Genomic DNA, 57671 nt, shown 5'->3' with positions numbered 1-57671 from the left:
CCGAAGAGATGATCGCCCATGCGGTGGCCTGCCGGGTGCCCTTGGGGCGCGTGGTATCAGTCGGCAATTCCATGCATCTGGGGGTGGAAGATCATCTGCGCCATCTGGGGGATGATCCCGAAACCGGGGCGATCCTGCTCTATCTTGAATCTGCGCGCGATATGGCCTCTTTGGCGGCCACGGCGCGGAGCGTTTCATGCAGCAAACCGATTGTCGCTCTCATCCCCGGTCGCACCCAAAAGGGGCTGGATGCCGCCAAGGCCCATACCGGGGCCAGCGCATCATCTGATGCCGCCATCGATGCCCTGTGCCGGGATGCGGGGATCGTGCGGGTGAAATCCCTGCGCGATCTGCAATTGGCGGCCCGGGGCTTGGGCTTTTTCCCCAAGGGCTTTGGCAAACGGGCGCTGATCTTATCAAATTCCGGCGGGCCGGGGGTGCTGACCACCGATGAAGCCACCCTTTCGGGGCTTGACCTTGTGGATCTGCCCGCCCCCATGGCGGCGGCCTTGAAAGATGCCCTGCCCAAAGAAGCTTCGGTGCGCAATCCCCTTGATCTGCTGGCCGATGCCCGGGAAGATCGCTTTGGCGAAACTCTGGCCATCGCCATGGCGCACAGAGCGGCTTTCGATGTCATTTTGATGATCCATGTGGTGCCCTTCATGGTGGATGCCGATCCGGTGATTGCCCGCCTTGCTGAAAAGGCCGCAGCCTGTGATCTGCCCCTGATGCACAGCATGATGGGCACTTTGGAACAGCGCGATCGCTGGTTTGCCAACATGGAACAGGCGGGCGTGCCGATGTTTTCCAATAGCGAGGATATGGCCCGCACGGCGGGGATTCTAGCCCAATGTTATAGCGTTCGCGATCACTGAGCTGAGTTGAAAGGATCGATCTCGATGAAATTATCCACCTATTTCCGCAGCTCCGCTTCTTATCGGGTGCGCATCGCTTTGGGCCTTAAAGGGCTTTCATGGGAACCGGATTATGTGAATCTGCCCAAAGGCGAGCAGCGCGATGCGGATTATCTGGGGATCAATCCCCAGGGATTGCTGCCGGCTCTCACCACCGATGAGGGCGGGGTGCTGACCCAATCCCTGGCGATCATCGAATATCTTGAGGAAACGCACCCAACCCCCGCCTTGCTGCCATCCTCTGCCCTTGATCGGGCCAAAGTGCGGGCAATGGCGCAGTTGATTGCTTGTGATGTGCATCCTTTGAACAATTTGCGGGTTTTGAAATATCTCAAAAATCCGCTGGGCCATGATCAGGCGACAGTGGATGACTGGTATCGCCATTGGGTGGTTGAAGGGCTTCAGGCTCTTGAGGTCATGGTGAAAGATTACAGCGATGGCAAGCATTGTTTCGGGGGCGAACCGGGTTTGGCGGATATCTGTCTGGTGCCGCAGATGTGGAATGCCCGGCGCTTTGCTGCCAATCTGGAAAGCTGCCCCACGCTTTTGGCCATCGATGCGCATCTGCAAAAACTGCCCGCTTTTGCCGCCGCCGCACCCGAAGGCCAGCCGGATGCTTTTTGAATCCCGACCGCCTGTCGATCAGTCGTCCGTCTCGCGATTGTCCAATGCCTCTTCCTGATTGAGCCATTCAAGCTGGCCGCGCAGTTTTTCCAGGATGATCCGAAGGCTTTCGCGTTCTTTTTCCGATAAGGCGGATTCAACGATCCGCTTGCGCATGATCGAGACCGGGGCCACCCGATCATGCAGTTCAACGCCTTTTTCGGTGAGATAAATAAGCTGCCGCCGGGCATCTGTGGGATGCGCGCAGCGGCCCACCATGCCATTGCGCTCCAGTTGCTTGATGGCCCGGCTGACGGTTGCCTTGTCAAAAGCGGCGCGGCCCACAAGATCGGATGCGCTCGATGGCCCATAATGGCCCAGAATGGCAATCACCCGCCATTCCCTGATCCCCAGATCAAAGCGCGATAAAAACAATCGGCTGACCCCTAATGAGAGCAAGGCCGAGACATGCACAAGCTGATAGGGCATGTGATCGGGCAGATTGGTTTTTTCCGACACTTGGGGAAAGCCATCTTTCCGGGGCACCGGATGCGCAGCCACGCCCGGCTTTTGTGCCGGGCTGTTTTCTGGGAGGGGCGGGTGTTTTTTATTGTTCATCATCTAAACCGGATTGAAGGTGCAAAGCCCCGGACCAGAGAAGGGCCAAGAGCTGCTTTATCCAAAATATCATGTTCAATTTAATGATTGGTGCGTTTCAGATGCAACAGTTTATCTGAAAAATTTTATCCGGCAGTTGAGAATTCCATGATTTTTCACAGTCCGTGTGAAAAATACTGTTTATTTATAGAAGATTAAAGTTTTTTAAGGATAAGGGCACCTAATCAACAATGGGCAATTGACAATTCTGGCGTAGGGTTTATCGTTGAATGTGCAACTATCAATGTGGCTTTCCGCTCTCATAATAGAAAAACATTAGGGGCGGCGATCAGGGGAGGAATGAGATGAAGCGGTTATCAGCAACGGCATGGTTGTTCATGGCGGCAGCACCGGCGGCTTTGGCCGCAGGTTTGATGGCCCCCACCGAACGGGCCTATGCCCAATCCCAATCAGCAGCACAAGCGCCCGCAACGGGCACGGATGATCAGGCCATCCAGCTTGAGGAAATCATGGTCACCGGCTCGTTCATCCGCCGGGAAGGCTATAATAACCCTTCACCGCTGGAAGTGATTGATCGGTCGGATATGGGGGCGCAGGGGGCCACCAATATCACCGATATCGTGAAGAATGTGGCGGTGAATACCGGTTCAGAATTCAATTTCGACCGCACCAATCAGAATTTCACCTTCGGCACGGCGCAGTTCAATCTGCGCGGTCTTGGCCTTGGCTCTACCCTGACCCTGATCAATGGGCGGCGGATCACCCGGTCGGCGGCGGTGGCCAATGATGGCTCGCAATTTGTCGATGTGAATTCCCTGCCGATGAATATGATCGAACGCATGGAAATTCTGAAGGATGGCGCATCGGCCCTTTATGGCACCGATGCCGTGGCCGGGGTGGTGAATATCATCACCCGCAGCAATTTTGAAGGCTTCGAACTGGAAGGCCGCTATCAAACCACCACCGAAAACAGCCAGGAAGATATCAATCTCAATGCCGCCTTCGGGGCGGGGAATGATCGCAGCCATATCTCGGCTTTTTTCACCTATTTCGATCGCACGGATCTGCGCGGCATCGATCGCGATTTCTTCCCCAATCGCTTATCGCCTGAAACCGATACCGGCCAGGGGATGCCCGGCACCTTTTTCCCGGCGATTTCCGATGGCAATGGCGGCTTCATTCAGGCCCCCGGCGCCCCCGGTCAGCCTGCGGGATCGCTGGCGGTGCCGCCGCCCTCTCGGCAAACCGGCACCGGCCCCGTGCCTGATCCGCGCTGTCTTGATCAAACCGGGCTTCCCGATGCCTCGGGCCTGAAGATCATCGGCCCCGGAGCGGATACCCGTGCAGGCATTGGTGTGGGCGCAAATGTCGGTGTTCTGGGTCCGGATGTGCGGGGCTTTTGCGCCTTTAATTTTGCCGAAAATTTCTCCATCGTTCCTGATGAGCGGCGCGTTTTGTTTTTCACCGAAGCGCGGCACAAGCTGAATGACAGGTTGGAGCTTTTCGCCGAATTCAACTATGCCGATAATCGGTCCACGGTGGATGCCTCGCCGTCCTTGCCCAATCAGTTTGAAGCCATTTTGGTGCCTGCCAATAATCCCTTCATCCCCACGGTTGAGGAATTGGGGGGCATCAATCCGGTGTTCCATAATCCCGATGGCAGCCCGCGTGCGGTTTTTGCCCAATTTCGGGTGAAAAATCTGATCGATGGTTCGGGTCAGATGCAGGTGGATTCCGAAACATGGCGGGCGATGGCCGGGCTGCGTTTTGATCTCAGCGATAACTGGTTTGGCGAAGTGCATTATCAGCGAAGCGAGAATGAAGTCAGCTTCACCGATAATGCCGCCACGGTGTTCAGTTTCACCGAAGATGCTTTGGCCGGCACCCTGCGCGGCTTTGAAGGGCAGTTTCTCAATCCTTTTGCCAGCGAAATCTTTGATCGGCCAACCGATCAGGCATTGGAAGATGCGGTGATGCGCACCTCCGAACGCTTTACCAAAGCCGAGCAGACCACGGTCGAGGGTTTTGTTTCAGGCACCATCGAAAGCCTGCAATTGCCCGGTGGTTCGGTGGGGGTGGCCTTTGGCGGCAGCTATCGCAAGAATACATTCCTGCTTGATAATGATGGCCTGCTCGAAATCGGCGACAGTTTTTTCCAGCCGCCATCGCCTGATGGATCGGGGGATATCGATGTTTATGGCTTTTTTGGCGAAATTTCCCTGCCGGTGACATCGCGGATCGAGCTTTCGGCGGCGGTGCGCTATGAAGATTATGGCAGCGCGATCGGCGATACCATCGATCCCAAGATTTCGGCCCGCTGGCAGGCCACCGATTGGGCCGCGCTTCGTGCCTCATTCGGCACCTCATTTCGGGCTCCCAATGTATCGCAAACCGCTATTTTCGAGACGGGCACCCAAAGGCTGAATGATCCGTTCCTGCCCGGTCCCGGCGGCTTGAGCTGTGATGCCAATAACGATAATGCCATCAATGTGGCGGGGGGAGAAACCCGCCCGATCAACACCGCTTTTGGCAAGGTGGGCAATCCCGATCTCACACCCGAAGAATCGACCAATTTCAATGTCGGCTTCGTGATCGAACCGCCGCGCAGCAATGTGCGCATTTCGGTCGATTATTGGAATTATGACGTTGATGATGTGATCCTGCTCGAAGATAATCAGGCGATTGCCTTCAATGATTGCCTTGATGATGGCATCGCCAATGATCCGCGCATCACCAGAACCGCCAGCGGCACGATCATCGATGTCTCGCGGGCCTTTTTCAATGGCGCGTCTTTGGAAACCGATGGGGTGGATCTCAATGTCAGCTATGATCTGGCAATGGGCCGTTTTGGCGATCTCAATGCCTCGGCGGTGGTAAGCTGGATCAATAGTTTCGATATCGATCTGGGGGCTTTTGGCTCGGGCGAGGTGATTGATGGCGTCGGTTCGCGCAATCGCACCAATCCTTTCCGCTCGGTCCCGGAATGGCGGGCGAATTTCCCGGTCAACTGGTTTTACAAGAACCATAATCTGAATATCACGGCGCGGATCGTTGATGGCGTGTTTGATGATCAGTCTTTGGTGCAGGTCGATGCGGAAACCACTTTTGATGTGCAATATCAATATCGTCTCGATGGGCTTTTGAGTGCCGAAGATGCCATCACCCTCACCGTGGGTGCGGTGAATGTCTTTGATAATGAAGTGCCGGTGATCCCGGGGGAAACCTTCCGCTTTGATTCAAAGCTTCATGATCCCAGACAGCGGATGCTTTATGTGCGCCTGAAATTTGAAGGCTGACCCTTCGCATCTTTGATCGGTATTATAAAAAAAACGAGGACACATCATGACAATGGCTGATGGGCTGGCCGTATTGGCGGTTATCTTATGCGCGGCGGCGATTTTGCCGGGAACATTGGGCATTTTGATGCTCACCAACAAGATCGCCGTTTCGGAATCCGGGGCGCGCTATATTTACGGCAAATCCTTCTGGGTGCTTTTGCTTTCGGCGGCGCTTTTGCTTTATGCCCTGTTCGGGGCTTTGGATGGCGGTGCTTTATCGCCCATCCTTATCGGGGCGGCTGTGGTTTATGCGGGCATTTTGGTGTTTGGCTTTTTCATGCACACCAAGCTGATGTTCCGGCCTATTCGCAAACCCACCTTCATTTCGGTGGATGAGGCTTTGAAGCGTTTTGGCCCCAATGAAGAGGTGGTGGGGGTGATCGATGAGGGCGGCAAGCCCTGGGGCTTCATCGCCCGATTGGCGCGGCGGCCTCATATCGTTTATCAGCCCGAAGGGGATCATCCCTTCATCATGACCCATTGCATTCTGGCGCATAGCTCGATGTCGTATGCGATGGCGGATCGCTTTCGGCAGCCCGATATCACCATCACCGCGGCTTTGGCCAATAATATGGTGTTTTATGATAAATCAAACCAGTGTTCGGTGATCCAGATCCAGAATGGATCGCTTAATGGCAGCCTGCCGCTGAAAACCATTACCACTCAGGCCATGAGCCTCAAAGCCTGGAAAGATCGCTATCCCGATAGCCCGATCTGGATGCGGCCGATTGCCTGGCGCGATATTTTTTATCTGAAGCTTTTGGCCCGCGCCGATGTGATCGATCCGAAAAGCCCGGTGATGGTCTATCCCCTGCAGCATGACAAAGATGAGCGCCTGCCCCTTAAAGCCATGGTTTTAGGGGTGGAAGCCGGGGGCGTGAGCAAAAGCTATCCCCTTGATCTGTGCAAAAGCGAAAAGCTGATCGAAGATCGCTTGGGCGATGTCTCCCTGCTTGTGGTCTCAGATGATCGCGGTGATTTCACGCAAGTTTTTGATCGCGAGGTGGATGGCCGGGTGCTCTCGTTTAAGCTGGCCCCCAATGATCAGATGACCGATGCCGAGACCGGCAGCCTTTGGGCTTTGCATGGGGTTTGTTTGTCTGGCGAATTGCGCGGGAAAGCCTTGACCCCCATTCCCCATTACAACAAGATTTTCTGGTATGTCTGGTCTGATTTTCATCCCGGCACGGCGATTTATGATGTGCCCGATCGCACACAGGGTGCGGCCTGATGGGCGGTTCTTGATGGGTTTGGGCTTGATGGATTTGGGGGCATGAGATGGGCTTTTTGAAAGGCGTCCTCATCTGTCTTGCCCTTTTTGGGTTTGGGGCCATCCTTGTGATGAGCCCCCGCCTCTTCATGTCGCCTCCTGTTGTGGCGGCCGCTCTGCTCGATGATCGTGGGAGCGAGGAACAGCCGTCAAAAGCCGTGCCTACAATTTTGCGGCTGGGTATTTTCGTGCCGGATCGGGTGGTGCATGTGCGTCATGCGATGGTGCCATGGTTGATGCGGGTGAATGAAAAAATCGGGCCCATGGGATACGAGATCCAGCTTTTTTCAGGGGGGGCGCTGGGCCATGATGGCGAGATGCAATTGCGCTTGCTGATGGCTGGGGTCACCGATATCACCTGGTTTCCCTTTGGCTATGTGGCGGGGCGCTTTCCTGAGATATCGCTTTTGGAAATTCCCCTTTTATCCGATGATCCCATGGCCCTCACCCGGGCCTTCTGGCGCCTTCATGAACGCGGCTTTTTCCCCGGACTCGATGATGTAACGGTTTTGGGGCTTTCGGTTTCGCCTGCCAATTATCTTCATATGGCGGATGATTTCGATGGTCTGAGCGGCTTGAGCAATCGCAAGATCCGGGTGGCCAATGCGGCGCAGGCCCGCATCGTTGAAGCCATGGGGGCGACGGCAGTGGGCGGCATCACCGCCACACAGGTGGCGGAAAGCCTGAGCCGAAAGATGATCGATGGCGTTTTATTTTCCTGGCACGGTACCAAAGCCACTGGGATCGAATTGACCACCCGCAGCCACATGACCCAGGCATTGGGCTTTACCCCATCGGCGGTGGTGATGAACAAAGATCGATTTCGCGACCTCCCGCCAAAGGTGAAAGAGGCGATCCTGTCGGAAAGCGGCGAGGCTTTTTCTCTGGCGCTGACCGCTTCGATGATGGCGGAAGCCGATAAAGCCATCGCCCGGGTGAAAGAAAGCCCCGATCATCAATTTTATCGCCCATCCCCGTCGGAAAGTGCGCATCTGATGGCGGCCTTTACGGCCATGGCAGAGCAATGGCAGGGCACGGATCAGGATCGCCGCGATCTGCTGCGCGCCTTAAGCCGCATTCTTGAAGACATGGCTGCTGAAAAGGCCCCTTTATGAGGCTGGATCGCATGCAGGGCTGGGTTAAAAAGGCTGAAATGGCGGCAAAGACCGGTGCCGATGGTTTGGCCATCATCGGGCTGGTTCTTTTGCTGGTGCAGGGCTTTGCGATCACTGGCGATGCCTTGTCGCGCTGGCTTTTGCGTGCCCCCATTCATGGCCTTGAAGATCTGAATGGCCTGTTGATCGCTGTAACCCTCACCTGTTTCATGCCCTTGCTGATGGCCCGCCGGGGGAATATCACCATCCGCCTTTTGGGCCAAAGCCTTGGCCCCTCTTTTGCCTTATGGTTTGATGCTTTTGGCCAGATCATGCTCACCGGCTTTGTTTTCGTGGTCACATGGCATTATGGGCTTTATGCCCTTGATCTGGGGGTGCAATACAGCCCCATCGTGGAAATCCCCCGCCAGCCTTCGGCCTTTGTGGCCACCGGGCTTTTGGGTATCACCCTGATCGTGCAGATCATCAGTTGTCTGGCCAGCATCGGACAGGCGATCCACCCCGAAAAGGCGCAGCCATGACCCCTTTGTTGATTGCCCTGTTCGGGGTGATTTTGCTGTTTGTGCTCATCGCCCTACATGTACCCATCGGCCCGGCCATGGGCATTGCCGGGGTGGTTGGATTTGCGCTTTTGGCGGGGATCGATCCGGCTTTGGCCATTCCCGGTATCGAGGCCGTCAGCGCCTTCAAAAGCCTTGATCTGGCGATCATCCCGCTTTTTTTGCTGATGGGCAGTCTGGCCGCCATCTCCGGGCTTTCGGCGGATTTATATAATCTGGTCAATGCTTTTATCGGTCATAAAAAGGGTGGGCTTGCGGTCGCCACCATTGGCGGCTGCGGGGCTTTTGGTGCGGTGTGCGGATCATCCATCGCCACGGTGGCCACCATGACCCGCGTGGCCCTGCCACAGATGCTGGCGCATGGCTATCGTCCGGCTTTTGCGGCGGGGTCGATTGCTGCCGGGGGTACCTTGGGGATCATCATTCCCCCCTCCCTGATCATTGTGATTTATGCGGTTTTATCGGAACAATTCGTGCTGGCGATGTTTGCGGCGGCTGTTGTGCCGGGTATTTTAGCGGTTTTGTTTCAGTTGCTCGCCATCGGGGTTTATGCCCGCCTTTATCCTGATCAGGTGCCCGCACAGGGTCGCAGTTCATGGGGCGAACGCTGGGCAGCGGTGAAGCAGGCGCGCGCGGTGATCCTGCTTGGGCTTTTGGTGACTTTGGGCATTTATGGCGGCATCGTCACCGTGACCGAAGCGGCGGCTTTGGGGGCGGTCTCCGCCTTTATCCTCAGTCTCGTGCGCGGCAGCCTTGATCGGGCGGTGATCGTGCAGGTGGCGCGGGAAACCGCGATCAATTCCGGCATGATCTATCTGGTGATCATCGGCGCTTTTTCCTTCAGCTATTTTCTGGCGCTCTCGGGCCTGCCGGAAATTGTGGTGCAGTGGATCGGCGGGCTGGATGTGGCCCCGATCCTGATTATTTTAGCGCTGTATCTGATGTATATCGCTTTGGGCGCGGTCTTTGAATCGGTGGCGGCGATGGTGGTCACCTTGCCCTTCGTTTTGCCGGTGATCGATCTTTTGGGTTATGATCCCATCTGGTGGGGGGTGATGCTGGTGATGGTCTCGGGCCTTGGCATGATCACCCCGCCCATCGGGATGAATATCTTCGTTTTGCACGGGATGGCGCCCAATCTGCCCATCCCACTGATTTTCCGGGGCGTTGTCCCCTTTCTGATCGCCGATCTGGCGCGCATCCTTTTGCTCACCTTCCTGCCGTTTCTGGTGACATGGCTGCCAAGGCAGATGGGCCTGATGTGATTTTTGAGGAGATATCCGATGAGCGATCTGCGCAGGATTTTGAATTTTATCGATGGCGATTATCGCGATAGCGCCCGCCATTTCGATGATATCAACCCCGCCACCGGGGAAAAGGTGGCGATCGTCAGCGAAGCCGGTGAAGCCGATGTTGCCGATGCCGTGGCCGCAGCGCGGGCCGCCATGAACGGGCCCTGGGGCGATAGTACGGTTGAAGACAGGGCCGCCCTTTTGCATAAGGTCGCAGATGGGGTCATCGCCCGGCTCGATGATTTCGTTGCCGCCGAAATGGCCGATACCGGCAAGCCCCTGATGCCCACGAAAATGGGGGAAATCCCCCGCGCTGCCGAACAATTCCGAACCTTTGCCGAAGTGGGGCGGATGACCCCTTTGGAAAGCTTTGAAACCCGCCTCCCCGATGGCGGGCGGGCGATGAATGTGGCCGAGCGCACCCCGAAAGGGGTGGTGGCGGCGATTTGTCCGTGGAATTTGCCCTTCATCCTGATGACCTGGAAAGTCGCCCCGGCGCTGATCTGCGGCAATGCGGTGGTGGTGAAGCCCTCGGAAGAAACGCCTGCCACCGCTGCCCTTTTGGGTGAGGTGATGAAGGCGGCAGGCATCCCCAAAGGGGTTTATAATGTGGTGCATGGCTTTGGGCCGGGATCGGCGGGGGCCTTTCTCACCGCCCATCCCGATGTGGATGCCATCACCTTCACCGGCGAAACCCGCACCGGCGAAGCGATCATGAAGGCGGCCGCCGTGGGTATCCGGGATATTTCCCTTGAATTGGGGGGGAAGAACGCCGGAATCCTCTTTGCCGATTGCGATTTTGAAGCCGCTATCCGCACTGAAGCCATGGCCGCCTTTTTCAATTGTGGGCAGATTTGTCTGGGCAATGAACGGCTTTATGTGGAGCGGGCGATTTATGATCGCACGGTGGAGGCGATGACCAAAGCCGCCAAAAGCTTCGCCCCGGGTGATCCCATGGATAAAGCCACCCGCTTAGGGCCCTTGAGCAGCCATGGCCATCGCGACAAGGTGCTGGGCTATTTCAAGGCGGCGCGCGATGCCGGGGCCGAGGTCCATGCCGGCGGGGTGATCCCGGATATGCCCGCCCCCTTTGATGGGGGGGCATGGGTGGAGCCCACGGTCTGGACCGGTCTTGCGCAAAAAAGCGTGCCCGTGCAGGAAGAAGTCTTCGGCCCGGTCACCCATATCATGCCTTTTGATGATGCCGATGAAGCCATCGCGCTGGCCAATGATAGCCCCTATGGCCTTGCGGGTACGATCTGGACAAAGGATATGAGCCGCGCCCATCATGTGGCATCCCGGCGCCGGGTGGGGGCTTTGTGGGTGAATAGCTGGATGATCCGCGATCTGCGCACGCCCTTTGGGGGGATGAAAGCTTCGGGCATCGGGCGCGAGGGCGGGGCCGCATCGCTTCATTTCTATTCGGAAATCCGCAATATCTGCACGCGCTTATGAAGCGTTTAGGGGCCTGATCTTTAATCGTCATCCCGGCCCCCCCCTCTTTCGTCACCCCGGGCGGAGACCCGGGGTCCACTCTTTCCCATCCTCAGCCCTTCACGAGATGGATCCGGCTCGGGGTGCGGAATGACGAAAAGAATCCAGAATGACGACAGGCGGAATCATTCATCGCGGATTTGATCTTGGTCAAGGCATGAGAGCGCATTTCACAAGAGTATAGCGTAATGATGCCATAGGACCGATGAGGAAAGGACGCACCATGCCCGCCAAAATGAGAGCCGCCATTTTCGTCGAACCCGGACGGATCGTGCTCGATGAAAAGCCGATCCCCGAAATTGGCCCCCTCGATGCCCTGATCCGGATCACCACCACCACCATTTGCGGCACGGATATTCATATCATGAAGGGGGAATATCCCGTGGAGCCGGGCCTCACCATCGGCCATGAGCCGGTGGGGGTGATCGAAAAATTGGGATCGATGGTGAAGGGCTATGAGGAAGGCCAAAGGGTGATTGCCGGGGCGATCATGCCATCGGGCCATTCCAATGCCTCGCTTTACGGATTTCATTCCCAATGCGGCGCGGGTACGGCCCATGGCTGGAAAGCGTTGGGTGGCTGGCGGATTGGCAATACGCAGGATGGGGCGCAGGCTGATTATCTGCTGGTGCCTGATGCTATGGCCAATCTTGCCCCCATTCCCGATCTGGGGCCACTCAATCCCTATATTGAATGGTGGAACCGGCTTTTGAGCCAAAATCCCCGGCCCACCCGCAAGGATCTGCGTTTTCAGGATCTGGTCGGTTGGCACGCCCGGCTTACTTTATGCCATGTGCTTGAAGATGGCAGCGATATGGTGGCGCATATCGTGGGCGAAGATGTGAAAGCCCTGTTCAAAAGCGTGGTCAATGATCGTCATCTCGATTTCACCAAAGGCACCCGGCTGCGAGATCTGATCGATGTGGATAGCGAAGCCCAAAGACAGCATCTGGCAAAAATCACCCTTATTCCATCCATTGCCATTTCGAAAGGCGAACTGAACTTGGTGAATGACCGCAAGATTGCCATCGCATCCCTTGATTTTCCCCTGATGCCCGCGCCTGATGAAACCCCTTATGTGCTAAGCCTATATGATTTCGAGGCCCCGCTTTTCACCACGCGCGGATTATGAAGGGCCCGGATTATAAAAGCCGGGCCGCATCAGAGTTCATATTGGATTAGTTGGTCACATCGTCGATGGTATCATCCACGGCATCCTTGGCCGGTTTCACCACGCATTCTTCGGCATAGATTTTGGCATCTTCGGCAGACCAGTCGGATTTTGCTGTATTGGTCAGTTTTTCACACCAGGCATCTGTGCCGGGCACGGCATCGCAGCCCGCCAACAGAGCGGCTGATGCCAGTAGAATGGCTGTCATCGCGAATTTATGGATCATATCTTTGCCTCCTGTTATCCCACACCGATCATAAACGCCGGGGATTAGGAGATTGTTCAGAAGAAATTCAGCCCTTGATCTCAAAGCTTTTGCGCCGGGCAGCCACGCCCCGTTCGATGGCAGCGGCGGTCAGCCGATCCACCGCAAAGCGATGCCGGAGCATTTCCAGCAAACGCAGTTCTTCCTGGGTCAGGGCACCATCGGCAGCGGCAATCTCACAGCCAAGGGCATAGATCAGATCGCTGTGGCTGGCCGGAATGGCTTCGGCGATCAAGCCGAAAACGGCATCGAGCCCTTCATCATCATCAAGGATTTCAGCACAGCTTTTGGCATCATCCACCAGGCTGTTTTCATCATAGCCATCAAAGGCGGGCAGGGCGCGCACCAGATCCCCGATCCGGCGCAATTCGCTATCGGTCATCTGACGATCAGAGGCCGAGACCAGCACCATGGCATAGACGAGGGCAGTTTGCGGGCTGATGGTGGACATGAAGTTTCCTTTTGATATGAAGAAGAGCAAGCAAGGATCAGGAGCATGGACGCGATAAAGGGGTTCGTAAGGGCAATCGGCGGGCAGCTTAGAAACTGTGGCAGGCCAAGGCAAGAGCCGCTTTTGATGGAAAGGCGGGCGGCGGGTTTTAGGGCACCTGATCGGGCTTTTGAGCGGCGTGGCGTGGGAAGAAATCTGTTGTGATCCGAATGGCTTCGGCCAGCCCCACGCGCGCGACCTCAAGCCCCGGGGGAAAAGCGGTGAGCAGGCGGCTCGGGGTTTGGGCATCGAGCAGGATGAACAGGCCGCGATCATCACCACGCCGCACCAGCCGGCCAAAAGCCTGAGACAGCTTCAGCCGGGTGAGCATATCATCATAAAGACTGCCGCCAAAAGCCGCCCGCCGGGCTTTATGCAGGCGAGTGGGGCGCGGCCAGGGCACCCGATCAAACACGATCAGCCGCAGGGCATGGCCGGGCACATCCACCCCATCGCGCACGGCATCGGTGCCCAAAAGGCAGGCATCTTCTTCAGCCCGAAACAGATCGACCAAAGTGCCGGTATCCATGGGATCGATATGCTGGGCATAAAGCGGCAGGCCATGGGATTCGAGCGCCGGCTGAATGCGATCATGAACGGCGCGCAGCCTTGCAATGGCGGTGAACAGGCCCAGCGCTCCGCCTTGGGCGGCCAAAAACAGGGCGCGATAGGCGGTGGCCAGATGCCCCAGATCGCCTTTTTGCAGATCATTGACGATCAAAACCCGTGTCTGTTTTTGATAATCAAAGGGCGATGCAGTGGAAAAGCGCCGGGCCGGCAAAACCAGATGCGATGCCCCCACCCGCATTTCCGCCCGCTGCCAATCCCCGTCCTCGGCGGCGGTTTGCTGATCGCGCAGGGTGGCCGAGGTGATCAAAACTCCATGGGCCGGTTCCAGAACCGTTTTGGCAAAGGGTTTGGAGGGATCGAGCCAATGACGATAAAGCCCCACATCGCGTTCCTGGCCCTCCGAACGATCCAGCGCCAGCCAATCGACAAAAGCCGGATCGGCGGGTTTTTGCAGATCAAGAAGCATCTGCGACCAGGCCGCCAGCTTTTCCGCCCGCAAGCTGATCGAGCGGGCCGAGGCATCGAGCCGTCCCCGGCTGGCGCTATCAAGGCTGGCCGCCTGTTCATCCAGCAGGGCCAAAAGCCGGGCGGCCAGTGCTTTCATCGGCAGCATCATGGCCTCAAGGGCGCGGGCCAGAAGATTGCCAGCGGCCAGCAATTCGGCAGGGCTGTCTTCGGTGCCGCATTCAAGCCCATGGGGGCCATGGCGATCATGGCTGCGGCGCAGAATCTGGGCCCGCAGATGCATCAGAAACTGTTCATAAGGGCCGCGCGGGGCCGCCCCGGATAGCCTTTGCAGCCAGCCGGGTCCGGGCAGGGCACGGGCCGCCTCAATAATCGCATCCAGATGATTGCGGGCCAGCAGATCATCGCCGATCAGATCTTCGATGCGCGTGATCAGCCCCCGCGCCCGGCCTTTATGGGCGGTTTCCCGGCCGCGCAGCCAGCGCCGCAGATCAGCCCCTTCGGCCCCTGAAAGATGCGCACAAAAGGCATTGTCGGCGGCATCGAACACATGATGGCCTTCATCGAAAACAAGGCGGCGGGGCAGATCGGGATCGCCATTCCGGGCGGCGGCCTGGGTCATCACCAGAGCATGATTGGCAATGACCAGATCGGCTCGGCGGGATTTTCGCACCGCCCGTTCAATGAAGCAGCGGCGATAATGGCTGCAGGCGGAATAAAGACATTCGCCCCGATGATCGGTGAGCGCACTGAGCCGGGCCTGACCGAAATGCCCCCCGAGCCAACTGGGAAAATCACCGCCGATCATATCGCCATCGCGGCTATAGGCCAGCCAGCGCAGCACCAGCCCCATCAAAACCGAATCCCGCGCGGTGGCCGCCCCCGAAAAGGAAATACGGGCGGCATCCTCGATATTCAAAAGGCAGGCATAATTCTCGCGGCCCTTGCGAATCACCGTGCGGCTGTTGCGTTCCTTGGGATCGGGATAAAGGCGGCTTAATTCCTGATCGATCTGGCGTTGCAGCGCCTTGGTATAGGTCGAAATCCATACCGGCCCGGCATTTTTTTGCGCCCACAGGCTGGCCGGGGCAATATAGCCCAGGGTTTTGCCGGTGCCGGTGCCTGCTTCCGCCAGGGTCATGTTTGGGGCATTCTCTGCTTCGGGCGGGTGAAAGGCATGGCTGATGGCCCGGCTATAGGCCACCTGCTGGGGCCGTGGTTCTGATCCTGCGCCCAGATTATGCTGGATGATACGGGCCAGTTGCTGTTCCGCTTCATCGGCGCTCACCGCATGATCGGCAGGGGCCGGCGGCGGCGGCCCATCCGCCCATTCCGCCAGATTTTGCCACACCGCCACGCCTGTTTGGCCCCCAGAATTCGCGGCTTTATTGCGGCTTAAAGCCCCCAAAATCATCGGTCCCCATGGCCATCCGGCACGGGCTAAGGTGAGGGCGGTGGCACCCACGCTTTTATTCCAGCGATAGGTATCGGCCCCCAGATCGGCCATCAGGCGCTGGGCAATGGGGGCGATCAGGGCGATGTCGAGCTCCAGCCGTCCGCCATTGGGGATGGCGATCTGATGATCGCTGTGCGGCAAAGACAGGCTTTGGGCCAGCCCGGATAAAGTGGGCAGGGTAAAGCGCGCGGGCCGGACAAAGGCAAAAAGCTCAAGCAGATCATAAGCCTGAAGATCAGCCCGGGGGGGCATCTGGCGCAGCCGCAAACGCCGGGCGATCAGGGGCAGATTGCATAAAAGATGCGGGCTTTCCAGAAGGGCGCGGCCCGCGTCTTCAAAGCTCAGACTTTGCTGCCCCCCTTTACCATCGGAACGCAAGGCCATACGGCTTCCCACCACCATGGCGGGAAGGCCGGGAAGGATCACATCAGGCGAAGGAAAGCTGGCGACATCATCATGCATGGCGGCACTCTAACCGACCACGCGCATCATGAACATATGAAGAACGAAGGCAGCTCGATTTTTTTGACTTTCCGCCAGATCAATCGGCGTGATCGCCCATCTGGCTTTGCAGATAATTGGGCAGGCCCGTATCCTCGATCAATTGAAGCTGGGTTTCCAGCCAATCGATATGCTCTTCTTCAGACGTGAGGATTTCGCGCAAAAGCTGGCGCGAAGCATAATCTTCGACCTTTTCACAATGGCCGATGGCGGCTTTCAGGTCTTTATGGCCATCCATTTCCAGATCCAGATCGCCCTGCAGGATTTCCGGCACATTTTCGCCGATGCGCAAGCGATTGAGCTGTTGCAGATTGGGCAGGCCTTCGAGAAACAGGATGCGCTCGATCAGGCGATCGGCGTGTTTCATCTCATCGATGGATTCGTGATATTCATAATCGCCCAGCTTGTGCAGACCGCGATCTTTCAAAATCCGGGAATGCAGGAAATACTGATTGATCGCCGTGAGTTCATTTTTCAGAATGACATTGAGATGCTCAATGACCTTTTTATCGCCCTTCATCTCGGCTCTCCTGCTCATAATATCATCGCGATATAATCGTGCTGTGGCCCGCCCCATCTGTTGAACAGGGGCGAAGTGACCTTTGATGCACTGTGCACCAAAAGTCTGGGGTATTTCAAGTTTTCTATTGAAAATCAGCTACTTGCGAATGATATTCAGAGCCAGCATCAGCTATCTTCAAAGGCTGACGGGGGCACCATGGCCAAAGCCCATGGCCGCTTCCACGCAATCCTCTGCCTTGTCCCTGATTTTGGCGGCATAATCATCTTGCTTGATGATTGTTTTGGCATGGGTAAGGCACATGCCGCACTGCGGCTTACAGCCCATTTTTTTGTAAAGGGCACCCACCGAACGCCGCTCCCCGGTTTCACGGGCAGCCGCCAGCACGCGCTTTTCAGTCAGACCATTGCAAATGCAAACATACATCAATCGCACCTCATGAACTCCCTCTTGTTTATGCGATTGCGAATGATTGTCAAGATTAAAAAAGGATGGCTTGTAAAAAAATGAAAAAACCAAATATCTTTGGGGGTTAATCCGCGCCATTGGGGCGGGGGGCCGATCAAAAATTTATTTGAGAAAAATTGATCCGATTAGGAGCAAGGCACATCATGGATATCGTCCGGCTGATCTTCGCGATTCTCTTGCCCCCTGTGGGGGTGTTTTTGCAAGTGGGGCTGGGGATGCATTTCTGGCTGAATATCATCCTCACCCTGTTTGGCTATATCCCCGGGATCATTCATGCGGTGTGGATCATCGCCCGCCGCTGATGATCCGCACCTCATGATGGTTTTAGCCTGATCAGGCGTCTTTTTTGAGATGCCGGGCGATCAGGCTTTCTGCGATCTGAACAGCATTGAGCGCCGCCCCCTTGCGCAGATTATCCGAGACCACCCAAAGGCTGAGGCCGTGCTTCACGGTGGGATCGCGACGAATCCTCGAAATGAAGGTGGCAAAATCACCGGCGCATTCCACCGGGGTGATATAGCCGCCATCCTCGCGCTTATCGATGACCAGACAGCCCGGCGCCTCGCGCAAGATTTTCCGCGCCGTGCCGGGGGTGATGTCGTTTTCAAATTCCACGAAAACGGCTTCGGAATGGCCGATGAAAACCGGCACCCGCACGCAGGTGGCAATCAGCGCGATGGCGGGATCGAGAATTTTTTGCGTCTCCACCGTCATTTTCCACTCTTCTTTCGTGGAGCCATCCTCCAAAAAGCGATCGATATGGGGGATCACATTGAAAGCGATCTGCTTGGTAAATTTAACCGGTTCGATGGGATCATTGACGAAAATGGCCCGGGTCTGGCTGAACAGTTCGTCTGAGGCTTCATTCCCCGCCCCTGAAACCGATTGATAGGTGGACACCACCACCCGCTTGATTTTGGCGGCATCATGCAAAGGCTTCAAAGCCACGACAAGTTGGGCTGTGGAGCAATTGGGATTGGCGATGATGTTCTTTTTCCTATAGCCAGCCAGGGCATCGGCATTCACTTCCGGCACGATCAGCGGCACATCCGGATCCATCCTGAAATGCGAGCTGTTATCGATCACCACGGCCCCGGCGGCGGCGGCTTTCGGGGCATATTCCGCAGCCACGTCGCCGCTGGCGGCAAAGAGCGCAATATCGATGCCGGTGAAATCGAACGTATCGAGCGCCTTCACCTTCAGTTTTCGATCCCCGAACATGACATCCTGACCTAAGGATTTGCGTGATGCCAAAGGGACGATTTCTGAGGCGGGAAAATCCCGCTCTGCCAGGATATTCAGCATTTCCTGGCCCACAAGGCCGGTGGCGCCAATAACGGCAAGGCGATAGCTCATCGCGCTTTGCTCCTGTTGTGAAATTTTAGCTCTAAAAAGCACCGCAAAAAAGATGGATGCGGCGCTCCTATCCCATGATCTTGAAAGATTCGCAAGCCTTGCGGTGCACAATGCGTTGGTGATTTTTCCATTCGGCGCGCTCAATGAATGCGCCAAATGAAAAAGGGCGGCGCACCGAATGCACCGCCCGCATTTCAACCCGCCACAAGGGCCGTTGGATCATTCTGCCTGCGTTGGTGCATCGCTGGCAGCCGCAGCCGCTTTCGCTTTGCCCTTGGGTTTATGGCGCCAATCCTTACGTTCGGCGATCCGGGCGGATTTTCCGGTCCGGCCACGCAGATAATAAAGCTTGGCGCGACGCACACGGCCACGACGCAGCAATGTGATCGAATCCAGAATCGGGGAATAAAGCGGGAAAATCCGCTCAACCCCTTCACCGAAGGAAATTTTGCGCAGGGTGAAAGAGGCATTGATGCCCCCGCCATTGCGCGCAATGCACAGACCTTCAAAGGGCTGCAGGCGTTCGCGTTCGCCTTCGACCACCTTCACCATCACTTTGATGGTGTCGCCAGCCTGGAAATCGGGAATGGTTTTGCCGGCTGTCAGCTTTTCGATTTCAGCCAGTTCAAGTTTCTCGATGACGTTCATTCTACATGACCTTTCATGTTTTATGACGTCGCTCATAGGTCGACCAGAGATCCGGCCGACATAAGCGGGTCACGTCTTCCGCTTTTTTAAGTCGCCATTCGGCAATCTTCCCGTGATGCCCGGAATTGAGCACCGCCGGTATCTCGTGCCCCTCCCATATCTGGGGGCGGGTATAGTGCGGGTACTCTAAAAGTCCCCGCTCGAAACTTTCATCTTCGGCGCTTTGGTGCTTGCCCATCACGCCCGGCAACAACCTGACCACCGCATCCAGCATGGCGATGGCCGCTGGCTCTCCACCTGAAAGGATAAAGTCGCCAAGGCTGATTTCCGTCAGCTTTCGTTGATCGATCACCCGCTGGTCAACCCCTTCGAATCGGCCGCACAGCATGGTTATGCCACCGCATCCCGCCCATTCCCGCGCCATGGCCTGATCAAAAGGCCGACCGCGCGGGCTGAGAAAGACCAATGGCCAATCCGGTTCCGCATGCAAACGCGCCGCATCGATGGCAGCCCCCAGAATATCGGGCCGAAGCACCATTCCAGGACCACCGCCCGCGGGCGTATCGTCTACAGAGCGGTGTTTATCACTCGCAAAATCGCGAATGTCCAGTGTTTCTATCGCCCAAAGCCCATCGTCTAATGCTTTTCCGGCCAAACTGTGCCCCAAAGGCCCGGGAAACATCTGCGGATAGAGCGTCAGAATTTGCGCGACCCAACTCATCGGCCCCAACTCATCTGTCAGTTTCCGGGCCATGATCGCTTTGCAAAGCCAGCCATGCCGCCAGATCAAGCACGAGATAGCCCGCTTTTAAAGCAACCTCCGGCACGAACTGGCGATCAAAGGGGATCAAAATGGATTTGCCAAGCCCCGGTGCGGCTTCGTGTAAGCTGATATCCAGAAGATCGCCGCCACCAAAATCATGCACTGCCCGCACCATCCCCAGATCACGGCCATCCGGCGCTCGCGCCTTCAGCCCGATCAGATCGACCAGAAAATAGCTGTCACTCGATTCGCTATCACTCGATTCGCCATCACTCGATTCGTTGGTATCGGCTGAGGAGTCGGGTTCATCCGCTGCGGCATCTAAAAGCGCCCGATCAATATAAAGCCGGGTACCCGATAAAGCCTGAGCCGCATCGCGATCATGGATGCCCGTGATCGCGGCCGTCCATCCCCCTTTCACCGGAGACAGCAGGCGCAATTCGATCTGGCGATCACTATCCCCCAAATAAAGGGGGCCATAGCGCGTGATCGCCGCCGGATCATCGGTGAAGGATTTCAGCCGCACCGCACCGCGCACGCCATGCGCGCCCGCAAGGGCGGCAAGGCAGATACGCTGTGATGGGGGATGATCCGGGGTCGCCATGCGCCATCGCCTTTTCTCAAGCCTCAGGCTTCAGCCGTATCGGCTGCGCTGTCTTCGGCAGGGACTGGGGCGGCGGCAGCTTCAGACGCGGCAGTGGCAGCAGCAGCGGCTTCCGCGGCGCGCTTGTTGCGTTCTTCAACCCGCTCCACCGCTTTCTTGCCCGGTGCGCCTTTTTTCAGGTTCTTGCGATCACCTTTTTTCTCGGTGATGCCCGCCTGTTCCAGAAAACGGCTCACACGATCGGTTGGCTTCGCGCCTTCGCCGATCCAATGCTTGATGCGTTCTTCAAGTAAGATGATGCGGTTGTTATCGTCTTTGGGCAGCAGGGGATTGTAGGTGCCCACCTTTTCGATGAAGCGGCCATCGCGGGGGCTGCGGCTATCGGCAATCACGATACGGTAATAGGGCCGTTTTTTGGCGCCGCTGCGGGCAAGACGAATAGCAAGTGACATAAGATCAGTCCTTTCTTGAGATGATAATCATTTTTTCTTGTTCAAAAGGGCCGCAAGCTCGGGCGGTAAGCCGCCGCTCTTGCCACCCGACAGGGCATCGGAAAATCCGGGCGGAAGGCCTTGGGCACCACCGCCCATGCTGCCCATACCCCCCATGGCATTCCCCATTCCGGGGAGCGATGGCAGACCGCCTTTTTTTCCCATTTTCGACATTTTTTTCATCATGCCAGACATCTGCTGATGCATTTTCAGCAGCTTGTTGACATCCTGAACGCTCACCCCGGCACCGGCGGCGATCCGCCGTTTCCTGGAGGCATTGAGCACCCGCGTATCGCGGCGTTCTTTTGGGGTCATGGCGCAGATGATGGCTTCCTGCCGACCCAGAACCTTGTCATCCAGCTTGGGCGCGCCTTTGGTCAATTTGCCCATGCCCGGCAGCATCGACATCAAACCCTTCATGCCGCCCATTTTTTTCATCTGGCGTAATTGGCTGCGCAGATCATCCAGATCGAACTGGCCCTTGCGCATTTTGGCGGCCATGCGTTCGGCATCATCGGCTTCGATGGTTTCCGCTGCCCGTTCCACCAATGACACCACATCGCCCATGCCCAGAATCCGGCCGGCAATGCGGGAGGGGTGAAAGGCTTCAAGGGCATCGGGCTTTTCGCCGGTGCCGATCAGGCGGATCGGCTTGCCGGTGATCGCCCGCATCGACAGCGCCGCCCCGCCGCGCCCATCGCCATCCATGCGCGACAGCACAACGCCGGTGATCCCCAGCCGTTCATCAAAGGATCGGGCCACCGAAACGGCATCCTGACCGGTAAGGGCATCGGCGACCAGCAGGGTTTCCACCGGCTTCACCTGATCGCGCACGGCGATCACCTCGCGCATGAGATCATCATCCACATGCATCCGCCCGGCGGTATCGAGCATCACCACGTCAAAGCCCTGAAGGCGTGCCGCTTCCATGGCGCGGCGGGCGATATCAACGGCCATCTGGCCTTCGATCACGGGCAGGGTTTTGATGCCGATCTGTTCGCCCAGCACTCGTAATTGTTCCTGCGCCGCCGGACGGCGGGTATCGAGAGACGCCATCAGAACGCGCTTATGATCTTTTTCGCTCAGCCTTTTGGCGATTTTGGCGGTGCTCGTGGTTTTCCCCGAGCCTTGCAGCCCCACCATCAGAACCGGCACCGGCGGCACGCCCAAAAGCGGCAGGGTCTGGCCGCCAAAGCCGCCGGGGCTATCGGCCTCATCCTCGCCACTGCCGAGCATGGCGATCAATTCATCATGAACGATTTTGATGACCTGCTGGCCCGGCGTAACCGATTTCAGAATGGCGTGACCGATGGATTTTTCGCTGACCTTGGCAATGAAATCCTTGACCACCGGCAGGGCGACATCGGCTTCCAAAAGCGCCACGCGCACTTCGCGCATCGCTGCCGAGATATCTGCCTCCGACAGGGCGCCGCGTTTTTTGAGCTTGTCAAAAACGCCGGAGAGGCGATCGCTTAAAGACTCAAACATCGTGCCACATATCCATCCTGCATCCCATCAGAGCTTATCCACAAAAGGAGACGACACCAGTGGGCGAATCCTCGCTGACTGGTGGAGACCCCGGATAAATCATCCAAAGGGCCCAGCGTTTAAGCCGGGTTTTAAAGCTGTGTGTTCGCCGCCGCCACCATGAAGCACAGTGAAAAAAGAGCCGAACAGGGAGGTCACTAGCCCCTTTCGCCTGCAAAGTCAATGTGCCCCAGTAAAGTCCCAGTAAAGTCCCAGAGAAGTCAATGTGTAATGGGGCGGGCTTCAGCCGAAAATGGCAATGCTCTGTTGGGCTGAAAGGACAGCATCCCCATCGCGCGACCAGGTCATCATCCCCTGGCTGGAATAGCCATCGGCGGCATTTTCAGCCCATGAGCGCATCAAAAACCAGCCATCGCGGGTGATGGGTGCGGGCGTCAATGGGTTGATCTGCCATGTCATGGAACTGACCGGGATCATCGGCCCCTTGCCCATGATGATCGCGGGGGGCAGGGCATCGGCCAAAGCGAGCAGGGAAAAGATCGGGTCCACCCCGCTATCATCGCCCCACAGGCGTTCATCCTTGTGGCGCAACCAGATCAGCATGTCGGCCTGATTGTCAAAGCTTCCCCTGGCCATGCGCAGATCAAAATGCCGGATGAAGGCGGGGGCCCCCTCGATCAGCGGCACGGCGGCGAGGCTTTCGGGGGCGGGCACATCGGGCATCGGCGGCAGGGCCACCGCTTTGGCCGATGGGCGGGCGGCCCCAAAGCAAAAGGCGGTGCGGGTGGCCAAGCCCTGATCCCCCAAAAGATCGACGGATAAAAAGCTCACCGAACGCCCCCGCCGCAGGATTTGTGGGCGGAGGCTGAGAGCCCCCTGCGCTGGGCCGATGAACGCCACCTGTGCCGAACGCAAAGGAAGATCATCCCCCAGCTTGTGCCGCGCGGTGGCATAGCTCAGCGCTGCGGAAAGCCCGCCATAAAGGGTGCGGCCCTGCAGCCAATCATCCGGGGCATCCAGATGCATCACCCCATCCGGGCAGATCGCCCCCGTGGCTGTGGCGAGAAGGGCGGATAGTGCGATCATAAGATGAAGCCTTTTCGTTTTTTTGCGGTGACTCATTATGGCGCACCAAAAGTGAGGGTCGCAATCCTCAGCATCTGGCGGGTTTTTGCAAAGCGCCCTCATGAATGCCCGATGACACAGGCTTGCACCTTTGGCCCGGTCTGTTAGGTTTTTGAAATATCTGAACATCTTTGGGGGTGTCGTGAGCGAAAATCCACAGGCAGACGAGGCGGAAAATACAGGAAATAGCGGAGGGCGGCGCCTTTATCAAAGCATCGGGCTTGTTTTGGGGCCCCTTCTGGCGGCTTTGCTTTTGCTGCTGCCCGCGCCCGCCGGCCTTTCGGCGGATGGCTGGGTGGTGGTGGCTTTGCTGGTGTGGATGGCTTCATGGTGGGCGACCGAAGCCATCCCCGTGCCCGCTACATCGCTTTTGCCACTGGTGGTTCTGCCGCTGTTCGGGGTCACCACGCTGGCCGAAGCCTCGCGTCCTTTTTCCGAGCCAGTGATCTATCTGCTTTTGGGCGGCTTCATCATGGCCATGGCGATGCAGCGCTGGGGGCTGCATCAACGCATCGCGCTCAGCATCGTCGCGCGATCAGGTTCGCATCCGGCCTCCCTTATTTTTGGCTTTATGCTGGCGGCGGCGGTGTTGTCGATGTGGGTATCCAATACCGCCACCACCCTGATGATGCTGCCGATCGGGCTGATGGTGGCCAGCACCGTTCTGGGGCCGCGCGCGGGCGACCATCCTTTTGCGATTGCGCTGGCGCTGGGCATTGCCTGGGGGGCGACCATCGGCGGTTTGGGCACGATCATCGGCACTCCGGCCAATGCTTTTGTGGTGGGTTTCGTGCGCGAGGCACAGGGGCTTGAGATTTCCTTCATCGCATGGATGGCCTTTGGGCTGCCGGTGGTGGCCTTGATGCTGCCTTGTGCATGGTTCGTTTTGACCCGGCTGTGCTTTCGCTTTGATGCCGCAGATGTGCGGGGCGGACGGGCGGTGGTCGAAAACCAATTGGCCGCCTTGGGGGCGATGACCAAAGCGGAAAAGCGCACAGCGGCGGTTTTCCTGCTGGTGGGTTTGGCCTGGGCCCTGCGGTTGTTGCTCAATGAACTGCCGGGGTTTCATTATCTATCGGATATGGGGATTGCCATCATCGGGGCTTTGGCGATGTTTCTCGTCCCCGCCGGGGGTAAGACGGCGCGGGGCACCGCCCTGCTGGATTGGCCCAGCGCCAACCGCCTGCCCTGGGGGGTGATCCTGCTCTTTGGCGGGGGCTTGAGCCTGGCGGCGGCCATCCGCTCGACCGGGCTGGCGGAATATCTGGGGAGCCAGCTTTCGGTTCTGGCATCTTATCCGGTGCTGTTTTTGATCTTCGCGGTGGTGCTGCTGATCATTTTCCTGACCGAACTCACCAGCAACACGGCGGTGGTGGCGGCTTTGGTGCCGGTGCTGGCCTCCATCGCCGATATCAGCGGGCTAGCCCCCATCCTGCTTGCCGCACCCGCAGCCCTCGCCGGGTCCAGCGCTTTCATGCTGCCGGTGGCCACCGCCCCCAATGCCATTGTTTATGCCAGCGGCCAGATCAAAATCCCGGATATGGTGCGGGCCGGGTTCCGGCTCAATCTTCTGGGCACAGTGATCATCACGGGGATTTGCTGGCTGATCGTGCCGCGCCTCTTTGGCTGAGCGGCTTTATGATCCTGCTTTGGCCATGGCCTTTTGGATGCTGGACTCATGCCCCATCGCGGCCATATAAGGCGGCATGATGAGCCAGCAAAAGCCCGATGATCGCCCTTTCCTGAAAATGCACGGATTGGGCAATGATTTTATTCTGTTCGATGCCCGGCACAGCCCGCTGGTGCTCGATCCCGCCACCGTGCGCGCTTTATCGGATCGCCATCAGGGCATTGGCTGCGATCAACTGATCATATTAAGGCCATCGGATAAGGCCGATCTGTTCATGGAAATCCGCAATGCCGATGGCTCGGATGTGGCCGCCTGCGGTAATGCCACCCGCTGTGTGGGGCAGGTTTTGATGGATGAACTGGGGCGGGATGAGGCGATGATCGAAACCCGTGCCGGTCTTCTGCTGGCCCGCCGGGCGGGGGATGCGGTGACCGTTGATATGGGGCAGCCCGGTCTTTCATGGCGCGCTATTCCCCTTGCCCGCGATCTTGATCTTGATGCTTTGCCGATCATTGAAGGCGATCTGTTGCCGCCTTCAGCCCTTTCCATGGGCAATCCGCATCTTCTGTTTTTCAATCCGGCTCCTGAAAAATGGGATGAAAACACCCCGGATGTGGCGGAGATCGGCGCCCGGCTCGAGCATCACCCCGATTTTCCCGAAGGCACCAATGTCTCGTTTGTCACCATCATCGCGCCTGATCATTTAAAGGTCAGAACATGGGAACGGGGCGCGGGCCTCACCCGGGCCTGTGGCACGGCGGCCTGTGCCAGCCTTGTGGGGGCGCATCGCCGGGGCTTTGCGGCCCGGGCGGCCCGGGTGGAGATGCCCGGCGGGCCTTTGCAGATCCATTGGGCCGATGATGATCATGTGCTGATGACCGGGGCGGTGCGCACGGCCTTTCGGGGCACTGTCAATCTTGCGGATATGGCCCATGACTGATCATTCCGGACCCGAAATCATCACCTTTGGCTGTCGGCTCAATGCCTATGAATCCGAAGTTATGCGCGATAATGCCATCGCCGCCGGGCTTGAGGATGTGGTGATTGTCAATAGCTGCGCTGTCACCGCCGAGGCGCCCCCCCGCCGAGGCGATGCGGCAGGCGCGGCAGGCGATCCGCCGGGCCAAAAGGGCGCGGCCTGATGCCCGCTTGATCGTTACCGGCTGCGGGGCGCAGATCGATCCAAAAATGTTTCTCGATATGCCCGATGTGGATCATGTGCTGGGCAATGCCGAAAAAATGCGGCCTAGAAGCTTTGTCGATCTGGCGATGGGCACGGCGGAACGGCTTTTGGTCAATGATATTTTCTCGGTCGGGGAAACAGCGGGGCATCTGATTGATGGCTTCCGTGAAAAGGCGCGGGCCTTCGTGCAGATCCAGAATGGCTGCAATCATCGCTGCACCTTTTGCATCATCCCCTATGGCCGGGGCAATTCCCGCTCGGTTCCCGCCGGTGAGGTGGTTGAACAGATCAAGCGGCTGGTGGATCATGGCTATGGCGAAGTGGTTTTATCGGGTGTGGATATCACAAGCTGGGGCGGCGATCTGCCCGGCACCCCCCCATTGGGGCGGCTGGTGCAGCAGATTTTAAAGCATGTGCCCGATCTGCCGCGTTTGCGCATTTCATCCATCGATTCCATCGAGGTGGATGCCCCCCTGTTCGAGGCAATGATCTCGGAACCCCGCTTGATGCCGCATCTGCATCTCAGCCTGCAGGCGGGTGATAATATGATCTTAAAGCGGATGAAGCGCCGCCATAGCCGGGAAGATGCCATCGCCTTTTGCCAATCCGTGCGCGCCCACCGGCCCGAGATTGTTTTCGGGGCCGATATCATCACCGGCTTTCCTACCGAAAGCGAAGCGATGTTCCAAAATAGCCTGAAGCTGGTGGAAGCGTGCGATCTCACATGGCTGCATGTGTTTCCCTATTCCGAACGGGTTGGCACCCCGGCGGCGCGGATGCCGCAGGTGGATGTGCCGGTGCGGAAGGAACGGGCGGCCCGCCTGCGGGCGCTGGGGGAAGCGCAGGTTGATCGCTATTATGCTGATTGCGTGGGGAAAACCCACATGGTGCTGGTGGAAAAAACCGGCTCCGGCCCGGATGGGCCATGGGCCATGGGCCATTCCGAAGGCTTTGCCCCGGTGCGGATGCAGGGGGATTATGCGGCGGGCGCGATCATGGCTGTGGTGATTGATGGACAAGAGGATGGCGTTCTTCAGGGCCGCGCCCAACAGAGCATAGGGGCGGCTCAACAGATGATGGGGGTTAAATGACCGAGGCCAAAACATCCTGGCTCAAAAGGCTGACCGCAGGCTTGAAGCGCTCTACGGGGGCGATTTCCAGCGGTATCGGGGATATTTTCACCAAAAGGCGGCTGGATGATGCCGCCCTTGAGGAATTGGAAGATCTGCTGATCACCGCCGATCTGGGGGTTTCCGTGGCCGCGAAAGTGGCGGATGATCTGCGCCGCGATCGTTTTGGCAAGGATATCTCCGCCGCCGAGGTGCGCGCAGCGCTGGCCGCGCGGATCAGGCAGATTTTGCAGCCCGTGGCCAGGCCCTTATCCCTTGAAGGCGGGCACAAGCCCCATGTGATTTTGATGGTGGGGGTGAATGGCGCGGGGAAAACCACCACCATCGGCAAGCTGGCCCGGCAATTTCGCGACAATGGCCAATCGGTGATGCTGGCGGCGGGCGATACCTTTCGCGCGGCGGCGATCGAACAATTGCAGATCTGGGGGGAGCGCACCGGCTGCCCGGTGGTGACCACCAAACTGGGGGGCGATCCTGCGGGCCTGGCTTTTGAAGCGATGAGCCGGGCCGAAGCCGAAGGCGCGGATATTCTGCTTATCGATACCGCAGGGCGGCTGCAAAATCGCACGGAACTGATGGATGAACTGGCAAAAATCGTGCGGGTGATCCGAAAAAAAGATGCCAGCGCACCCCATGATACGCTGATCGTGCTTGATGCCAGCACCGGGCAGAATGCCCTCAATCAGGTGCAGGTTTTCAGCGAAGTCGCCGATATCAGCGGCATGATCATGACCAAGCTCGATGGCTCGGCCAAGGGCGGGGTTCTGGTGGCTGTGGCCGAACGCTTTGGCCTGCCCATTCATGCTGTGGGCGTGGGTGAAGCGGTTGATGATCTGCGCCCCTTTGATGCCGATAGCTTTGCCCGCGCGCTGGTGGGCTTATCGGATGAAAGCGATCAGGCCGATCAAATGATCCCGGTGGCCAAGCCGTGAACGATCTGGCTTGGGTTGAAGGCTTGGGCGAAGGCCCCCAGGATGTGTATGACACTTTGCGCGCCCGCAATGAGGTGCGCCCCGATCCCGGCCAGGCCGAGGTGGTGGCGCATCTCGATGCTTTGCACAAGATGCTGATCGGTTTTGATTGCGCCATTCCCGACCGGGGATTCTTGAGCAGGCTGTTTGGCCGCAGGCGAAAGGCCCCCCCGCGCGGGCTTTATCTGTGGGGTGGTGTGGGGCGCGGCAAATCCATGCTGATGGATCTGTTTTTTGCCACCGCGCCGGTCAGGCAAAAGCGCCGGGTGCATTTTCATGAGTTCATGCAAGATGTGCACCGGCGTCTTGATGACTGGCGCAAGATGACCCCGGATGCGCGCAAGGCCCAAGGCTATGACAAAGGCACAGATGGTCAATCCGATGATCCTATTGTGCCCGTTGCCAAAGCTCTGGCGTGCGAGGCTTGCGTTTTGTGTTTTGATGAATTTCATGTGACAGATGTGGCGGATGCGATGATTTTGGGGCGATTGTTCAAGGCCCTGCTCGATGAAGGCACGGTGATCGTTGCCACATCGAACCGCCCCCCTGATGATCTCTATAAGGATGGGCTCAATCGTCAGCTTTTTCTGCCGGTGATCGCCATGCTCAAGGAACGCTTCGATGTCTTGGGGTTGAATGGCCCGACCGATTATCGGCTGGAACGGATGCGCGGCCTTGATACCTGGCTCAGCCCGGTGAATGAAGCGAGCACCATGGCTTTGCGGCGCGTATTTTTTCGTTTGACTGATCGCGATGTGGATAATCCTCAGGATGTGCCCACCGGCACGGTCGAGGTGATGGGGCGCGAGATTTTCGTGCCCAAAGCCTGCAAGGGCGTGGCGGTTTTTTCCTTCAAGCGCCTGTGTGAAAAGCCTTTGGGGGCGGCGGATTATCTGGCGATTGCCCGCAGTTTTCACACCCTCATCATCGTGGCCATTCCGATCATGGGGGCGTCAAAGCGCAATGAGGCCAAGCGGTTCAATACCCTGATCGATATTTTATATGAGCAGAATGTGAAGCTATTGGCCTCGGCCGAGGCACCACCCGAAAAGCTTTATGTGGCTGGCGATGGCGCCTTTGAATTTGAACGCACGGTCTCGCGCCTTCTGGAAATGCAATCTGAAGATTATCTGAAACGTGGGCATGGATCGCTTCAGGCAAGCCGAGCATATTGAAAATCAGGGCATCAGATGTTAAGCTTATGGGCAAAAGATGGCTCTGGATGGCCGCGTCTTAAAAGGATCATTCCGATGACCGCAGTTTCGGATAAAAAATCATCGATGCGTCGGCAGGTCTTGGAAGCGCAGCGCGCGCGCCGTTTGGGGGCTGCGAAGGTTACCCAATCGGCAGCACCCGCCGACCAAGACATGGCGATTGCCACTGCTGCGGGCATTGGCTATCAGCGGATTTTGAAGGTGCGTAATTTTCTTGCCAAAAGCGAGGCTGAGCAGGAAGAAATCCTGAAAGCCATGCGCGAACAGCAAGGAAAGTTTGCCGTTGATTCCTTCAAAAAAGCGGTGGATCATCGGAAAGATTTTCTGGAACGCTTTGCCGATTAAGGGCTGGGTGAGACGTCATCTCGGGCTACAAATATCGTCATTCCCGCCCCTTTCGTCATCCCGGGCGGAGACCCGGGATCCATCTTTCCCACGCTCGGCCCTTCACGGGATGGACCCCGGCTCGGGGGTCGGGGTGATGTTTTTTGATCTCGCGCCAGTTCGCTGCGCTCACGGCTCCGATGGGGCGGCGCAACGGCGCCGGCGCTCAGTCGCGCTGGCTTCTTCTTCTCAACCGCGTCATCCCGCGCCACAAATATCGTCATTCCCGCCCCTTTCGTCATCCCGGGCGGAGACCCGGGATCCATCTTTCCCACGCTCGGTCCTTCACGAGATGGACCCCGGCTCGGGTGCCGGGGTGACGAAATTTATATGAAGTGCTCACAACTTTCGTCATCCCGGGCGCAGACCCGGGATCCACTCTTTCCCACGCTCGGTCCTTCACGGGATGGACCCCGGCTCGGGGGCCGGGGTGACGCGGGGGAGGGGGTCTTCTTTTAATTTAAGGCCTGCAACCGCCGCTCTGCATAACATCTCAAGGCGCTCTAACTCTTTAAAAGCCCTAAAATCATGTAGCCGGATGAGCAAAGATGCAAGGGACGTGCTGGCAAGAAGTCGGCCTGCAAGAAGCGCTTCACGCCAACCCATTTCATCCTGTGTCTCGTTGATTTCTATGGGCGTTGGACTTGCAAGATGCGCCCGTATGTATGGAACCTGAAAAAACGGGTGTTCTTCCGTGTCATTCAATGATTTTATGAGTCCATCTGAAACATGGGCAATATTTTCATAAAGTCCTATGCTGATTTCAGGGTCTCTCTGATCGAAAAATTCGATCCATAAGCGGGGATAGCTTTGGGCAAAGATAAAGGTGGCAAAGGCCGATGCGCGTTTCGTGCCCTCTTTATCGGGATTGATGATCAAATCCATATGCAGCCAACGGACCACGGCCTTCATCTGCCTCAGATTATGTGGGGCCATCCCGTATAAATCCCGGGCATTTTTGATGAAGCGTTCGTGCTTTGGAAAGGCATCGCTCAGTTCCTGCCAGAAGGTTTCTTGCGCCTTTATCAGCAAGCCATGGTTTACTAACAGGCCATCCGGCCCGGATAGATCGACGCTGAAGGGGAAAAATTTTTCCAGATAGCGATTGGCTTTTTCCTGCGCTTGCATCAGCCCATCATCGGCGCTTTGATAATAGATCAGATAGGATTCGGCGATGGCCAGTTCAACCTGATGGCGATCAAGGGCGAAAACAAAGCACACGCCATTTTCCCAAAGCAGGGTTTTGAGGGATTCCAGCAATCGCCGCACCTGATTGGGGGCGCAACGGTCAAGATCGTCGATAAAAATGGTGAGCCGCTTTTTAGGATCGCCGCGCACAGCCTTTTGGGCACAGTCTATCAACGCCTTGAAATCCTGCTTGAACCCCTCGATTTCACTGGCCGGATAATTGAACCGGCTTGGTTCCTGATAGGCTGCCGCCACCGCCCGGCCAAAATCTTCCAGGCCATCGGCGATTTTGCCACTGAAAGGGATGGGCAAACTATCGGCCGCTGTGCGCATGGCCAGCCGGGCGGCGCGCCCCAAGAGCCGGGTTGATAATGTTTTCATCGCGCTGAGGGCAGCATCCTTGGTTTTGGTCAGCTTGCCTCTGGTCGAATTTTCAACTTTCTGCACAAAGCTTGCCGATAATTCCGCCAATAAAGGAACGATCAGGCTTTCTGTGTGCTCATAACGCCAGGGCTCAAACAGCAGCACCGGGTGCTTTTGTTGTTTGCATTGCTCATAAAGCGCTTTCAAAAGCGTGCTCTTGCCCGATCCCCAAGGCCCGTAAATGCCCAAAGAGATCGCCCCGTCTTTATGATCTGGCAGGCACTTCAAGATATTTCGAGCGATTGCCTGATCAGGATAAGCATCGGCATTTGGCGCATCATCCAGATAGGATGGGGCGCTTCGAGCGCTTTGCGCAGTCATGAAGGTCTCCCCTTGATGATGAGCTTTTGGCGTGCGTCTTTTTTATATTTTCTACCAACAAGACCATAGATCCGCCGCACCTGGCTTGAAAGCCTTATGTGGTGAAAGCGGCTACACGGTCCGCTCGCGGAAATGCGACTGACAAACATGCCACATCCTCTTGTGCATGGGGCGAAATCGCGCTAGGAACCCGGCTTGAAAACGCAGTTCAGCGCATGAGGGTGCCCGGCTTTAGGTTGCCCTCTCTCATTCTTGGCGATCCAATTCAGGGATCGCATGATCGAAGGAGCAGGCATCCTATGGCAAAGTCCAAAATCGCACTTATCGGCGGCGGTAATATCGGCGGCACGCTGGCCCATCTCGCCGCTTTGAAAGAATTTGGCGATATCGTTATTTTCGATATCGTTGAAGGTCTGCCGCAAGGAAAGGCGCTGGATCTGGCGCAATCCGGCCCTATCGAGGGCTTTGATGGTGTGTTCAAGGGCACCCAGGATTATAAGGATATCGCAGGCGCCGACGTGGTGATCGTCACCGCCGGTGTGGCTCGCAAGCCGGGCATGAGCCGCGATGATCTTTTGGAAATCAATGTCAAGGTGATGAGGGCGGTGGGTGAAGGGATCAAGGCCCATGCCCCCGATGCCTTTGTGATCTGCATCACCAATCCGCTGGATGTGATGGTTTGGGCCCTGCGTGAAATCACCGGCCTGCCGCATCATAAGGTTGTGGGCATGGCGGGTGTTCTTGATAGCGCCCGCTTCCGCCTGTTCCTGGCGCAGGAATTTGATGTTTCGGTTGAGGATGTGACCGCCTTCGTGCTGGGCGGGCATGGCGATACCATGGCTCCCCTGATCCGCTATTCGACGGTGGCGGGCATTCCGGTTCCCGATCTGATCAAAATGGGTTGGTCGAGCCAGGAAAAGATCGATGCCATCGTTCAGCGCACCCGTGATGGCGGGGCGGAAATCGTCAAGCTTTTGAAAAACGGTTCGGCATTCTATGCCCCGGCTTCTGCGGCCATCGAAATGGCTGATAGCTATTTGAAGGATAAAAAGCGCGTGCTGCCCGCAGCGGCGCATCTCACCGGCCAATATGGGGTGAATGACCTTTATGTGGGTGTGCCGGTGGTGATTGGCGCAGGCGGGGTCGAGCGCGTGGTTGAAGTGCAATTGGCTGATGATGAAAAGGCCATGTTCGATAAATCCGTTGATGCCGTACGCGGCCTTGTTGATGCCGTAAAATCCATCGATCCGGACATCGGCGCCTGAGTGGCTTTGGTATCCGATCCATGCTCCTGACAGGGAAATGACTGCATGAATATTCATGAATATCAGGCGAAAAGCCTTTTAAAGACATATGGCGCGCCTGTTCTGGGCGGCGGCATTGCTTATACGGCGGCGGAAGCCGTTGATGCGGCCAAGGCTTTGGGCGGCCCGGTGTGGGTTGTGAAGGCCCAGATCCATGCCGGTGGTCGTGGTAAGGGCGGCGGTGTGAAGGTGGTGAAATCCATCGATGAGGTGGAAGACGCCGCCCGCAAGATGCTGGGGATGCAGCTCATCACCCATCAGACCGGGCCGGACGGCAAGGAAGTGCGCCGGGTTTATATCGAAGATGGCTGCGCCATCGCCAAAGAACTCTATCTCTCGATTCTGGTGGACCGGGCGAGCGGTCGTCCGGCGATCATCGCCTCTACCGAAGGTGGTATGGATATCGAGGAGGTGGCGGCCAATACGCCGGAAAAAATCCTCACTCTCACCATCGATCCGGCCACGGGCCTGATGCCTTTTCATCAGCGCCGCATCGGCTTCAGCCTTGGGCTGGAAGGCGATGTTCTCAAAAAGGCGATGAAGGTTGTGAAATCCCTTTATCAGGCCTTCATCGATCTGGATGCGAGCCTTCTGGAAGTGAACCCGCTCGTTGTCACCAAAGACAATGATGTGGTGGTGCTGGATGCGAAAATGTCATTCGATGGCAATTCATTGTTTCGTCATGCCGATGTGCGCGAATTGCGCGATGAATCGGAAGAAGACGAAATGGAATTGCGCGCCGCCAAGCATGAGCTGAACTATATTCGCCTTGATGGCAGCATTGGCTGCATGGTGAATGGCGCCGGCCTTGCCATGGCCACCATGGATATCATCAAGCTCAGCGGTGGTTCGCCGGCCAATTTCCTTGATGTGGGCGGTGGTGCGACGAAGGAGCGGGTGACCGAAGCCTTCAAGATCATTTTGTCCGATGAAAATGTCGAGGCCATTCTGGTCAATATTTTCGGGGGCATCATGCGCTGCGATATCATCGCGGAAGGCATTATCACCGCTGCGCGCGAAGTGAACCTGACCGTGCCTTTGGTGGTGCGTCTTGCCGGGACCAATGTGGAACTGGGCAAACAGATGCTGAATGAATCCGGTTTGGCGATTACCGCCGCCGATGATCTTAATGATGCCGCCGTGAAAGCGGTCGCCGCTGCAAAAGGGGAGGCATAAGTCCAATGGCTATCCTCGTTGACAAGAATACCAAGGTTATCTGCCAGGGCTTCACCGGAAGCCAGGGGACCTTTCATTCCGAACAGGCGATTGCCTATGGCACCCATATGGTGGGCGGTGTTACCCCGGGCAAAGGCGGCAGCAAGCATCTGGATCTGCCGGTTTTCGATACGGTACATGATGCCCGGGCCAAAACCGGGGCCAATGCCAGCGCCATTTATGTGCCGCCGCCCTTTGCTGCGGATGCCATTTTAGAAGCCATCGATGCCGGGATCGAATTGATCGTGACCATCACCGAAGGCATTCCGGTGCTGGATATGGTGCGGGTGAAGCGGGCTTTGGCCCATTCCGGCTCGCGCCTTGTGGGCCCCAATTGCCCCGGTGTGATCACCCCCGATGCCTGCAAGATCGGCATCATGCCCGGCCATATCCATCGCCGGGGTTCGGTGGGCATCGTCTCGCGTTCGGGCACCCTCACCTATGAAGCGGTGGCGCAAACCACAGCCGCTGGTTTGGGGCAATCCACCTGTGTGGGGATTGGCGGCGATCCGGTGAATGGCACCAATTTCATCGATGTGCTGGATATGTTTTTGGCCGATGATGAAACGCAATCGATCATCATGATCGGCGAAATTGGTGGCTCTGCCGAAGAAGAAGCGGCAGACTTCCTTGCGCGGGCGAAAATCAGGAAGCCGATCGTTGGTTTCGTGGCGGGCAGAACCGCACCGAAGGGCCGCACCATGGGCCATGCCGGGGCGATTGTTTCGGGTGGCAAGGGCGGTGCTGAAGATAAGATCGAGGCGATGAAGGCAGCCGGGATCGTGGTTGCCGATAGCCCGGCTTCGCTGGGGACGACTTTGGTGGATGTTTTGAAGGGCTAAGCACAGCCTTAAGGAGGCTCATTGATGGGTCGGGATCACGAACTGCCGGATCTGTTTTCCGGTGCCAGCTCTGCTTTTATCGAATCACTTTATGATCGCTATGCGGCGGACCCGCAATCGGTTGATGAAAGCTGGCGTGCGTATTTCGACAAGCTGGAAAAAGGGGCGGCCAGCGCCCATCAGCAACCATCCTGGGCGCGGTCTGATTGGCCGCTTCGGGGGCCGGTCGATGATCTGACATCGGCCCTTGATCCCGGCTCGGTCGTTGCCGAAAAACCGGCGGCGACCAAAGCCGCCAAGGTCGAGCCTGAAAATGTGCGGGCGGCCACCCTTGATTCCATCCGCGCCCTGATGATGATCCGCGCCTATCGGGTGCGCGGCCATCTTTTGGCAAAGCTCGATCCCTTAGGCCTGGAAGATCGCCCTCGCCATGCCGAATTGATGCCGGAAACCTATGGCTTTGGTGAGGATGATCTGGATCGTCCGATCTATATCGGCCATGTATTGGGTCTTGAAACGGCAACCGTGCGCGAGATCATCACGATTGTTGAGCGCACCTATTGCCAGCATGTTGGTGTGGAATTCATGCACATCAACGAGCCGGAAGAAAAAGCCTGGATTCAAAATCGGATTGAAGGCCGGGACAAGGAAATCCAGTTCAGCCGCCGGGGCAAGCTGGCGATCCTGCGCAAGTTGATCGAGGCTGAACATTATGAAAAATTCCTTGGCAAGAAATATACCGGAACCAAGCGTTTCGGGCTTGATGGTGCCGAAGCCATGGTGCCTGCCCTTGAGGGGGTGATTAAAACCGGTGGCCAGAATGGGGTGAAGGAAATCATTCTGGGGATGCCCCATCGCGGGCGTTTGAATGTTCTCGCCAATGTGATGCAAAAGCCCTATCGCCAGATTTTTCATGAATTTCGCGGCGGTGCGGTGAACCCCGAAGAGGTGGAAGGCTCGGGCGATGTGAAATATCATCTGGGCACATCATCGGATCGTGCCTTTGATGGCAATAATGTTCATCTGTCTTTATCGCCCAACCCATCCCATCTTGAAGCCGTGGATCCGGTGGTGCTGGGCAAGGCGCGGGCCAAGCAAACCCAGCGCAATGATAAAGAGCGGGGCGAGGTTTTATCGCTGCTTTTGCATGGCGATGCGGCATTTGCCGGCCAGGGTTTGGTGGCGGAATGTTTGATGCTTTCGGGGCTGCGGGGCTATCGCACCGGCGGCACCGTGCATTTCATCGTCAATAATCAGATCGGCTTTACCACATCCCCGTCTTATTCGCGCTCTTCGCCCTATCCATCCGATGTTGCGAAAATGGTGCAATCGCCGATTTTCCATGTGAATGGCGATGATCCCGAAGCGGTGGTGTTTGCTTGTAAGGTGGCCACCGAATTCCGGCAGGAATTCAAGAAAGACGTGGTGGTGGATATGTTCTGCTATCGGCGTTTTGGCCATAATGAAGCCGATGAGCCCGCCTTTACCCAGCCATTGATGTATGCGGCGATCAAGAAACATGTCTCGGTCACCCAGGTTTATGCGGATCGGTTGAAGGCGGAAGGCATCCTCAGCGATGAGGAATTCAACGCCTGGGTCGATGAATATCATGCCATGCTCGAAGATGAGTTTGAGGCCGGAAAATCCCATAAGCCCAATAAAGCGGATTGGCTGGAAGGCCGCTGGACCGGATTTGCCCAGCCCGAAGCCGCCAATCTGGCCCGCCGCGCCGATACCGGTGTGGACGAGGGCACCCTGCACGCGGTTGGGAAGGTTTTAACCGAAGTGCCGGATGGGTTTCATATCCATCGCACCTTGCGCCGGATTCTGGATGCGAAAGATCAGATGCTGGAAACCGGCGAAGGCATCGATTGGGCAACAGCAGAAGCGCTGGCCTTTGGCACCTTGCTGTCTGAAGGCTATCATGTACGCCTGTCGGGTCAGGATTCAGGGCGCGGCACCTTTTCCCAGCGCCATTCCGTGTGGGTCGATCAGCGCTCTGAAAAGCGCTATATCCCCCTTGATCAGGTGAAAAAGGGGGCGCATTTCGAGGTGCTTGATAGCCCGCTGTCTGAAGCCGGGGTGCTGGGCTTTGAATATGGCTATACGCTGGCCGAGCCGATGGCGCTGGTTTTATGGGAAGCGCAATTTGGCGATTTCGCCAATGGTGCGCAGGTGATCATCGATCAGTTCATCGCCTCGGGTGAAGCCAAGTGGCTGCGCATGTCGGGATTGGTGATGCTGCTGCCCCATGGCTATGAAGGCCAGGGGCCCGAGCATAGCTCGGCGCGGCTTGAACGGTATCTGCAATTATGCGCCGAAGATAATATGCAGGTGGCCAATTGCACCACACCGGCCAATTATTTTCATATCCTGCGCCGCCAGATGCATCGCAAATTCCGCAAGCCTTTGATCATCATGACGCCGAAATCCTTGCTGCGTCATAAACGCGCCACATCCAAATTGGCGGATATGGGGCCCACCACGCAATTCCACCGGATTTTGCGCGATGATGCCGAAATGATCCCCGGCTCGACCCTGAAATTGAAAAAGGATGACCAGATCAAGCGGGTGATCCTGTGTTCGGGGAAGGTTTATTTCGATCTGCTTGAAGCGCGTGAATCCCGCAATCAGGATGATAGCGTGATCTTGCGGATCGAGCAGCTTTATCCCTTCCCCCATGAAACATTGGTGGAAGAATTGAAGCGCTATAAGAATGTCGAGCGGGTGATCTGGTGTCAGGAAGAGCCAAAGAATATGGGGGCTTGGTCCTATATTGAACCCTTTATCGAGCAGGCGATGAAAGAGGCCGGCGGCGCCCGGGATCGGCCGCTTTATGCCGGTCGTCATGCCACCGCATCAACGGCGACGGGGCTGGCCTCACGTCATGTCTCGCAGCAGGAAAAATTGCTGGATGAGGCCTTGAGCCTTTAACAGCGCATACAGATTGTCGCATCAAACGCCGCCCCAAAAGGCGATCAGGAACAGAACAAGGAGCACGAACAGATGGCCGAGGACATTCGCATTCCAAGCCTTGGTGAATCCGTCACCGAAGCCACCATCGCCAAGTGGCTGAAGGCAGAGGGCGAAGCGGTCGAAGCCGATGAGCCGGTGGTTGAGTTGGAAACCGACAAAGTGTCGATGGAAGTCAATGCACCCGTGGCGGGGGTCTTGACGGAACAGCTTGTGAAAGAAGGCGAGAGCGTTGAGGTGGGGGCCTTGATCGGCAAGATCGACCCGGACGCCAAGGCCGAAAAATCCGCCGCAAAAAAAGAAACGTCCAGCAAGGCATCGTCCAGCAAGGCAGCCTCCAGCAAAGCCGCGCCATCCCGGTCATCTGATGACGATGATGCCGATGATGATGATGAAGCCAGCGGCGAACTGGTGGATATCATCGTGCCGGAAGCAGGCGAATCGGTGACCGAAGCCGGTTTGGGTGGCTGGTTGAAGGCAAAGGGCGATGCGGTGAAAGCCGATGAGCCGATTGCCGAGCTTGAAACCGATAAAGCGGCGATGGAGGTGAATGCCCCGGTCTCTGGCGTTTTGGTAGAGCTTTTGGCTGAAGAAGGGGCAACAGTGCATCCCGGTGATGTGATCGGGCGCATCGAAAAGGGGGCCAGTGCCTCCAAATCGGCCGCCAAGGCGGGCTCGAAACAGGATAGCAAAGCGGCCTCAGAATCCGATGCTGAAAAGGGCGAAAAAGCCTCGGCGCCTTCATCCAAGACATCGGATGCGAAACCCGATGCCAATCAGCCTATGGCCCCGGCGGTGCGGCGCTTGCTGGCGGATTATAATCTCGATCCGGCGTCCATCACGGGTTCGGGCAAAGATGATCGGCTGACCAAGGCCGATGTTTTGAAGGCGATTGAAAATGGCTCGGCCCGCACCTTGGGCAGCCAATCGGCCTCAGGTGGCCAGGCGTCTTCAGCAAAGGCTTCGGCCGAGACAGCGCCGGAAGCCCCGCGCGAAGAGCGGGTGCCGATGACCCGGATGCGCAAGCGGATTGCCGAGCGTTTGAAGGATGCCCAGAATACGGCGGCGATGCTCACCACATTCAATGATGTGGATATGTCGGCGGTGATGGCCTCGCGCAATCAGTATAAGGATCTGTTTGAAAAGAAGCATGGCATCAAGCTGGGCTTCATGTCGTTCTTTGTTCATGCGGCGGTTCTGGCTTTGCGCGAAGTGCCCGGGGTCAATGCCCGCATCGATGGCGACGAGATCGTTTATCAGAATTTCTACAATATCGGCGTTGCCGTATCAGCCCCCACCGGGCTTGTGGTTCCGGTGGTGCGCAATGCGGATCAATTGTCTTTTGCCGATACCGAAAAAGCGATTGTGGAGTATGGCCGCAAGGCCCGCGATGGCAAGCTGGCGGTGAATGATCTGACGGGCGGCACCTTCACCATCTCGAATGGTGGGATTTTTGGTTCGCTTTTATCCACGCCCATCCTCAATGCCCCGCAATCGGCAATTTTGGGGATGCATCGGATCGAAGAACGCCCGGTGGCGATCAAGGGTCAGGTGGTGATCCGTCCGATGATGTATCTGGCCTTGTCTTATGATCATCGCCTGATCGATGGACGCGAAGCCGTGACCTTCCTTGTGCGGATGAAAGATGCCATCGAGGATCCAAGCCGTCTTTTGCTTGATCTTTAATCGGGCTTCCCAAAGCCTGCGACCCCCTTCAAACGGAGAGACTTTATGGCAGATGAATTTGATCTTATCGTGATTGGTGCAGGCCCGGGTGGCTATGTTGCGGCCATCCGCGCAGCCCAATTGGGGCTGAAAACCGCTTGTGTGGAAAAGCGCGGCACCTTGGGTGGTACCTGCCTTAATGTTGGCTGTATTCCCTCCAAAGCCCTGCTTCATGCGTCTGAGCTTTATGAAGAAACCGCAGGTGGCCACCTTAAAAAATGGGGGATCGGCCTTGGCAAGGTCAGCCTTGATCTTGATGCGATGCTGAAAGCCAAGGATGAATCCGTGGCCGGCCTCACCAAGGGCGTTGAAGGCCTGTTCAAAAAGAACAAGGTTGAATGGGTGAAGGGCAGCGCTCAATTCAAGGATAAGCAAACGATTGCGGTATCGACGAACGAGGGTGGCAAGCGCGAGTTGAAGGCGAAGAACATCATCATCGCCACGGGTTCGGATATTGCCAGCCTGCCCAATATCACTCTGGATGGGGATCGCATCATCGGCTCGACCGAAGCGCTGTCTTTGCCATCGGTTCCCAAACATCTGCTGGTGATTGGCGGCGGCTATATCGGACTTGAGCTTGGCTCGGTCTGGCGGCGTTTGGGGTCTGAAGTGACGGTGATCGAATATATGGATCGGATTTTGCCGGGCATGGATCAGGAACTGGCAAAGGCTTTCGAGCGCATCATCAAAAAACAGGGCGTGACCATTCGCACCGGAATGAAGGTGACAGGCGTTGAAGCCCTGAAAACCAAGGCCAAAGTAACGGTGGAGCCAGCCAAGGGCGGGGAGAGCGAACAGATCGATGCCGATGTGGTTCTGGTTTCGGTGGGCAGGAAGCCGCACACGGATAGCCTTGATCTTAAAAAAGCCGGGCTGGAAACCGATGAACGCGGGCGGATCGATATCAATGATGATTTCTCAACCCATGTGCCCGGCATTTGGGCGATTGGCGATGTGGTGAAAGGTCCGATGCTGGCCCATAAAGCCGAGGATGAAGGCCTTGCCTGCGCCGAAAATATTGCCGGGCTGACCGGGATCGTCAATCATGATGTGATCCCCAGCGTGATGTACACCATGCCCGAAGTGGCCAGCGTGGGGAAATCCGAAGAAGATCTGAAAGCGGCGGACATCGCCTATAGCGTTGGAAAATTTCCCTTCATGGCCAATTCGCGCGCCAAAACCAATGGTGATACCGAAGGTTTCGTGAAAATATTGGCGGATAAGGAAACCGATCGCGTGCTGGGCGTGCATATCATCGGCAGCATGGCCGGAACCTTGATCGCCGAAGCCGCTTTAGCGATGGAATTCGGGGCGAGTTCGGAAGATATTGCCCTCACCTGCCATGCCCATCCCACCCATTCCGAAGCGGTGAAAGAAGCGGCTTTGGCCGTGCATCAGCGGGCCATTCATATGTGATCAGGACGACATCACCGCTGATGGTGACGTTGTCTTAGGATCGAATTCAAGGCGCTGAGGGGGGAAGAGCACAGTGGCGATGGTGCCCCCCCTTTGGTTGAGTCCGGGGCTGGTTTCAGAACCGGTTTCAGAACTGAGCCAGGCTTCGCCATCATGCAAATGCATCAATCGGCGCACCAGCGGCAGGCCGGTGCCGGTGCCCGCTGCCTTGCGGGCCAGATCATCATCCAGTTGCTTGAAGGGCTCAAACACCAGATCCTGAGCCTGTTGGGGAATGCCTTCCCCCTGATCGCGGATATCGATACGATAGCCCGTCTCGTTATATCGGGCGCTGATGGTGATCGAGCCCTTTTCCGGCGAGAATTTGATGGCATTATCCAAAAGATTGGACAAAATCACCCGCAAAGCCCGGCGTTCCGCACATAAAAAAACAGCCTCGAGGGGTAATTTCACAATGATCGCCAAGGATTTGGCATCTGCCTTCATTTGATGAAGGGAGATGACATCGCGGATCACGTCGCCGGGATAGAGCCGTTCTTCGCGCAGATGATAGCGTCCGGCCTCGATTTTTGAAATATCAAGCAGATTATCGATGAGTTCCTGCAGGCTCAGCCCGCTTTCATGGATAAAGCCGGCATAGCTGCGCAGGGTTTCGATCTCGGTGTTATTCTTGGCCACGCGGATCAGATCGGCAAAGCCGATGATCGCGTTCAGGGGGGTGCGCAATTCATGGCTCATCATCGCCAGAAATTGCGATTTCGAACGGCTGGCCGATAAGGCTTCCATCTCGGCGGCTTTAAGCTGCTGGGCCGATTGGCGGAAACGATCCAGCGTACGGGCAAAATCGCCAAATTCATCGGATCGATCAAGGCTGGAAATTCTGGTATCGATCTCGCCCCGGGCCAGTTCCTGCACGCTGGCATGAAGCCGCCCCACACGATTGGCGATAAAAAGCGCAGTCCAGGCTGAATAAAGCGTGGTCACAAGGCCGCTCATCCATAAAAGGCTGGTGAGGGCGATTACCAAACGGCTGTTGAGGATATTCACACTGCTGTCGATCTGGTTGATCTGGCGGTTGAAATCGGTAATCAGGGGGGCGAGGCGATCGGCATCGCTATAGGATTTGCCAGCATCTGAAGGAAGCCCTGTCGCCCCATCAGGTTCCTGATGATCAAGGATCTGCAATATCGCCTCAGCGGTTTGCACGCTCTGCTGGCAAGCCTGAACAAGACCATTCGGCGCCAATAAACGTAAGGGCAACCCCACCGGGCGGGTCATCGTCAGGGTACAAGACGCCCCCCATGTCTGGATATTTTGCGCCAGATCTTTTGCTTTGTCATGGAGGATGGCATTTTCCGGTCTGGTCTCGACCAGATGATCCAATTGTTTGATATCGCGAATCTGCTGAAAACTTAATCGATGCAGGATACCGCCATCTTTTTGCAGATGGGTGGCGGTCATGGCCAGCAAAGTAAAGACGATGATCGCCAATCCGACCGAAAGCAACCGCGCCCGCACCGATAATATCATCATGGACCACACTTATACATTGAAGAACTTTCGGTAGCCTACATACCATGGGATGATAAAAAGGCGTGCGTCATAATCTATCACATTTGCGTCAAATTGTTTCATTTTGTAAAGGAGCTAAAATTGTCTATGCATGTTAAATCCCTCAATTGTCTGGATGAATGATGGATCTTTGGCTCCTTCCCTTTCTAAGCCTGGCCGGAATTGCCGCCGGGTGGCTGAATGTGATGGCCGGCGGCGGCTCGATGATCAGCGTTTTGACGATGGTGTTTTTGGGGATTCCCGGGCCTTTGGCCAATGGCACCTTTCGCGTGGCCATCGTGGTTCAGAATATCACCGCGGTCACCAGCTTCCGGCGGCGGGGCTTTTCCGATTTCCGTTTGTCGTTCAGCCTGGCCATGGCGGCGTCGGCGGGGGCGATTGGCGGGGCGATGATCGGGGTCAATCTCAGCGGCCCGTGGTTCAATCGCGTTCTGGGGGCTGTGATGATCCTGGTGCTGATCCTGATGGCCACCGGCGGCAATGGCCAGGCCTCCGCGCAGGATGATGATCAGCCGTCACCGGCGCGCAATCTGGTTGCGGGGCACCTGCTGATGATTGTGGCGGGCATCTGGGGGGGCTTTATCCAGATTGGCGTGGGCTTTTTGCTGATGCCGATTTTATCGCGGGTGATGGGAATCGATCTTGTGCGGGTCAATATGCACAAAGTGTTTATTGTTTTGGTTTATACCTGCTCTGCACTGGCGGTTTTTGCCAGCCAATCGCAGGTTTTGTGGAGCGCCGGGCTGGCTTTGGCTTTGGGCCATGCTGTGGGGGCCTGGCTTGGGGTGCGGTCTTCGGTTTTGGTTGGCGATGTGTTGATCAAGCGGGTGTTCATGCTGGCGATCATCGCTTTGGTTATTAAACTGATCTTTTTTTCCTGATGCGCGGCCAGCCCTTTGTTGCACTGCCGCAGCTAAGGGAGTACTGAATTAAGATGGTTTCATCCCATATTTTTTGAGGTTTAAAAGGCACCATGCCCCTCTATCTGCCAATCGCAGAGATGTCGCTTAACATCTTCCTGGTGATTGGCCTTGGTGCGGCTGTTGGATTTTTATCCGGCATGTTTGGTGTGGGCGGCGGTTTTTTGATGACCCCCCTGCTGATTTTTTCGGGTGTGCCGCCAGCGGTTTCGGTGGCAACCGGAGCCAATCTCATCACCGCTTCATCGGTGACCGGGGCCATCACCCATTGGCGGCGCGGCGGGGTGGATTTAAAGCTCGGCAGCGTTCTGATTGCGGGCGGCGCTGTGGGGTCGCTGCTGGGCACATGGCTTTTTGCCTATCTCAGCCGCATTGGGCAGGTGGAATTGATGATCTCGCTCAGCTATGTGCTGTTTTTGGGATCAATCGGCGGGCTGATGCTGTGGGAAAGCGTGGCGGCCCTTTTGCGCAGCCGCAAAGGCACGGCGCGTCGCCCCGGTAAGCGTGGGGGGCGGGCATGGCATCATCGTCTGCCTTTCAAGATGCGCTTTCGCAAATCGCGGCTGTATATTTCGGTGCTGCTGCCTTTGGTGATTGGCGCTTTGGTTGGGCTTCTGGCGGCCATCTTAGGGGTTGGCGGCGGTTTCATCATGGTGCCTGCCATGATCTATATTTTGGGCATGCCCACCAATGTGGTGGTGGGCACATCGCTCTATCAGATCATTTTTGTCACCGCGATCATCACTTTTTTGCATGCCGTACAAACCCAGACCGTGGATGTGATTTTGAGCCTGCTGCTTCTGGTGGGGGCGGTTTTCGGGGCGCAATTGGGGGCGCGCATCGGCATGAAGCTGAAGGGCGAGCAATTGCGGGCCTTGCTGGCGCTGATCGTTCTGGGGGTTGGGGTCCGCATGGGCTGGGGATTGGTCGTGCCCCCCGATGATCTGTATTCGATTATGGCGGTGATGCCATGATGGCCCGACCCCCAAAGCAGGGCTTTGGACGGCGATCCTTGGCCAGCCTGCTTCTGGTGGCGGCTTCATGCTTATCGATTTATTTTGTGCCCCCGGCCAGCGGGCAAGGGCTGGTGACCGATATCAGCAAGGATATTGTTGATCTGCGCTATGATTTTGCGGGGGCGGATCTGCTGTTGTTTGGTGCCTTGTCGGATGTGGGGGGGCTATCGGATCAGATCGATATTGTCGTCAGCATCTCCGGTCCCACCGAAGATATGCGGGTGCGGAAAAAAGAAAAGATCAGCGGGCTGTGGATCAATAACCGCGCGGCGATCATTCGCGCCGCCCCGGGCTATTATGCCCTGAGCAGCACAAGGCCGCTTGATGAGATCAGTTCGTCGGAAAATTTATCCCGGCTGGCTTTGGGGGCGGATCATCTGCCCCTTGATATCGATCTGGCGCCATCAGCAGAACGCACGGCTTTCCGCGAAGGCTTCATTCGCAATATGGTCAGAGCCGGGCTTTATCGGCTGGATGAAGATCGGGTGAGCCTGATCGGCCAGACGCTGTTTCGCACGGCGGTGCGCCTGCCCTCCAATGTGCCCGAAGGGCTTTTCGATGCGCGGGTGGTGGTGTTTGCCGATGGGGTGGTGATCGCTGAAGATGTGATCGATATTGCGGTGGGTAAAACCGGCTTTGAACGCGCGGTCTATCAGGTCGCCCGCAATGATCCGGCGATCTATGGCCTTTCGGCGGTGCTGATTGCCTTATTGGCGGGCTGGGCGGCAGGATTTTTATCGCGCCGTTGATGGGTTTTCTACGCCTTTATTGCGGCTGTAGCATATCGATCCCGCCTTCGGATCGCGGGGCTTCGGGGGCAAGCCTGCCCGCGCTGGGCGGCTGCCAGATTGTGCTTTGCCATTGATTGGCAAGGGCCTCCCCTTTGGCAAGGGTCTCGGCATCCAAAGCTTTTATGATCGCGGCTTGTTGCGCAGGGGTGAGCGCATAGGAAAAACCGGGCTTTTTGCGGGCAGGGTTTTTTTCATAAAGGCTGAACCACATCGCGGCTTCGGTTTTATTGGCGATATCGCCGGGGCCGGTGGCATAAAGATGCGCCAAAAGGCCCTGGGCTTCGGGGGCACCGGCTTCCGCCGAACGGCGCAGCCAGATCAGTCCTTCAAGCCAATCGGTATTGGTGATGCTGGGCGTGGCTATGCGCAGCAGGCAATCGGCCAGATGATATTGCGCCAGTTCAAAGCCACCCCCGCGATTGGCCAGCCGATAAAACAAGGGGTTTGCGCCATCGCAATTGCCATTGCGCTTCATCTCGATAGCCTGGCTATAAAGGCGCGAGGAAATATCCACAGTGGGGATCTGCGATAGCCTTTCGGTCATATTATCGCGGGCGCGGCGCTGATCAGCAGGGCTGTTCGATGTGCAGGCAGACAAAGTGATGACCGCGATCAGGGGCAGAAAAATGCTCCGAAAAAGCCCTATTGTCATGATATGAATATTCCCATCCCCATGAAAGGCAGAAAACCTGACCCCAGTCATCAGGTCTGTCTGATGATCAGGCTTTCATCTATCATGGAGAGAAGGGAAAGTCAGCTTGCATGCTGCAAAAAGGCGTGTGGGGTGTTTTTTTGGGTGGCACCGCCCCGGGCCAGCTCGAAATAAAAGCACGGACCATTTTGCCGGGCCATGATCAGCCGGTGCCCGGCCTGCTCGCAAAAAGCGGGAAGGACCATCACCAGATCGGGATCATCAGCCACCACCATCAGCACATCATCATGCGCCATGGCGGATAAAGCCCGGCGAATTTTCAAAATGGGGAGGGGTGCTTTCAGGCCGGTTACATCGATCTGCTGCATTGGTTATACATCCAATTGTCGTTTCAGGGTCTGGCAGTGGAAAAGGCCGCGCCTGAAGCCTTTATCCGGGGTTTTGCCTGATCTGTTTTTTCTTCTGCCCCCATCATAAACGGCAAATCTCAACGTCGTCTTAATGGCACCGGGATGCGATCAAAAAGCCGGACTAAAAAGGGTCATGAAAAGCGTTCAATCCGGGATATGGCCGTTTTCCGCCAGAACCTCGCCCGCCAGATAAAGCGAACCGGTGATCAGCACCAAAGGGGGCTCGGCGGATGCTTCATGGGCAATGGCATCAAGGGCACCGGCCACACCAGAAGCGACCAGCCCGCGCAGGCCGCATTGGCTGGCGGCGGTGGCGATCTTAGAGGGTGCACAGGGATGCTCGGCAGACGGGATGGGCACCCCGTAAACCGTTTGCACCAAACCCTGTAAAGGCTTGATGAAGCTCGATGGATCGCGATTGCCCATCATCCCGATGATGGCGATGATCGGCCGGGTTTCGGGGGCCATCTGCAAAAGGGCGGCCCGCAGGATGCGCGCGGCGGCGGGATTATGCCCCCCATCCAGCCACAGATCGGCCCCGGGGGGCAGGCGATCCACCAAAGGCCCGGCTTCCAGCTTTTGCAGCCGCCCCGGCCAGCGCACCCAGCCCAAACCCGCGCGCAGGGCGGCCAGGGGCACATCCACTGCCTGTTGTGCTCGCAAAAGGGCGATGGCGATCCCGGCATTGGCCGCCTGATGCGGGCCGTGCAAAATGGGCGCGGGCAATTCCAGCCGATCTTTTTGATCCTGATAAAGCAGCTTCATCACCCCGGCTTTATCTTTATGCAGGGCTGCGCGCCAATCGCGCCCATAAATCTGATAAGGGGCCGACAGGCTTTGGGCCGTTTGTTGCAAAACAGCCGCCGCCTGCGCGGTTTGCGGGCCAAAGATCGCGGGCACATGGGGCTTGATGATCCCCGCCTTTTCCGCCGCGATCTGATCCAGACGATTGCCCAGAAAAGACTGGTGATCAAGGGATATGGGGGTGATGGCAATGGCGGCGGGGCGATCGATCACATTGGTGGCATCCAGCCGCCCGCCCAGGCCCACTTCCAAAAGGCACAGATCGGCGGGCACCCGCGCAAAAGCCAGAAAAGCCGCCGCCGTGGTGATTTCAAAAAAGGTGATGGGGGCGCCCGCATTGCTCTGTTCCACCTCATCGAGCAACGCCACCAAAGCCTCATCATCAATGAGACGGCCCTGAATGCGGATGCGTTCGTTAAAGCGCACCAGATGGGGCGAAATATAGCTATGCACCCGCAAGCCTGCGGCTTCGGCCATGGCCCGGCAGGTGGCCACCACCGATCCCTTGCCATTGGTGCCCGCCACATGCAAAACCGGCGGCAGGCTGAGATGGGGATTGCCCAGCTTTCCCAACAGATCGATGATCCGCCCCAAAGACAGATCAATGACCTTGGGATGCAGGGCACCAAGGCGCCCCAGCGCCTGTTCCACCGATTGTCGTGATGGGCTCACCCCGTTTTTCCCCTGCTGTTATGGCACAGAGGATTATTGCACGGCATCATTGAGAACGGGGCGGTGCTTTTCCATCAGCAAAGAAACCAGCCTGCGCAAAGTGGCGCGCATTTCGTGGCGATGAACCACCATATCCACCATGCCATGATCCAGCAGATATTCCGCCCGCTGAAAGCCTTCGGGCAATTTCTCGCGGATGGTTTGCTCGATCACCCTTTGCCCGGCAAAACCGATCAGGGCGCCGGGCTCGGCAATATGCACATCCCCAAGCATGGCATAGGATGCCGTCACCCCGCCGGTGGTGGGATCGGTAAGAACGACGATATAAGGCAGGCCCGCTTCTTTGACCATATCCACCGCCACCGTGGTGCGGGGCATCTGCATCAGGGATAAAATCCCTTCCTGCATCCGGGCACCGCCCGCTGCCGAAAACAAAATGAGCGGGGCTTTGCTGGCAATCGCTTCTTCGGCAGCGCGGACGATGGCTTCGCCCACGGCCATCCCCATGGAGCCACCCATGAAGAAGAAATTCTGCACAAAAATCACCGAGGTCACGCCGCCCAATGACCCCTTGGCAAGCTGCACGGCATCCTGATCGCCCGAGGCATTGCGGGCTTCCTTCAAACGATCCGTATAGCGCCTTGTATCGCGGAATTTAAGAGGATCGTCTTTCACCGCAGGCAGCTTCAAAAGTTCATAGCGGCTTTCGTCAAACAGGGCATCAAAGCGATCCTTGGGGCCGATGCGGTCATGAAAATCGCAATTCGAGCACACCTTCAGCGCCGCCACATAATCGCGATGAAAGATCATCTGACCGCAGGATTTGCATTTGTGCCACAGATTATCGGGTGATTCTCTTTTTCTGATCACCTTCGACAAGCGCGGTTTCACATAATCGGTCAACCAGTTCATCATTCAGCTCCCGGCCCAAAAGATCGGCATCGCTTCAGTATTCAGGATCGGTCATCGGCTTGGGGGCGCGTCCCCATGGCCAGACTGTGCACAAAATCGGTCACGGCGTCCAGCAATGTGGCTTTGGCCCGGCCTTCTTCATCAAGATGCGCCTTGATTTCCTGCACGATGGCCGAACCCACCACGGCGGCATCGGCGCTTTGGGTGAAGCGGCGCACATCATCGGCGGTTTTGATGCCAAAGCCCACCGCCAACGGCAGATTGCCCGTTTTATGCATGGCGGCGCGAATGGCGGCAAGGGCCTCATCGATTATTTCGGGTTTCGCCTGCGCGGTGCCGGTTATCCCGGCGATCGAGACATAATAAATAAACCCCGCCGCATTCTCCAGAACCCGGGGCAGGCGTCCGGCATCGGTGGTGGGGGTGGCAAGGCGGATCAGCGCCATGCCTGCGGCGGCGGCCGGTTCCCGCACTTCGCGATCTTCTTCGGGGGGCAGATCCACAAGGATCAGGCCATCCACACCCACCCGGGCGGCTTCTGCGATGAAAGCATCCACCCCAAAAGCCATGATCGGGTTGAAATATCCCATCAAAATGATTGGGGTGTCCTGATCGTTTCTTCGGAAATCCTCGACCATTTTAAGGGTTTTACGCAGGGTCATCCCGGCTTTCAGGGCGCGCAGGCTTGATTCCTGGATCGCCGGGCCATCGGCCATGGGATCGCTGAAGGGCATCCCCAATTCAATGATATCGGCCCCGGCGGCGGGCAGCCGCGCCAAAAGCCGGGCGCTGGTGTCCGGATCGGGATCGCCGGCGGTGATAAAGGTGATCAGACCTCCGCGCTTTTGTTCTTTGAAGGATTGGAAACGTTGATCAAGGCGGCTCTTCACAGCTCCACTCCCAAAGCATCGGCGATGGTGAAAATATCCTTATCGCCCCGGCCGCACATATTCATGATGATCAGATGATCTTTCGGCAGATCGGGGGCCATGCGGATCACATGGGCCAAAGCATGGCTGGGCTCCAAAGCCGGCAAAATGCCTTCGAGCCGGGCGCAAAGCTGAAAGGCATCAAGGGCTTCTTGATCGGTGGCCGAAACATAGCTCACCCGGCCGCTTTCTGAAAGCCAGGCATGTTCGGGGCCGATACCGGGATAATCGAGACCGGCGGAAATCGAATGGGCTTCGGTGATCTGGCCATCGTCATCCTGCAAAAGATAGGTGCGATTGCCATGCAAAACCCCGGGCTTGCCCCCGGCGATGGCGGCGGCATGTTCGCCGGTTTCAAGGCCCTTGCCCGCCGCTTCCACGGCATAGGCGGCCACATCGGGATCATCGAGAAAAGCATGAAACAGGCCAATGGCATTGGAGCCGCCACCGATGCAGGCCACAAGGCTATCGGGCAGGCGGCCTTCGCGATCAAGGATCTGCTCGCGGGCTTCATGGCCCATCACCGATTGAAAAGTGCGGACCATTTCAGGATAAGGATGCGGCCCGGCCACGGTGCCGATCACATAAAAAGTATCCTCCACATGCGCCACCCAATCACGCAGAGCTTCGTTCATTGCATCCTTTAATGTGGCAGAGCCGGAATGGCAGGGGCGCACCTCGGCCCCCAAAAGCCGCATCCGAAACACATTGGGCTTTTGCCGTTCGATATCCTTTGCCCCCATGAACACTGTGCAGGGCAGCCCAAAGCGCGCCGCCACGGTGGCGGTGGCCACCCCATGCTGCCCGGCCCCGGTTTCTGCGATGATGCGTGTTTTCCCCATGCGCCGGGCCAGCAGAATCTGGCCGATGGCATGATTGATCTTGTGCGCGCCGGTATGATTGAGCTCATCGCGCTTCATATAAATTTTGGCGCCGCCTAAATGCTCGGTCAGCCGCTCGGCATAATAAAGCGGGCTGGGGCGGCCCACATAATGGCGCAGCAGATCATCCATCTCTTCGAGAAAACTGGGATCGATGCGCGCCGCCGCCCAGGCTTTTTCAACATCCAAAATCAAAGGCATCAATGTTTCGGCAACATAACGGCCGCCAAAACGCCCGAAATGGCCATCATCATCTGGCCCGGTGCGAAAGCTGTTGGGCCGATTGGCCCTGTCCTGGGTCACGCGGAATGCTCCTTTGAACTGTGTTCGGGCCTGTTTAATTGGCGTGCGAGCCTTAAAAAGTCAGTGATTTTCTCAACGCTTTTGACCCCCGGCGCGGTTTCAATGCCAGAGGATACATCGGCGATCAAAGCCCCGCTGGCGGCCACCGCCGCTTCCAGATTATCGCGATCAAGGCCGCCTGAAAGCATCCAGGGCAAGGATGATCGATAATCGCGCATAAGGCTCCATTCAAAAGAATGGCCATTGCCACCGGGTAATTTATGGCCAGGGGGGGGCTTTGCATCAAACAGGATCATCTGGGCGGCCTGTTCATAGGCTTTGGCCAAGCGGATATCGTCTGCCGCACGGATGGGGATGGCCTTGATGATTTTTCTGGCAAATGTGCGGCCAATGGCCATCGCCCGTTCGGGGCTTTCGGTGCCATGCAATTGCACCCAATCAACGGCGACAGCGGTTTCTTTCAGCAGATGATCATCGGGATCAACATAAACGCCGACGGTTTCCAGCCCCTTCCCCCGGGCATAATCGGCCAGATCCCGGGCCAGCCGGGCATCCACATAGCGCGGCGAGGGGGGGAAAAATACAAAACCAACCCAAGCCGCTCCGCCTTCAGCGGCAGCATCAAGGGCGGCAATGGATGATACGCCACAAATTTTGACCAAGACTGACATAGATGAGCGGTTTAACCTGCTCTGCGCCTTGCTGCAAGCCGCAGATTTTCAAAGCATGATCCACAATCTGTTTCAGTTATTTGGGGGGGGCGCCCACCACCTCATCAACTGCCGGATCATAAGGTGACAGGGCTTCCGGTTCGCCCAAAGCCGCAAGATTGGCGCGGGCTGCCGCTGCCGCCGGGCTGGATGGCCAGCGTTCGATGATCGCGTTCCAATCGCTGCGGGCAAGGCTTTCCTTGCCCATCAGCATCTGGATATTGCCGCGTTCCAGCCGGGCGGTGGGGTTTTCGGGGTCCATTTCCACAGCCTGAAGGGCGGCATCCAGCGCGGGCTCAAGCTCACCCAAAGCGCGATGGGCACTGGCCAGATAAAGGGCGATATCCGCCTGCCAGCCTGCGATGTCTCGCGCCTTTTCCAGATCGGCGATGGCTGCTTCATAATCTTCCAGCAGGCCTAAAGATCGGGCGCGATCCAGCAAAAGCAGATAAATAAGCCTTGTGCTTTGCTCCGGGGCTTCGGCAAGCCCTTGGGAAAAGGCGGTATAGGCCCGGGCGGGATGATCGCCCAGTAACAGCGCATTGCCCAATTGGCCATAAATCCCGGCCAAAAGGCTATAGGGATCATCCGCCGCCAAGATATTATAGGTCACCCCGCGCCCGGTGCGCATCTGATCGGCCAATGAGGTGAAATTTTGCGCTGCCGCATCATAATCCCCCAGAGTGACCAAAGCACTGGCAAGACAATGGAGCGCCGGGATGCTCGCCCCATCCGATAGCCACGCCATCGCCTCGATCCGGGCCTGATCAGGGGCTTTCAGGGCCTGGCGCATACAATCATGATAGCGTTTGGCCTGGGCTTTGGTCTCGGCATCGGTCACGCTTTGATAATCCGGCATCAAAAGCGGCTCCAGGGGATCATCCATCATGGGATCATTGGAAAGGGCGCGGGGGCCACGGGGCACGGATTTGCCGGAGCGCTGATCAAGGGGCATTTCATCGATCCTGCCATCCTGCTGGGCCTGTGCAGGCCCGATCATCAGGCCGCCTGCCAGCAGGGCCAGCAAAATCAACATGAAAATCAGCGGCACAAGGATGCAAAAGCGCCAGTTCTGTGCCAAAAAAGGGGTGTGGTTCATCATGATCAATAAAATGGCAGGTCGATATGGCGGATGAAAGGCTTTTTTGTTTCGGGCTTGGCTATAGCGCCCGGGCGCTGGCGGCGCGGCTAAAGGGGCAGGGCTGGACGATTGCCGGCACGGCCCGCACGATTGAGGGCTGTGCTGAACTTATCGCCATGGGCTATGAGGCGCATTTGTTTGATGGCACAAAGCCCATGGATGATCGGGGCCTGGCCGCCCTGATGGCCGCCGGTTTCGTGCTATCATCGGCGCCGCCCTTCAATGATGATCCTGATGATGGGCTGGAAGCCGGGGGGAACGATCCTGTTTTGCGCCATCATGGCGCGGATTTGGCTGATTTCGCCTCCTGCCCTTCAGGGGCTGTGCGCTGGCTGGGCTATTTATCCACCACCGGGGTTTATGGCGATCATCAGGGCGGCTGGGTGGATGAAACAACGCCCCCAACCCCCGCCACGGATCGGGGGGGCCGCCGGGTTCTGGCGGAACAAGCCTGGCTTGGGCTCAGGGCTGCGGATGGCCAAGGCTTGCCCGTTCATGTGTTTCGACTGGCCGGGATCTATGGCCCCGGGCGCAGCCCTTTTGATGCCTTGCGGGCGGGGCGGGCCCAAAGAATTGCAAAGCCGGGGCAGGTGTTTTCCCGCATTCATGTGGATGATATCGCGCAGGTGCTGATGGCCTCCATGGCTCGGCCACGGGCGGGGGCGGTGTATAATGTGTGTGATGATCTGCCCGCAGCCTCCAGCGATGTAACGGCTTTTGCCGCTGATCTTCTGGGGTTGGGTCCGATCCCGGAAATTCCTTTTGAACAGGCGCAGCTTTCGCCCATGGCACGCAGTTTTTACGCCGATAATAAGCGGGTGGCCAATCGGCTGATCCATGATGAATTGGGGGTCGATCTCGCCTATCCCGATTATCGGGCCGGTCTTTGTGCCATTCTAGACGCCGAAGGCGCCCGCGCAGGCTGATCGAAAAACGCCTGCATATGATCCCAATGGCGGCTGATGATGGCTTTGGTGATCGGCCCCGGCTGGCCATGGCCGATCATCTGATCATCCAGCGAAATCACCGGGGTGACCCCGGCGGTGGTTGAGGCGATGAACGCTTCTTTGGCGGATTTCGCCTCATCAAGGCTGAAGGCGCGGTGATCGATGGTGATCTTTTGCTGTGCGGCAATATCAAGCACCGCCCGGCGGGTGATGCTGGGCAGAATATCGGCGGCGAGGGTGCGGATGCGCAGGCAGCCCGCCTGATCGATGATGAAGGCGCTCGATGATGCACCTTCGGTAATCAGGCCATCGGCATCCACCATCCAGCCTTCGCCCGCGCCTTTTTGTCGGGCCGCCTGCTTTGCCAGTACATTGCCCAGCAGGGAAACGGATTTGATATCGCAGCGTTTCCAGCGCAGATCGGGTGTGCTGATCACCGCAATGCCTTTGGCCTGCTGACGTTTCAGGGCATCGCAATCAAAACGCTTGGCGGTCATGATCAGGGATGGTGCAGGCGCGGGTTTGGGAAAAGCATGATCGCGGGGGGCCACGCCCCGGCTGATTTGCAGATAAAGGCTGGCGGTGCGCAGGCGATTGCGGATCAGCAGGCGATCCATCACCAAAGCCAAGGCCCGGCGGCCCATGGGGGCGGGGATGGATAAAGCGGCAAGGGATCGATCCAGCCTGTCCATATGGGCGGTGAAATCCACCCCATGGCCATTGAGATAAAGGCAAACCTCATAAACCCCATCGGAAAACTGGGTGGCCCGATCCTCGATCGAAAGGCTGGCCATTTGATGTGGGGCATAGTGGCCATTAACATAAGCAAGATGCGGCAAAAACAGGCTCTTTCATAGACCGCCCCCGGCCAAGCTGATGTGTCTCAGGCTGGAATGAAGGCCGGGATGAGGGGAGGACACAGCGGATTTTCAGTTTTGCTCATTGTGTTGGGAGACGTCAAGCCCCAGACTGCTGACCGCCGATGGCCCTAAAAGCCTGCGGACCTCGGCCGCCGGGATGGTGAAATTAAGGCCCAGCCTGTCATCCTTGTGCCAACTGATTTCGGCAGGCAGATCGCCGCAGCGGGTGATGGATAAAGTCACCGCCGCATTGCGTTTGAGGGGTAAGGCCAGCTTGATGCGGGCGCCGGCCAAAGACAGATCGAGAACCCGGCAGGAGAAGCTGAAATCTCCGACTTTGAGGGTTCCCATCCAGATGACAGAGCGGCGGGGATGGGTGCGCCGGTCCTTGGTCGTGATCTCCTCAGCCATGGCACTGAGGCCCCTTGATTGTGACTATGATGAATGATGGTGAGACAAACAGGTTTGCGATCGGTTAATAGAAAGAATTGTAATGAATTCGTGATGGCCATGATCGAAACAGAAGCGCTTGATATTCTGATCGTTGAAGATAGCCCGAGCCTGGCGCAAACCTATGCGGCCTATCTGGGCCGCCTTGATGCGCGCACGGTGATCGCCGGATCTTTGGCCGAAGCCAAAGCGGCGTTGGGGCGCGCCATGCCTGATCTGATCCTGCTCGATCTCAATTTACCCGATGGCGATGGGCTGTCTCTTTTAACTGAATTGCCTGAACGCGCGCCGCGACCGCCGGTGGTGGTGATCACCGCCCATGGCTCGGTTTCGGTGGCGGTGCAGGCGATGCGCGCCGGGGCGACCGATTTTCTGGTCAAGCCCTTTGATGCCGAACGTCTTGTTATTACCATGCGCAATGCCCTTGAAAACTGGCGTTTGGCCAATCTGGTGAAGCGCTATGAAGAAAGCTTTCAAGATCGGGGCTTTGGCGATTTTGTGGGCAAAAGCCTGCCGATGCAGGCGGTTTATCGGATGATCAAAAGCGCTGCGCCATCCCGGGCCAGTGTGTTCATCTCCGGCGAATCGGGAACCGGCAAAGAGCTGTGCGCCATGGCGCTCCATCGCCATTCGCCGAGGCGTCATGCCCCCTATATCGTTCTCAATATGGCGGCCCTGCCAAATGATCTGATCGAAAGCGAAATTTTCGGCCATAAAAAAGGGGCTTTTACCGGGGCCACCGCCGACCGTGAAGGGGCCGCCGTCAAAGCCCATGGGGGCACGCTGTTTCTCGATGAAATCTGCGAAATGGATCTGGCTTTGCAGGCCAAGCTCCTGCGCTTTTTGCAAACCGGGGTGGTGCAGCCTTTGGGCTCGGATGAAACCCGCAAGGTGGATGTGCGGATCATCTGCGCCACCAATCGCGATCCCATGCGCGAAGTGGCCGCAGGCCGGATGCGAGAGGATTTATTCTATCGCCTGCATGTGATCCCCATTGATCTGCCGCCCTTGCGCGAGCGTGGCACCGATATCATCGGCCTCGCCCGCAGCTTTCTGCACGAACTGTCGCGGGAAGAAGGCAAATCCTTCGAGCGCTTCACCGAAGAGGCCGAAACCTGCATGTTGGGCTATGATTGGCCGGGCAATGTACGGGAATTGCGCAATGTGATCCATACCGCCGTGGTGCTTTATGATGGGGTGGTGCTGGAACAGCCGATGCTGTCGCGCTCCTTGCAGGAATCCCTGCAAAAGGCTCAGGCTTTAAAAGAACAGACATTAAAGAATGAAAATGCCGGCCGATTGGATGACATGGCCCCGATGATCGCCATGGATCAGCCACCAAGCCCGCAAAGCGGCGCAGGCAAGGCCGAGGGCGCGGTGGAGATCGAGCCTTTGGCGATGACGGAAGAGCGGGCGATTCGCCGGGCGATTGCTTTATGCGATGGCAATATCACCCGGGCGGCGGGCAGGCTCGAAGTATCCCCCTCAACCCTTTATCGCAAGCTGCAAAGCTGGGACAATAAGGCTTAATGGGCTGCTCCTAACCCCCGATCTGATCATCGTGGCCGGGGTTCTCCCCATCTCGGGCGCGGGCCTGTTGCTTGCGCCGGGCCAGATTGGCCTTCAGTGCCTGTGCCAAACGCTGTTGCTTTTCCGTCGCTCTTTTTTGCGCGGCAGCCATGGCCTCGGGCCCATAGGGCTGTTGGCGATTTTTTTGGGGATTTTTTGGTGTTTTGATCATGGGGGCAGAATAAGCGCAGAAAGAAATCACCGCAAGTGCAGCGATAGGGTTGCGCCGGGGCGCAGGCTGTGGCAAAAGCCCGCTGACGAAATCAGATGCCCACATGGCTCAGGGGTAGAGCACTCCCTTGGTAAGGGAGAGGTCGCGAGTTCGAATCTCGCTGTGGGCACCATTTTCCCCCTTTAAAATAAACATTTTTTGGACAAGGCTTCAGAAGCCTTGGACCTTATCTGTGGGTTTTTGGGACAAATCTGGGACACTCCGTCCCGTGGGGGAACAAATGGCGACGATAGAGCGGCGGGGTCCGGGGCAGTACCGAGCGAAGGTGCGGAAGAACGGGGTTTCGGCCGCAAAAACTTTCTTATCGCGTGCAGAGGCGCAAACTTGGGCCGCCACACTAGAGAGTGAGGCCGGTAGAGGGGTCTACATTGATAGATCTCCAGCCGAGCGCATGAC

At 57.3% G+C, this 57671-nt stretch carries 54 protein-coding genes and 1 tRNA gene (1 of these 55 running past the window's edge); 29 read left to right on the top strand and 26 right to left on the bottom strand.

Annotated features, from left to right (window positions below):
* Positions 1-875, top strand: partial view of an acetate--CoA ligase family protein gene (locus tag AQ1_RS10885; RefSeq protein WP_052371220.1) — the 3' portion only. It extends 520 nt beyond the left edge of the window; the window shows 875 of its 1395 coding nt (coding positions 521-1395); the start codon falls outside the window, past its left edge; its stop codon occupies positions 873-875.
* Between the two features lie 24 nt (positions 876-899).
* On the top strand, positions 900-1538 hold the full coding sequence (gene maiA / locus AQ1_RS10880; protein WP_042087166.1) for a maleylacetoacetate isomerase: 639 nt from the start codon (positions 900-902) through the stop codon (positions 1536-1538).
* 18 nt (positions 1539-1556) lie between these two features.
* Here maiA and AQ1_RS10875 read toward each other — a convergent pair whose 3' ends face one another.
* Positions 1557-2078 (bottom strand): MarR family winged helix-turn-helix transcriptional regulator, encoded by a 522-nt coding sequence (locus AQ1_RS10875; RefSeq protein ID WP_161760572.1) that lies wholly within the window; start codon positions 2076-2078, stop codon positions 1557-1559.
* 401 nt (positions 2079-2479) lie between these two features.
* Between AQ1_RS10875 and AQ1_RS10870 the strand changes: the two genes are divergently transcribed.
* The 7 genes from AQ1_RS10870 to AQ1_RS15510 all read left to right on the top strand — a co-directional run bounded on the left by AQ1_RS10870 (position 2480) and on the right by AQ1_RS15510 (position 12336).
* Entirely contained in the window at positions 2480-5431 is a 2952-nt protein-coding gene (locus AQ1_RS10870) for a TonB-dependent receptor plug domain-containing protein (protein WP_081837287.1), read from the top strand.
* 46 nt (positions 5432-5477) lie between these two features.
* A complete protein-coding gene (locus tag AQ1_RS10865; RefSeq protein WP_081837286.1) occupies positions 5478-6704 on the top strand; it encodes a DUF3179 domain-containing (seleno)protein in 1227 nt (408 codons plus the stop codon).
* 128 nt (positions 6705-6832) lie between these two features.
* Positions 6833-7858, top strand: coding sequence for a TRAP transporter substrate-binding protein DctP (gene dctP / locus AQ1_RS10860; RefSeq protein WP_161760570.1), 1026 nt, complete (start codon positions 6833-6835; stop codon positions 7856-7858).
* Positions 7855-8379, top strand: coding sequence for a TRAP transporter small permease subunit (locus AQ1_RS10855; protein WP_042087158.1), 525 nt, complete (start codon positions 7855-7857; stop codon positions 8377-8379). Before dctP ends, AQ1_RS10855 begins: the two co-directional genes overlap by 4 nt.
* Positions 8376-9683, top strand: coding sequence for a TRAP transporter large permease (locus tag AQ1_RS10850; RefSeq protein ID WP_042087155.1), 1308 nt, complete (start codon positions 8376-8378; stop codon positions 9681-9683). The genes AQ1_RS10855 and AQ1_RS10850 overlap by 4 nt, the downstream gene beginning before the upstream one ends.
* Before the next feature lie 27 nt (positions 9684-9710).
* Complete coding sequence (locus AQ1_RS10845) at positions 9711-11165, top strand: 2-hydroxymuconic semialdehyde dehydrogenase (RefSeq protein WP_042087193.1); 1455 nt, start codon at positions 9711-9713, stop codon at positions 11163-11165.
* A 262-nt stretch (positions 11166-11427) separates the two neighbouring features.
* Positions 11428-12336: an MDR/zinc-dependent alcohol dehydrogenase-like family protein gene (locus AQ1_RS15510; protein WP_462687129.1), complete on the top strand. Its 909-nt coding sequence runs from the start codon at positions 11428-11430 to the stop codon at positions 12334-12336.
* A gap of 46 nt (positions 12337-12382) precedes the next feature.
* Here the strand turns inward: AQ1_RS15510 and AQ1_RS10835 are convergent, their stop codons facing one another.
* The 5 genes from AQ1_RS10835 to AQ1_RS10815 all read right to left on the bottom strand — a co-directional run bounded on the left by AQ1_RS10835 (position 12383) and on the right by AQ1_RS10815 (position 17068).
* On the bottom strand, positions 12383-12601 hold the full coding sequence (locus AQ1_RS10835) for a DUF3012 domain-containing protein (protein ID WP_052371218.1): 219 nt from the start codon (positions 12599-12601) through the stop codon (positions 12383-12385).
* A 67-nt stretch (positions 12602-12668) separates the two neighbouring features.
* The gene (locus AQ1_RS10830) at positions 12669-13091 is read right to left on the bottom strand and encodes a tellurite resistance TerB family protein (RefSeq protein ID WP_042087154.1); all 423 of its coding nucleotides are present in this window, start codon (positions 13089-13091) and stop codon (positions 12669-12671) included.
* Between the two features lie 148 nt (positions 13092-13239).
* Positions 13240-16083 carry an ATP-dependent DNA helicase gene (locus AQ1_RS10825; RefSeq protein ID WP_042087152.1) on the bottom strand — a complete coding sequence of 948 codons (2844 nt, stop codon included), beginning with the start codon at positions 16081-16083 and terminating at the stop codon, positions 13240-13242.
* 79 nt (positions 16084-16162) lie between these two features.
* On the bottom strand, positions 16163-16642 hold the full coding sequence (gene bfr, locus AQ1_RS10820; protein ID WP_042087148.1) for a bacterioferritin: 480 nt from the start codon (positions 16640-16642) through the stop codon (positions 16163-16165).
* A 177-nt stretch (positions 16643-16819) separates the two neighbouring features.
* Positions 16820-17068, bottom strand: a complete 249-nt coding sequence (locus AQ1_RS10815) for a (2Fe-2S)-binding protein (protein WP_150007230.1) — start codon at positions 17066-17068, stop codon at positions 16820-16822.
* Positions 17069-17253: 185 nt separating this feature from the next.
* Between AQ1_RS10815 and AQ1_RS14915 the strand changes: the two genes are divergently transcribed.
* Positions 17254-17412, top strand: a complete 159-nt coding sequence (locus AQ1_RS14915; protein WP_042087143.1) for a YqaE/Pmp3 family membrane protein — start codon at positions 17254-17256, stop codon at positions 17410-17412.
* 31 nt (positions 17413-17443) lie between these two features.
* Here AQ1_RS14915 and AQ1_RS10805 read toward each other — a convergent pair whose 3' ends face one another.
* The 7 genes from AQ1_RS10805 to AQ1_RS10775 all read right to left on the bottom strand — a co-directional run bounded on the left by AQ1_RS10805 (position 17444) and on the right by AQ1_RS10775 (position 23546).
* Positions 17444-18466, bottom strand: coding sequence for an aspartate-semialdehyde dehydrogenase (locus tag AQ1_RS10805; RefSeq protein WP_042087140.1), 1023 nt, complete (start codon positions 18464-18466; stop codon positions 17444-17446).
* Positions 18467-18685: 219 nt separating this feature from the next.
* Positions 18686-19114, bottom strand: coding sequence for a 50S ribosomal protein L19 (gene rplS / locus AQ1_RS10800; protein WP_042087138.1), 429 nt, complete (start codon positions 19112-19114; stop codon positions 18686-18688).
* A gap of 13 nt (positions 19115-19127) precedes the next feature.
* A complete protein-coding gene (trmD, locus tag AQ1_RS10795) occupies positions 19128-19835 on the bottom strand; it encodes a tRNA (guanosine(37)-N1)-methyltransferase TrmD (protein WP_042087186.1) in 708 nt (235 codons plus the stop codon).
* Positions 19836-19845: 10 nt separating this feature from the next.
* Entirely contained in the window at positions 19846-20481 is a 636-nt protein-coding gene (locus AQ1_RS10790; protein ID WP_042087136.1) for a PRC-barrel domain-containing protein, read from the bottom strand.
* Positions 20482-20504: 23 nt separating this feature from the next.
* The gene (gene rpsP / locus AQ1_RS10785; RefSeq protein WP_042087135.1) at positions 20505-20933 is read right to left on the bottom strand and encodes a 30S ribosomal protein S16; all 429 of its coding nucleotides are present in this window, start codon (positions 20931-20933) and stop codon (positions 20505-20507) included.
* A gap of 27 nt (positions 20934-20960) precedes the next feature.
* Positions 20961-22460: a signal recognition particle protein gene (gene ffh / locus AQ1_RS10780; protein ID WP_042087133.1), complete on the bottom strand. Its 1500-nt coding sequence runs from the start codon at positions 22458-22460 to the stop codon at positions 20961-20963.
* 282 nt (positions 22461-22742) lie between these two features.
* Positions 22743-23546: an acyl-CoA thioesterase gene (locus AQ1_RS10775; protein ID WP_042087131.1), complete on the bottom strand. Its 804-nt coding sequence runs from the start codon at positions 23544-23546 to the stop codon at positions 22743-22745.
* A gap of 181 nt (positions 23547-23727) precedes the next feature.
* On the opposite strand from AQ1_RS10775, the gene AQ1_RS10770 reads away from it, so the two are divergent.
* From AQ1_RS10770 to AQ1_RS10745, 7 genes are all read left to right on the top strand, one after another.
* Positions 23728-25215 carry an SLC13 family permease gene (locus tag AQ1_RS10770; RefSeq protein ID WP_081837284.1) on the top strand — a complete coding sequence of 496 codons (1488 nt, stop codon included), beginning with the start codon at positions 23728-23730 and terminating at the stop codon, positions 25213-25215.
* 79 nt (positions 25216-25294) lie between these two features.
* Positions 25295-26155, top strand: coding sequence for a diaminopimelate epimerase (gene dapF / locus AQ1_RS10765; RefSeq protein WP_042087129.1), 861 nt, complete (start codon positions 25295-25297; stop codon positions 26153-26155).
* Complete coding sequence (locus tag AQ1_RS15505) at positions 26148-26357, top strand: hypothetical protein (RefSeq protein WP_462687128.1); 210 nt, start codon at positions 26148-26150, stop codon at positions 26355-26357. The genes dapF and AQ1_RS15505 overlap by 8 nt, the downstream gene beginning before the upstream one ends.
* The gene (gene mtaB, locus AQ1_RS10760; RefSeq protein WP_462687127.1) at positions 26308-27489 is read left to right on the top strand and encodes a MiaB/RimO family radical SAM methylthiotransferase; all 1182 of its coding nucleotides are present in this window, start codon (positions 26308-26310) and stop codon (positions 27487-27489) included. The genes AQ1_RS15505 and mtaB overlap by 50 nt, the downstream gene beginning before the upstream one ends.
* The gene (ftsY, locus tag AQ1_RS10755) at positions 27486-28460 is read left to right on the top strand and encodes a signal recognition particle-docking protein FtsY (protein ID WP_042087127.1); all 975 of its coding nucleotides are present in this window, start codon (positions 27486-27488) and stop codon (positions 28458-28460) included. The genes mtaB and ftsY overlap by 4 nt, the downstream gene beginning before the upstream one ends.
* A complete protein-coding gene (zapE, locus tag AQ1_RS10750) occupies positions 28457-29674 on the top strand; it encodes a cell division protein ZapE (RefSeq protein WP_313981578.1) in 1218 nt (405 codons plus the stop codon). The genes ftsY and zapE overlap by 4 nt, the downstream gene beginning before the upstream one ends.
* Before the next feature lie 75 nt (positions 29675-29749).
* Positions 29750-30058: a hypothetical protein gene (locus AQ1_RS10745; RefSeq protein ID WP_150007214.1), complete on the top strand. Its 309-nt coding sequence runs from the start codon at positions 29750-29752 to the stop codon at positions 30056-30058.
* A gap of 438 nt (positions 30059-30496) precedes the next feature.
* On the opposite strand, the gene AQ1_RS10740 is transcribed toward AQ1_RS10745, so the two are convergent.
* Positions 30497-32029 (bottom strand): KAP family P-loop NTPase fold protein, encoded by a 1533-nt coding sequence (locus AQ1_RS10740; RefSeq protein WP_042087122.1) that lies wholly within the window; start codon positions 32027-32029, stop codon positions 30497-30499.
* Positions 32030-32328: 299 nt separating this feature from the next.
* Here AQ1_RS10740 and mdh point away from each other — a divergent pair, with 299 nt between their 5' ends.
* The 6 genes from mdh to lpdA all read left to right on the top strand — a co-directional run bounded on the left by mdh (position 32329) and on the right by lpdA (position 41504).
* Positions 32329-33294, top strand: coding sequence for a malate dehydrogenase (gene mdh, locus AQ1_RS10735; RefSeq protein ID WP_042087119.1), 966 nt, complete (start codon positions 32329-32331; stop codon positions 33292-33294).
* Between the two features lie 45 nt (positions 33295-33339).
* The gene (gene sucC, locus AQ1_RS10730; protein ID WP_042087117.1) at positions 33340-34509 is read left to right on the top strand and encodes an ADP-forming succinate--CoA ligase subunit beta; all 1170 of its coding nucleotides are present in this window, start codon (positions 33340-33342) and stop codon (positions 34507-34509) included.
* Positions 34510-34514: 5 nt separating this feature from the next.
* Positions 34515-35390 carry a succinate--CoA ligase subunit alpha gene (gene sucD, locus AQ1_RS10725; RefSeq protein WP_042087115.1) on the top strand — a complete coding sequence of 292 codons (876 nt, stop codon included), beginning with the start codon at positions 34515-34517 and terminating at the stop codon, positions 35388-35390.
* Positions 35391-35414: 24 nt separating this feature from the next.
* Entirely contained in the window at positions 35415-38324 is a 2910-nt protein-coding gene (locus AQ1_RS10720) for a 2-oxoglutarate dehydrogenase E1 component (protein ID WP_042087112.1), read from the top strand.
* Between the two features lie 72 nt (positions 38325-38396).
* The gene (gene odhB / locus AQ1_RS10715; protein ID WP_042087109.1) at positions 38397-40049 is read left to right on the top strand and encodes a 2-oxoglutarate dehydrogenase complex dihydrolipoyllysine-residue succinyltransferase; all 1653 of its coding nucleotides are present in this window, start codon (positions 38397-38399) and stop codon (positions 40047-40049) included.
* Positions 40050-40094: 45 nt separating this feature from the next.
* Positions 40095-41504: a dihydrolipoyl dehydrogenase gene (gene lpdA, locus AQ1_RS10710; protein ID WP_042087107.1), complete on the top strand. Its 1410-nt coding sequence runs from the start codon at positions 40095-40097 to the stop codon at positions 41502-41504.
* On the opposite strand, the gene AQ1_RS14650 is transcribed toward lpdA, so the two are convergent.
* The gene (locus AQ1_RS14650) at positions 41505-43037 is read right to left on the bottom strand and encodes a sensor histidine kinase (protein WP_052371217.1); all 1533 of its coding nucleotides are present in this window, start codon (positions 43035-43037) and stop codon (positions 41505-41507) included.
* Positions 43038-43195: 158 nt separating this feature from the next.
* Here AQ1_RS14650 and AQ1_RS10700 point away from each other — a divergent pair, with 158 nt between their 5' ends.
* The 3 genes from AQ1_RS10700 to AQ1_RS10690 all read left to right on the top strand — a co-directional run bounded on the left by AQ1_RS10700 (position 43196) and on the right by AQ1_RS10690 (position 45761).
* The gene (locus AQ1_RS10700) at positions 43196-43957 is read left to right on the top strand and encodes a sulfite exporter TauE/SafE family protein (RefSeq protein WP_313981556.1); all 762 of its coding nucleotides are present in this window, start codon (positions 43196-43198) and stop codon (positions 43955-43957) included.
* A 92-nt stretch (positions 43958-44049) separates the two neighbouring features.
* Positions 44050-44970: a sulfite exporter TauE/SafE family protein gene (locus tag AQ1_RS10695; RefSeq protein ID WP_042087102.1), complete on the top strand. Its 921-nt coding sequence runs from the start codon at positions 44050-44052 to the stop codon at positions 44968-44970.
* Entirely contained in the window at positions 44967-45761 is a 795-nt protein-coding gene (locus tag AQ1_RS10690) for a TIGR02186 family protein (RefSeq protein ID WP_042087100.1), read from the top strand. Before AQ1_RS10695 ends, AQ1_RS10690 begins: the two co-directional genes overlap by 4 nt.
* Positions 45762-45777: 16 nt before the next feature.
* Here AQ1_RS10690 and AQ1_RS10685 read toward each other — a convergent pair whose 3' ends face one another.
* From AQ1_RS10685 to AQ1_RS14645, 8 genes are all read right to left on the bottom strand, one after another.
* Positions 45778-46455: an SEL1-like repeat protein gene (locus tag AQ1_RS10685; protein ID WP_150007211.1), complete on the bottom strand. Its 678-nt coding sequence runs from the start codon at positions 46453-46455 to the stop codon at positions 45778-45780.
* A 101-nt stretch (positions 46456-46556) separates the two neighbouring features.
* A complete protein-coding gene (locus tag AQ1_RS10680; RefSeq protein WP_042087096.1) occupies positions 46557-46823 on the bottom strand; it encodes a sulfurtransferase TusA family protein in 267 nt (88 codons plus the stop codon).
* A gap of 186 nt (positions 46824-47009) precedes the next feature.
* Positions 47010-48341, bottom strand: a complete 1332-nt coding sequence (locus AQ1_RS10675) for a bifunctional folylpolyglutamate synthase/dihydrofolate synthase (RefSeq protein WP_042087094.1) — start codon at positions 48339-48341, stop codon at positions 47010-47012.
* A 33-nt stretch (positions 48342-48374) separates the two neighbouring features.
* Positions 48375-49253 carry an acetyl-CoA carboxylase, carboxyltransferase subunit beta gene (accD, locus tag AQ1_RS10670; protein WP_042087179.1) on the bottom strand — a complete coding sequence of 293 codons (879 nt, stop codon included), beginning with the start codon at positions 49251-49253 and terminating at the stop codon, positions 48375-48377.
* Between the two features lie 41 nt (positions 49254-49294).
* Positions 49295-50143 (bottom strand): tryptophan synthase subunit alpha, encoded by an 849-nt coding sequence (gene trpA, locus AQ1_RS10665; protein WP_042087092.1) that lies wholly within the window; start codon positions 50141-50143, stop codon positions 49295-49297.
* Positions 50140-51366 (bottom strand): tryptophan synthase subunit beta, encoded by a 1227-nt coding sequence (trpB, locus tag AQ1_RS10660; RefSeq protein ID WP_042087090.1) that lies wholly within the window; start codon positions 51364-51366, stop codon positions 50140-50142. Before trpB ends, trpA begins: the two co-directional genes overlap by 4 nt.
* Positions 51363-52037 (bottom strand): phosphoribosylanthranilate isomerase, encoded by a 675-nt coding sequence (locus tag AQ1_RS10655; protein ID WP_042087088.1) that lies wholly within the window; start codon positions 52035-52037, stop codon positions 51363-51365. The genes trpB and AQ1_RS10655 overlap by 4 nt, the downstream gene beginning before the upstream one ends.
* A 76-nt stretch (positions 52038-52113) precedes the next feature.
* Entirely contained in the window at positions 52114-53178 is a 1065-nt protein-coding gene (locus AQ1_RS14645) for a tetratricopeptide repeat protein (protein ID WP_052371216.1), read from the bottom strand.
* 23 nt (positions 53179-53201) lie between these two features.
* Between AQ1_RS14645 and AQ1_RS10645 the strand changes: the two genes are divergently transcribed.
* Complete coding sequence (locus tag AQ1_RS10645; RefSeq protein ID WP_042087086.1) at positions 53202-54143, top strand: SDR family oxidoreductase; 942 nt, start codon at positions 53202-53204, stop codon at positions 54141-54143.
* On the opposite strand, the gene AQ1_RS10640 is transcribed toward AQ1_RS10645, so the two are convergent.
* A complete protein-coding gene (locus tag AQ1_RS10640; RefSeq protein ID WP_150007208.1) occupies positions 54089-55003 on the bottom strand; it encodes a D-amino-acid transaminase in 915 nt (304 codons plus the stop codon). The genes AQ1_RS10645 and AQ1_RS10640 overlap by 55 nt on opposite strands.
* A gap of 90 nt (positions 55004-55093) precedes the next feature.
* A complete protein-coding gene (locus AQ1_RS10635; protein WP_042087085.1) occupies positions 55094-55435 on the bottom strand; it encodes a PilZ domain-containing protein in 342 nt (113 codons plus the stop codon).
* Positions 55436-55528: 93 nt separating this feature from the next.
* Here AQ1_RS10635 and AQ1_RS10630 point away from each other — a divergent pair, with 93 nt between their 5' ends.
* Positions 55529-57004, top strand: coding sequence for a sigma-54-dependent transcriptional regulator (locus AQ1_RS10630; RefSeq protein ID WP_462687126.1), 1476 nt, complete (start codon positions 55529-55531; stop codon positions 57002-57004).
* Positions 57005-57014: 10 nt separating this feature from the next.
* Here the strand turns inward: AQ1_RS10630 and AQ1_RS15500 are convergent, their stop codons facing one another.
* Positions 57015-57155 (bottom strand): hypothetical protein, encoded by a 141-nt coding sequence (locus tag AQ1_RS15500; protein ID WP_313981519.1) that lies wholly within the window; start codon positions 57153-57155, stop codon positions 57015-57017.
* Between the two features lie 157 nt (positions 57156-57312).
* On the opposite strand from AQ1_RS15500, the gene AQ1_RS10620 reads away from it, so the two are divergent.
* Positions 57313-57387, top strand: a tRNA-Thr gene (locus AQ1_RS10620).
* Positions 57388-57671 lie beyond the last annotated feature (284 nt).

The organism is Iodidimonas nitroreducens (assembly GCA_000710935.1).
Classification (GTDB): domain Bacteria; phylum Pseudomonadota; class Alphaproteobacteria; order Sphingomonadales; family Rhodothalassiaceae; genus Iodidimonas; species Iodidimonas nitroreducens.
Note: the sequence above shows the minus strand (reverse complement) of the source record. Positions and strands in the feature narration are given on the sequence as shown.

Excerpts from the sequence above, each read along its gene's own strand:
- maiA (WP_042087166.1), top strand. The coding sequence starts at position 900 with ATGAAATTATCCACCTATTTCCGCAGCTCCGCTTCTTATCGGGTGCGC.
- AQ1_RS10870 (WP_081837287.1), top strand. The coding sequence starts at position 2,480 with ATGAAGCGGTTATCAGCAACGGCATGGTTGTTCATGGCGGCAGCACCG.
- AQ1_RS10865 (WP_081837286.1), top strand. The coding sequence starts at position 5,478 with ATGACAATGGCTGATGGGCTGGCCGTATTGGCGGTTATCTTATGCGCG.
- dctP (WP_161760570.1), top strand. The coding sequence starts at position 6,833 with ATGTCGCCTCCTGTTGTGGCGGCCGCTCTGCTCGATGATCGTGGGAGC.
- AQ1_RS10855 (WP_042087158.1), top strand. The coding sequence starts at position 7,855 with ATGAGGCTGGATCGCATGCAGGGCTGGGTTAAAAAGGCTGAAATGGCG.
- AQ1_RS10850 (WP_042087155.1), top strand. The coding sequence starts at position 8,376 with ATGACCCCTTTGTTGATTGCCCTGTTCGGGGTGATTTTGCTGTTTGTG.
- AQ1_RS15510 (WP_462687129.1), top strand. The coding sequence starts at position 11,428 with ATGCCCGCCAAAATGAGAGCCGCCATTTTCGTCGAACCCGGACGGATC.
- AQ1_RS10835 (WP_052371218.1), bottom strand. The coding sequence starts at position 12,601 with ATGATCCATAAATTCGCGATGACAGCCATTCTACTGGCATCAGCCGCT.
- AQ1_RS10830 (WP_042087154.1), bottom strand. The coding sequence starts at position 13,091 with ATGTCCACCATCAGCCCGCAAACTGCCCTCGTCTATGCCATGGTGCTG.
- AQ1_RS10825 (WP_042087152.1), bottom strand. The coding sequence starts at position 16,083 with ATGCATGATGATGTCGCCAGCTTTCCTTCGCCTGATGTGATCCTTCCC.
- bfr (WP_042087148.1), bottom strand. The coding sequence starts at position 16,642 with ATGAAGGGCGATAAAAAGGTCATTGAGCATCTCAATGTCATTCTGAAA.
- AQ1_RS10815 (WP_150007230.1), bottom strand. The coding sequence starts at position 17,068 with ATGTATGTTTGCATTTGCAATGGTCTGACTGAAAAGCGCGTGCTGGCG.
- AQ1_RS14915 (WP_042087143.1), top strand. The coding sequence starts at position 17,254 with ATGGATATCGTCCGGCTGATCTTCGCGATTCTCTTGCCCCCTGTGGGG.
- AQ1_RS10805 (WP_042087140.1), bottom strand. The coding sequence starts at position 18,466 with ATGAGCTATCGCCTTGCCGTTATTGGCGCCACCGGCCTTGTGGGCCAG.
- rplS (WP_042087138.1), bottom strand. The coding sequence starts at position 19,114 with ATGAACGTCATCGAGAAACTTGAACTGGCTGAAATCGAAAAGCTGACA.
- trmD (WP_042087186.1), bottom strand. The coding sequence starts at position 19,835 with ATGAGTTGGGTCGCGCAAATTCTGACGCTCTATCCGCAGATGTTTCCC.
- AQ1_RS10790 (WP_042087136.1), bottom strand. The coding sequence starts at position 20,481 with ATGGCGACCCCGGATCATCCCCCATCACAGCGTATCTGCCTTGCCGCC.
- rpsP (WP_042087135.1), bottom strand. The coding sequence starts at position 20,933 with ATGTCACTTGCTATTCGTCTTGCCCGCAGCGGCGCCAAAAAACGGCCC.
- ffh (WP_042087133.1), bottom strand. The coding sequence starts at position 22,460 with ATGTTTGAGTCTTTAAGCGATCGCCTCTCCGGCGTTTTTGACAAGCTC.
- AQ1_RS10775 (WP_042087131.1), bottom strand. The coding sequence starts at position 23,546 with ATGATCGCACTATCCGCCCTTCTCGCCACAGCCACGGGGGCGATCTGC.
- dapF (WP_042087129.1), top strand. The coding sequence starts at position 25,295 with ATGAGCCAGCAAAAGCCCGATGATCGCCCTTTCCTGAAAATGCACGGA.
- AQ1_RS15505 (WP_462687128.1), top strand. The coding sequence starts at position 26,148 with ATGACTGATCATTCCGGACCCGAAATCATCACCTTTGGCTGTCGGCTC.
- mtaB (WP_462687127.1), top strand. The coding sequence starts at position 26,308 with ATGCGGCAGGCGCGGCAGGCGATCCGCCGGGCCAAAAGGGCGCGGCCT.
- ftsY (WP_042087127.1), top strand. The coding sequence starts at position 27,486 with ATGACCGAGGCCAAAACATCCTGGCTCAAAAGGCTGACCGCAGGCTTG.
- AQ1_RS10745 (WP_150007214.1), top strand. The coding sequence starts at position 29,750 with ATGACCGCAGTTTCGGATAAAAAATCATCGATGCGTCGGCAGGTCTTG.
- AQ1_RS10740 (WP_042087122.1), bottom strand. The coding sequence starts at position 32,029 with ATGACTGCGCAAAGCGCTCGAAGCGCCCCATCCTATCTGGATGATGCG.
- mdh (WP_042087119.1), top strand. The coding sequence starts at position 32,329 with ATGGCAAAGTCCAAAATCGCACTTATCGGCGGCGGTAATATCGGCGGC.
- sucC (WP_042087117.1), top strand. The coding sequence starts at position 33,340 with ATGAATATTCATGAATATCAGGCGAAAAGCCTTTTAAAGACATATGGC.
- sucD (WP_042087115.1), top strand. The coding sequence starts at position 34,515 with ATGGCTATCCTCGTTGACAAGAATACCAAGGTTATCTGCCAGGGCTTC.
- AQ1_RS10720 (WP_042087112.1), top strand. The coding sequence starts at position 35,415 with ATGGGTCGGGATCACGAACTGCCGGATCTGTTTTCCGGTGCCAGCTCT.
- odhB (WP_042087109.1), top strand. The coding sequence starts at position 38,397 with ATGGCCGAGGACATTCGCATTCCAAGCCTTGGTGAATCCGTCACCGAA.
- lpdA (WP_042087107.1), top strand. The coding sequence starts at position 40,095 with ATGGCAGATGAATTTGATCTTATCGTGATTGGTGCAGGCCCGGGTGGC.
- AQ1_RS14650 (WP_052371217.1), bottom strand. The coding sequence starts at position 43,037 with ATGATGATATTATCGGTGCGGGCGCGGTTGCTTTCGGTCGGATTGGCG.
- AQ1_RS10700 (WP_313981556.1), top strand. The coding sequence starts at position 43,196 with ATGATGGATCTTTGGCTCCTTCCCTTTCTAAGCCTGGCCGGAATTGCC.
- AQ1_RS10695 (WP_042087102.1), top strand. The coding sequence starts at position 44,050 with ATGCCCCTCTATCTGCCAATCGCAGAGATGTCGCTTAACATCTTCCTG.
- AQ1_RS10690 (WP_042087100.1), top strand. The coding sequence starts at position 44,967 with ATGATGGCCCGACCCCCAAAGCAGGGCTTTGGACGGCGATCCTTGGCC.
- AQ1_RS10685 (WP_150007211.1), bottom strand. The coding sequence starts at position 46,455 with ATGACAATAGGGCTTTTTCGGAGCATTTTTCTGCCCCTGATCGCGGTC.
- AQ1_RS10680 (WP_042087096.1), bottom strand. The coding sequence starts at position 46,823 with ATGCAGCAGATCGATGTAACCGGCCTGAAAGCACCCCTCCCCATTTTG.
- accD (WP_042087179.1), bottom strand. The coding sequence starts at position 49,253 with ATGAACTGGTTGACCGATTATGTGAAACCGCGCTTGTCGAAGGTGATC.
- AQ1_RS10655 (WP_042087088.1), bottom strand. The coding sequence starts at position 52,037 with ATGTCAGTCTTGGTCAAAATTTGTGGCGTATCATCCATTGCCGCCCTT.
- AQ1_RS14645 (WP_052371216.1), bottom strand. The coding sequence starts at position 53,178 with ATGATGAACCACACCCCTTTTTTGGCACAGAACTGGCGCTTTTGCATC.
- AQ1_RS10645 (WP_042087086.1), top strand. The coding sequence starts at position 53,202 with ATGGCGGATGAAAGGCTTTTTTGTTTCGGGCTTGGCTATAGCGCCCGG.
- AQ1_RS10635 (WP_042087085.1), bottom strand. The coding sequence starts at position 55,435 with ATGGCTGAGGAGATCACGACCAAGGACCGGCGCACCCATCCCCGCCGC.
- AQ1_RS10630 (WP_462687126.1), top strand. The coding sequence starts at position 55,529 with ATGGCCATGATCGAAACAGAAGCGCTTGATATTCTGATCGTTGAAGAT.
- AQ1_RS15500 (WP_313981519.1), bottom strand. The coding sequence starts at position 57,155 with ATGGCTGCCGCGCAAAAAAGAGCGACGGAAAAGCAACAGCGTTTGGCA.